The sequence below is a fragment of the Vogesella amnigena genome (assembly GCF_042648905.1).
GTDB lineage: Bacteria > Pseudomonadota > Gammaproteobacteria > Burkholderiales > Chromobacteriaceae > Vogesella > Vogesella amnigena.
The window spans coordinates 1-55,851 of record NZ_JBHRYH010000001.1 but is presented as its reverse complement, the minus strand read 5'-3'; the positions used below and the strand labels follow the sequence as shown (position 1 = coordinate 55,851).

53 protein-coding genes and 4 tRNA genes (1 of these 57 only partly in view) are annotated in these 55,851 nt (G+C 63.1%); 28 read left to right on the top strand and 29 right to left on the bottom strand.

Features of this window, described 5'->3' with window-relative positions:
* Together ppk1 and ACFOKJ_RS00280 are read left to right on the top strand one after the other, a co-directional pair.
* Nucleotides 1–1,680: the 3' portion of a polyphosphate kinase 1 gene (gene ppk1, locus ACFOKJ_RS00285; protein ID WP_390275981.1), read on the top strand. Its footprint begins 378 nt before the window's first position; 1,680 of the gene's 2,058 nt are visible here — the last part of the coding sequence; its start codon lies off the left edge, out of view; it ends in the stop codon at nt 1,678–1,680.
* A 235-nt stretch (nt 1,681–1,915) separates the two neighbouring features.
* On the top strand, nt 1,916–2,416 hold the full coding sequence (locus ACFOKJ_RS00280; RefSeq protein WP_390275980.1) for a DUF456 domain-containing protein: 501 nt from the start codon (nt 1,916–1,918) through the stop codon (nt 2,414–2,416).
* 8 nt (nt 2,417–2,424) lie between these two features.
* Here ACFOKJ_RS00280 and ACFOKJ_RS00275 read toward each other — a convergent pair whose 3' ends face one another.
* Entirely contained in the window at nt 2,425–3,093 is a 669-nt protein-coding gene (locus tag ACFOKJ_RS00275) for a pseudouridine synthase (protein WP_390275979.1), read from the bottom strand.
* Between ACFOKJ_RS00275 and ACFOKJ_RS00270 the strand changes: the two genes are divergently transcribed.
* Together ACFOKJ_RS00270 and ACFOKJ_RS00265 are read left to right on the top strand one after the other, a co-directional pair.
* A complete protein-coding gene (locus ACFOKJ_RS00270; protein WP_390275978.1) occupies nt 3,082–3,933 on the top strand; it encodes an alanyl-tRNA editing protein in 852 nt (283 codons plus the stop codon). The two genes, ACFOKJ_RS00275 and ACFOKJ_RS00270, sit on opposite strands and share 12 nt — an antisense overlap.
* A 71-nt stretch (nt 3,934–4,004) precedes the next feature.
* A complete protein-coding gene (locus ACFOKJ_RS00265; RefSeq protein WP_390275977.1) occupies nt 4,005–4,793 on the top strand; it encodes a hypothetical protein in 789 nt (262 codons plus the stop codon).
* On the opposite strand, the gene ACFOKJ_RS00260 is transcribed toward ACFOKJ_RS00265, so the two are convergent.
* Nucleotides 4,768–5,286, bottom strand: coding sequence for a chromate transporter (locus ACFOKJ_RS00260; RefSeq protein ID WP_390275976.1), 519 nt, complete (start codon nt 5,284–5,286; stop codon nt 4,768–4,770). The two genes, ACFOKJ_RS00265 and ACFOKJ_RS00260, sit on opposite strands and share 26 nt — an antisense overlap.
* The gene (locus ACFOKJ_RS00255) at nt 5,283–5,834 is read right to left on the bottom strand and encodes a chromate transporter (protein WP_390275975.1); all 552 of its coding nucleotides are present in this window, start codon (nt 5,832–5,834) and stop codon (nt 5,283–5,285) included. The genes ACFOKJ_RS00260 and ACFOKJ_RS00255 overlap by 4 nt, the downstream gene beginning before the upstream one ends.
* 78 nt (nt 5,835–5,912) lie before the next feature.
* On the opposite strand from ACFOKJ_RS00255, the gene gcvA reads away from it, so the two are divergent.
* The gene (gene gcvA, locus ACFOKJ_RS00250; protein WP_390275974.1) at nt 5,913–6,794 is read left to right on the top strand and encodes a transcriptional regulator GcvA; all 882 of its coding nucleotides are present in this window, start codon (nt 5,913–5,915) and stop codon (nt 6,792–6,794) included.
* A gap of 101 nt (nt 6,795–6,895) precedes the next feature.
* Here gcvA and ACFOKJ_RS00245 read toward each other — a convergent pair whose 3' ends face one another.
* Entirely contained in the window at nt 6,896–8,116 is a 1,221-nt protein-coding gene (locus ACFOKJ_RS00245) for a 6-phosphofructokinase (RefSeq protein ID WP_390275973.1), read from the bottom strand.
* A gap of 80 nt (nt 8,117–8,196) precedes the next feature.
* On the bottom strand, nt 8,197–9,009 hold the full coding sequence (locus ACFOKJ_RS00240; protein ID WP_390275972.1) for a phytanoyl-CoA dioxygenase family protein: 813 nt from the start codon (nt 9,007–9,009) through the stop codon (nt 8,197–8,199).
* Nucleotides 9,010–9,102: 93 nt separating this feature from the next.
* Between ACFOKJ_RS00240 and ACFOKJ_RS00235 the strand changes: the two genes are divergently transcribed.
* Nucleotides 9,103–10,005: a LysR family transcriptional regulator gene (locus ACFOKJ_RS00235; protein WP_390275971.1), complete on the top strand. Its 903-nt coding sequence runs from the start codon at nt 9,103–9,105 to the stop codon at nt 10,003–10,005.
* Nucleotides 10,006–10,081: 76 nt separating this feature from the next.
* A complete protein-coding gene (locus ACFOKJ_RS00230; RefSeq protein ID WP_390275970.1) occupies nt 10,082–10,717 on the top strand; it encodes an NADPH-dependent FMN reductase in 636 nt (211 codons plus the stop codon).
* Nucleotides 10,718–10,804: 87 nt separating this feature from the next.
* Here ACFOKJ_RS00230 and parE read toward each other — a convergent pair whose 3' ends face one another.
* The 3 genes from parE to ACFOKJ_RS00215 are packed head-to-tail and all read right to left on the bottom strand — an operon-like array spanning nt 10,805 to nt 13,958.
* Nucleotides 10,805–12,772 carry a DNA topoisomerase IV subunit B gene (gene parE, locus ACFOKJ_RS00225; protein ID WP_390275969.1) on the bottom strand — a complete coding sequence of 656 codons (1,968 nt, stop codon included), beginning with the start codon at nt 12,770–12,772 and terminating at the stop codon, nt 10,805–10,807.
* 19 nt (nt 12,773–12,791) lie between these two features.
* Nucleotides 12,792–13,412 (bottom strand): DUF2238 domain-containing protein, encoded by a 621-nt coding sequence (locus tag ACFOKJ_RS00220; RefSeq protein ID WP_390275968.1) that lies wholly within the window; start codon nt 13,410–13,412, stop codon nt 12,792–12,794.
* Nucleotides 13,413–13,433: 21 nt separating this feature from the next.
* Nucleotides 13,434–13,958, bottom strand: a complete 525-nt coding sequence (locus tag ACFOKJ_RS00215; protein WP_390275967.1) for an RNA pyrophosphohydrolase — start codon at nt 13,956–13,958, stop codon at nt 13,434–13,436.
* A 335-nt stretch (nt 13,959–14,293) separates the two neighbouring features.
* Between ACFOKJ_RS00215 and ACFOKJ_RS00210 the strand changes: the two genes are divergently transcribed.
* From ACFOKJ_RS00210 to pssA, 3 genes are all read left to right on the top strand, one after another.
* Nucleotides 14,294–15,583, top strand: coding sequence for a glutamine synthetase family protein (locus ACFOKJ_RS00210; RefSeq protein ID WP_390275966.1), 1,290 nt, complete (start codon nt 14,294–14,296; stop codon nt 15,581–15,583).
* 276 nt (nt 15,584–15,859) lie between these two features.
* Entirely contained in the window at nt 15,860–16,957 is a 1,098-nt protein-coding gene (locus ACFOKJ_RS00205) for a polyamine ABC transporter substrate-binding protein (RefSeq protein ID WP_390275965.1), read from the top strand.
* A 164-nt stretch (nt 16,958–17,121) separates the two neighbouring features.
* Nucleotides 17,122–18,462: a CDP-diacylglycerol--serine O-phosphatidyltransferase gene (gene pssA / locus ACFOKJ_RS00200; protein WP_390275964.1), complete on the top strand. Its 1,341-nt coding sequence runs from the start codon at nt 17,122–17,124 to the stop codon at nt 18,460–18,462.
* Nucleotides 18,463–18,538: 76 nt separating this feature from the next.
* Here pssA and ACFOKJ_RS00195 read toward each other — a convergent pair whose 3' ends face one another.
* The 9 genes from ACFOKJ_RS00195 to glyQ all read right to left on the bottom strand — a co-directional run bounded on the left by ACFOKJ_RS00195 (nt 18,539) and on the right by glyQ (nt 25,847).
* Complete coding sequence (locus tag ACFOKJ_RS00195; protein WP_390275963.1) at nt 18,539–19,393, bottom strand: hypothetical protein; 855 nt, start codon at nt 19,391–19,393, stop codon at nt 18,539–18,541.
* 161 nt (nt 19,394–19,554) lie between these two features.
* Nucleotides 19,555–19,794, bottom strand: coding sequence for a hypothetical protein (locus tag ACFOKJ_RS00190; RefSeq protein ID WP_390275962.1), 240 nt, complete (start codon nt 19,792–19,794; stop codon nt 19,555–19,557).
* Between the two features lie 47 nt (nt 19,795–19,841).
* Nucleotides 19,842–20,231: a lactoylglutathione lyase gene (gloA, locus tag ACFOKJ_RS00185; RefSeq protein ID WP_390275961.1), complete on the bottom strand. Its 390-nt coding sequence runs from the start codon at nt 20,229–20,231 to the stop codon at nt 19,842–19,844.
* Between the two features lie 106 nt (nt 20,232–20,337).
* Nucleotides 20,338–21,051, bottom strand: coding sequence for a M48 family metallopeptidase (locus tag ACFOKJ_RS00180; RefSeq protein ID WP_390275959.1), 714 nt, complete (start codon nt 21,049–21,051; stop codon nt 20,338–20,340).
* Nucleotides 21,011–21,781, bottom strand: coding sequence for a lysophospholipid acyltransferase family protein (locus tag ACFOKJ_RS00175; protein ID WP_390275957.1), 771 nt, complete (start codon nt 21,779–21,781; stop codon nt 21,011–21,013). Before ACFOKJ_RS00175 ends, ACFOKJ_RS00180 begins: the two co-directional genes overlap by 41 nt.
* A 5-nt stretch (nt 21,782–21,786) precedes the next feature.
* Nucleotides 21,787–22,329, bottom strand: a complete 543-nt coding sequence (gene gmhB, locus ACFOKJ_RS00170) for a D-glycero-beta-D-manno-heptose 1,7-bisphosphate 7-phosphatase (RefSeq protein ID WP_390275955.1) — start codon at nt 22,327–22,329, stop codon at nt 21,787–21,789.
* 86 nt (nt 22,330–22,415) lie between these two features.
* The gene (glyS, locus tag ACFOKJ_RS00165; protein WP_390275953.1) at nt 22,416–24,482 is read right to left on the bottom strand and encodes a glycine--tRNA ligase subunit beta; all 2,067 of its coding nucleotides are present in this window, start codon (nt 24,480–24,482) and stop codon (nt 22,416–22,418) included.
* Nucleotides 24,483–24,484: 2 nt separating this feature from the next.
* A complete protein-coding gene (locus tag ACFOKJ_RS00160; RefSeq protein ID WP_390275951.1) occupies nt 24,485–24,952 on the bottom strand; it encodes a surface-adhesin E family protein in 468 nt (155 codons plus the stop codon).
* Nucleotides 24,953–24,956: 4 nt separating this feature from the next.
* Entirely contained in the window at nt 24,957–25,847 is an 891-nt protein-coding gene (gene glyQ / locus ACFOKJ_RS00155) for a glycine--tRNA ligase subunit alpha (RefSeq protein ID WP_390275949.1), read from the bottom strand.
* A 221-nt stretch (nt 25,848–26,068) separates the two neighbouring features.
* Between glyQ and ACFOKJ_RS00150 the strand changes: the two genes are divergently transcribed.
* Nucleotides 26,069–27,037: a diguanylate cyclase domain-containing protein gene (locus tag ACFOKJ_RS00150; RefSeq protein ID WP_390275947.1), complete on the top strand. Its 969-nt coding sequence runs from the start codon at nt 26,069–26,071 to the stop codon at nt 27,035–27,037.
* Between the two features lie 204 nt (nt 27,038–27,241).
* On the opposite strand, the gene tdh is transcribed toward ACFOKJ_RS00150, so the two are convergent.
* Nucleotides 27,242–28,267 carry an L-threonine 3-dehydrogenase gene (tdh, locus tag ACFOKJ_RS00145; RefSeq protein WP_390275945.1) on the bottom strand — a complete coding sequence of 342 codons (1,026 nt, stop codon included), beginning with the start codon at nt 28,265–28,267 and terminating at the stop codon, nt 27,242–27,244.
* A 184-nt stretch (nt 28,268–28,451) separates the two neighbouring features.
* Complete coding sequence (locus ACFOKJ_RS00140; protein WP_390275943.1) at nt 28,452–29,651, bottom strand: glycine C-acetyltransferase; 1,200 nt, start codon at nt 29,649–29,651, stop codon at nt 28,452–28,454.
* A gap of 154 nt (nt 29,652–29,805) precedes the next feature.
* On the opposite strand from ACFOKJ_RS00140, the gene ACFOKJ_RS00135 reads away from it, so the two are divergent.
* Complete coding sequence (locus ACFOKJ_RS00135; protein WP_390275941.1) at nt 29,806–30,033, top strand: hypothetical protein; 228 nt, start codon at nt 29,806–29,808, stop codon at nt 30,031–30,033.
* Between the two features lie 435 nt (nt 30,034–30,468).
* Here the strand turns inward: ACFOKJ_RS00135 and ACFOKJ_RS00130 are convergent, their stop codons facing one another.
* From ACFOKJ_RS00130 to grpE, 7 genes are all read right to left on the bottom strand, one after another.
* Nucleotides 30,469–30,699, bottom strand: coding sequence for a hypothetical protein (locus ACFOKJ_RS00130; RefSeq protein WP_390275939.1), 231 nt, complete (start codon nt 30,697–30,699; stop codon nt 30,469–30,471).
* 226 nt (nt 30,700–30,925) lie between these two features.
* Entirely contained in the window at nt 30,926–31,927 is a 1,002-nt protein-coding gene (gene hemB / locus ACFOKJ_RS00125; protein ID WP_390275937.1) for a porphobilinogen synthase, read from the bottom strand.
* Between the two features lie 124 nt (nt 31,928–32,051).
* Nucleotides 32,052–32,246, bottom strand: a complete 195-nt coding sequence (locus ACFOKJ_RS00120; protein ID WP_390275935.1) for a hypothetical protein — start codon at nt 32,244–32,246, stop codon at nt 32,052–32,054.
* A gap of 74 nt (nt 32,247–32,320) precedes the next feature.
* Nucleotides 32,321–33,814: an alanine/glycine:cation symporter family protein gene (locus ACFOKJ_RS00115; protein ID WP_390275933.1), complete on the bottom strand. Its 1,494-nt coding sequence runs from the start codon at nt 33,812–33,814 to the stop codon at nt 32,321–32,323.
* Nucleotides 33,815–34,076: 262 nt separating this feature from the next.
* Nucleotides 34,077–35,198 (bottom strand): molecular chaperone DnaJ, encoded by a 1,122-nt coding sequence (gene dnaJ, locus ACFOKJ_RS00110; RefSeq protein WP_390275931.1) that lies wholly within the window; start codon nt 35,196–35,198, stop codon nt 34,077–34,079.
* Between the two features lie 258 nt (nt 35,199–35,456).
* Entirely contained in the window at nt 35,457–37,367 is a 1,911-nt protein-coding gene (gene dnaK, locus ACFOKJ_RS00105; RefSeq protein ID WP_390275929.1) for a molecular chaperone DnaK, read from the bottom strand.
* Between the two features lie 118 nt (nt 37,368–37,485).
* On the bottom strand, nt 37,486–38,028 hold the full coding sequence (grpE, locus tag ACFOKJ_RS00100) for a nucleotide exchange factor GrpE (protein WP_390275927.1): 543 nt from the start codon (nt 38,026–38,028) through the stop codon (nt 37,486–37,488).
* A 417-nt stretch (nt 38,029–38,445) separates the two neighbouring features.
* On the opposite strand from grpE, the gene aceA reads away from it, so the two are divergent.
* Nucleotides 38,446–39,744, top strand: a complete 1,299-nt coding sequence (aceA, locus tag ACFOKJ_RS00095; protein WP_390275925.1) for an isocitrate lyase — start codon at nt 38,446–38,448, stop codon at nt 39,742–39,744.
* Between the two features lie 570 nt (nt 39,745–40,314).
* On the opposite strand, the gene ACFOKJ_RS00090 is transcribed toward aceA, so the two are convergent.
* The gene (locus ACFOKJ_RS00090; protein ID WP_390275923.1) at nt 40,315–41,709 is read right to left on the bottom strand and encodes an amino acid permease; all 1,395 of its coding nucleotides are present in this window, start codon (nt 41,707–41,709) and stop codon (nt 40,315–40,317) included.
* A gap of 480 nt (nt 41,710–42,189) precedes the next feature.
* Between ACFOKJ_RS00090 and aceB the strand changes: the two genes are divergently transcribed.
* The 7 genes from aceB to ACFOKJ_RS00055 all read left to right on the top strand — a co-directional run bounded on the left by aceB (nt 42,190) and on the right by ACFOKJ_RS00055 (nt 48,942).
* Nucleotides 42,190–43,785: a malate synthase A gene (gene aceB / locus ACFOKJ_RS00085; protein WP_390275921.1), complete on the top strand. Its 1,596-nt coding sequence runs from the start codon at nt 42,190–42,192 to the stop codon at nt 43,783–43,785.
* Between the two features lie 227 nt (nt 43,786–44,012).
* Nucleotides 44,013–44,981, top strand: a complete 969-nt coding sequence (locus ACFOKJ_RS00080; RefSeq protein WP_390275919.1) for an ABC transporter substrate-binding protein — start codon at nt 44,013–44,015, stop codon at nt 44,979–44,981.
* Nucleotides 44,982–45,080: 99 nt separating this feature from the next.
* Nucleotides 45,081–45,980 carry an ABC transporter permease gene (locus ACFOKJ_RS00075; protein ID WP_390275917.1) on the top strand — a complete coding sequence of 300 codons (900 nt, stop codon included), beginning with the start codon at nt 45,081–45,083 and terminating at the stop codon, nt 45,978–45,980.
* Nucleotides 45,980–46,774, top strand: a complete 795-nt coding sequence (locus tag ACFOKJ_RS00070) for an ABC transporter ATP-binding protein (RefSeq protein WP_390275915.1) — start codon at nt 45,980–45,982, stop codon at nt 46,772–46,774. The genes ACFOKJ_RS00075 and ACFOKJ_RS00070 overlap by 1 nt, the downstream gene beginning before the upstream one ends.
* A 259-nt stretch (nt 46,775–47,033) precedes the next feature.
* On the top strand, nt 47,034–47,726 hold the full coding sequence (locus ACFOKJ_RS00065; protein WP_390275913.1) for an SIMPL domain-containing protein: 693 nt from the start codon (nt 47,034–47,036) through the stop codon (nt 47,724–47,726).
* A 98-nt stretch (nt 47,727–47,824) separates the two neighbouring features.
* Nucleotides 47,825–48,439 (top strand): glutathione S-transferase, encoded by a 615-nt coding sequence (locus ACFOKJ_RS00060; protein WP_390275911.1) that lies wholly within the window; start codon nt 47,825–47,827, stop codon nt 48,437–48,439.
* A gap of 290 nt (nt 48,440–48,729) precedes the next feature.
* Nucleotides 48,730–48,942, top strand: coding sequence for a helix-turn-helix domain-containing protein (locus tag ACFOKJ_RS00055; protein WP_088966626.1), 213 nt, complete (start codon nt 48,730–48,732; stop codon nt 48,940–48,942).
* A gap of 42 nt (nt 48,943–48,984) precedes the next feature.
* On the opposite strand, the gene ACFOKJ_RS00050 is transcribed toward ACFOKJ_RS00055, so the two are convergent.
* Nucleotides 48,985–49,365, bottom strand: a complete 381-nt coding sequence (locus tag ACFOKJ_RS00050) for an NUDIX hydrolase (RefSeq protein ID WP_390275908.1) — start codon at nt 49,363–49,365, stop codon at nt 48,985–48,987.
* Between the two features lie 189 nt (nt 49,366–49,554).
* On the opposite strand from ACFOKJ_RS00050, the gene ACFOKJ_RS00045 reads away from it, so the two are divergent.
* The 7 genes from ACFOKJ_RS00045 (at nt 49,555) to ACFOKJ_RS00015 (ending at nt 54,204) form a co-directional block, all read left to right on the top strand.
* Nucleotides 49,555–49,631: transfer RNA gene (locus tag ACFOKJ_RS00045), tRNA-Arg, on the top strand.
* Between the two features lie 3 nt (nt 49,632–49,634).
* Nucleotides 49,635–49,710: transfer RNA gene (locus ACFOKJ_RS00040), tRNA-Glu, on the top strand.
* A gap of 5 nt (nt 49,711–49,715) precedes the next feature.
* A tRNA-Arg gene (locus tag ACFOKJ_RS00035) sits at nt 49,716–49,792 on the top strand.
* 3 nt (nt 49,793–49,795) lie between these two features.
* Nucleotides 49,796–49,871: transfer RNA gene (locus tag ACFOKJ_RS00030), tRNA-Glu, on the top strand.
* Between the two features lie 243 nt (nt 49,872–50,114).
* Nucleotides 50,115–51,041, top strand: coding sequence for a sulfate adenylyltransferase subunit CysD (gene cysD / locus ACFOKJ_RS00025; RefSeq protein ID WP_390275906.1), 927 nt, complete (start codon nt 50,115–50,117; stop codon nt 51,039–51,041).
* Nucleotides 51,042–51,122: 81 nt separating this feature from the next.
* Entirely contained in the window at nt 51,123–52,553 is a 1,431-nt protein-coding gene (cysN, locus tag ACFOKJ_RS00020) for a sulfate adenylyltransferase subunit CysN (RefSeq protein WP_390275904.1), read from the top strand.
* Between the two features lie 241 nt (nt 52,554–52,794).
* Nucleotides 52,795–54,204 (top strand): sodium:proton antiporter, encoded by a 1,410-nt coding sequence (locus tag ACFOKJ_RS00015; RefSeq protein ID WP_390275902.1) that lies wholly within the window; start codon nt 52,795–52,797, stop codon nt 54,202–54,204.
* A 248-nt stretch (nt 54,205–54,452) separates the two neighbouring features.
* Here ACFOKJ_RS00015 and coq7 read toward each other — a convergent pair whose 3' ends face one another.
* Nucleotides 54,453–55,073 carry a 2-polyprenyl-3-methyl-6-methoxy-1,4-benzoquinone monooxygenase gene (gene coq7 / locus ACFOKJ_RS00010; RefSeq protein WP_390276013.1) on the bottom strand — a complete coding sequence of 207 codons (621 nt, stop codon included), beginning with the start codon at nt 55,071–55,073 and terminating at the stop codon, nt 54,453–54,455.
* Between the two features lie 106 nt (nt 55,074–55,179).
* On the opposite strand from coq7, the gene ppa reads away from it, so the two are divergent.
* Complete coding sequence (ppa, locus tag ACFOKJ_RS00005; protein WP_390275900.1) at nt 55,180–55,710, top strand: inorganic diphosphatase; 531 nt, start codon at nt 55,180–55,182, stop codon at nt 55,708–55,710.
* Nucleotides 55,711–55,851: the final 141 nt, after the last annotated feature.

Sequence of the window (55,851 nt, the reverse complement as noted above, 5' to 3'; positions counted from 1 at the left end):
GTGCGCGATTATTTCTTCCGTGAGCTGATGCCGATCCTGACGCCGATCGGTCTGGACCCATCGCATCCTTTCCCGCGGCTGCTGAACAAGAGCCTGAACTTCATCGTCGAACTGGAAGGCACCGACGCCTTCGGCCGAGAATCCGGCATTGCCATCGTGCAGGCGCCGCGCATCCTGCCGCGCGTGATCAAGCTGCCGGCCGAGATCTGCGGCGGCAACCCGGATACCTTCGTGTTCCTGTCCTCCATCCTGCACTCGCATGTGCACGAGCTGTTCCCGGGCATGGCGGTAAAGGGCTGCTACCAGTTCCGCGTCACCCGCGACAGCGAGCTGAACGTGGAAGATGAGGATGTCAAAAACCTGCGCACCGCGCTGCAGGGCGAATTGCGCCAGCGCCAGTTCGGCGACGCGGTGCGGCTGGAGATCGCCGATACCTGCCCGCAGCATGTGGAAGACTTCCTCACCGGCACGCTGAACCTGAGCAAGGAAGACGTGTTCCGCGTCGATGGCCCGGTAAACCTGGTGCGCCTGATGCAGGTACCGGACAAGGTGGATCGCCCGGAGCTGAAGTTTGCACCGTTCCAGCCAACCCTACCCAAGCCGCTGGCCGACAAGGTGCCGCTGTTCGATGCCATCCGCCAGGAAGACCTGCTGCTGCACCACCCGTTCCAGAGCTTCCAGCCAGTCATCGACTTGCTGAACGAGGCCGCCACCGACCCGGATGTGCTGGCAATCAAGATGACGGTGTACCGCACCGGCACCGACTCGGTACTGATGGATTCGCTGATTGCCGCCGCGCGCGCCGGCAAGGAGGTGACCGTGGTGGTGGAGCTGATGGCGCGCTTCGACGAGGAGGCCAACATCAGCTGGGCCAACCGGCTGGAAGATGCCGGCGCCCACGTGGTATTCGGCGTGTTCGGCTACAAGGTGCACGCCAAGATGCTGCTGCTGGTTCGCCGCGAGGAAGGCCGCCTGAAACGCTACGTGCACCTGGGCACCGGCAACTACCACCCACGCACCGCGCGCCTGTACACCGACTTCGGCCTGCTGACCGCCAACGAGGAAATCGCCAGCGATGTGAACGACCTGTTCGTGCAGATCACCGGCCTGGGCCATGCCGGCGAACTCAAGCACCTGTACCAGTCGCCGTTCACCCTCAACAATATGCTGATGAGTGCCATCGACCGCGAGATCCAGCACGCGCAGGAAGGCCGCCCGGCGCACATCATCGCCAAGATGAACGCGCTGCTGGAGCCGCAGGTGATCAGCGCGCTGTACCGCGCCAGCCAGGCCGGGGTGAAGATCCAGCTGATCATCCGTGGCGTGTGCGCGCTGCGCCCCGGGGTGGAAGGGCTGTCGGAAAACATCACTGTGCGCTCCATCGTTGGCCGCTTCCTGGAACACACCCGCGTGTTCTACTTCCTCAACGACAAGGCGGAGAACCTGTTCATCGCCAGCGCCGACTGGATGGGCCGCAACCTGTTCCGCCGCATCGAGACCTGCGTGCCGATTCTCGACCCCAAGCTCAAGCGTCGCGTGATCAAGGAAGGCCTGAAGATCTACCTGGAAGACAACGCCAACACCTGGGAGATGCAGCCGGATGGCAGCTACCGCCGCCGCGTGGCGCGCGGCAAGGGCCGCTGCGCGCAGGAGATTCTGCTGCAGGAATACACCGGCTAAGAGCCTGTTCACGATCTGCTGCGCGTCGGCGATACGGCGTGAATTCGACTCAGGTATGCGCATTTACTCTGTGTAAACTCCGCTTCCTCAGTCGTTTTCGCCTTGTCTCGCTCTAGCTCGCTAGATCGTGAACACGCTCTAAGCCCTGGCTGAAAGAGGGCGGCCTGGCGGCACCGGCGGAACTATCCACCGGTGCCGTGTTCTTTTCTGCCGGTAACGTACATTGGAGCACGACATGGAATGGAGCTGGCTGGGCTATGCCCTCGCCGTAATCCTGATGCTGGCTGGCCTCGCCGGCACCATCTACCCCGCACTGCCCGGCTTGCTGCTGCTGGCCGGCGGCATGCTGCTGGCAGCCTGGCTTGGCGATTTTGCGCTGGTGGGCATGTGGCCGCTGATCGTGATCGCCGTGCTGGCGCTACTGGGCATAGTGGTGGAAAACCTGGCCGGCTTCTTTGGCGCGCAGAAAAGCGGCGCCAGCAAGCAGGCGCTGATCGGCGCCTTTGCAGGCGGGCTGGTGGGCATGTTCCTGGGGCTGATCGGCGCCATTGTCGGCCCGATCATCGGCGCCATGCTGGGCGAGTGGCAGGCGCGACGCTCCTTGCCACAGGCCGGCAAGGTAGGAGTGGCCACCTTTATCGGCTTTCTGGCCGGCACCGCGGTAAAGATCGCCTGCGCCTTTGCCATGCTGGCGGTGTTCGGCGCTGCGCTGATCTTCAGCGGCAGCAGCACCTGAAGAGATGGCTAAAACGGCGCCGGGCAGTGGATATCCAGCAGCTCGCCACTGAGCGGATGCGGCAGCTGCAGGCGGCTGGCATGCAGCATCAGCCTTGGTGCTGCGGCCAACCCTGCCGCCGTGGCGTACAGGCCATCGCCCAGTATCGGGTGGCCCAGCGCCTGCATGTGCACCCGCAGCTGGTGGGTGCGGCCGGTATGCGGTTGCAGCGCTACCCGGCTGCAGGCCTTGGCTGCATCGTAGTGCAGCGCCTGCCAGTCGGTGCAGGCACGCTTGCCCAGCCGCAGGTCCACGATCTGGCGCGGGCGATTGGGCCAGTCGCAGATCAGGGGCAGCGTGCTGCGCCCCTCTCCCGTCAACTTTCCCTCCACCAGCGCGGTGTAGGTCTTGCGTACCGCGCGGCTGGCAAACTGCAGTGACAGCACGCGCTGCATCACCGGCCCACGCGCCAGCAGCAGGATGCCGGAAGTGGCCATATCCAGCCGGTGCACGATCAGCGCCTCCGGATACTGCCGCTGCGCACGGGCAATCAGGCAGTCATCGAAGCCCGCGCCGCGCCCGGGCACGCTGAGCAGGCCGGATGGCTTGTCCACCAGCAGCAGCGTGTCATCGGCGTACAACAGTTGCAGCCCCTCGTCCGGCGGCGGGTTGTAGTGATCCAGGGTATGCAGCGACATGGTGGCTTCGATCGAAAAAACAGGCGGCGATTATCGCGCAAGCGGCAGCTGTCCGTCATGTCACTTGAAAAGCGTGACCTTCGCCAGCACTCTGTCATGACAAGCACCACAACAGCAGAGGACACCATGCCGGAACGTTTCTACATCGACCCGTACCAGAGAACGCTTGCCACCACGGTAGTGCGCCATGACGACGCCGGCATCGTGCTGGCCGATACGCTGTGCTACCCGCTGGGCGGCGGCCAGCCTGGCGACAGCGGCAGCCTGCTGCTGGCAGATGGCAGCAGTATCGCCATCAGCGACACCCGCCGCGACAAGACCACGCGCGAGATCGTGCACCAGGTTGCTGCCGATGCCCCAAGGTTGGCCGCCGGCACTGCGGTGACCCTGCAACTGGACTGGGCGCGCCGCCACCGCCACATGCGCATCCATACCTGTCTGCACCTGCTGTCCTGCGTGATCAAGGCCGGTGTGACCGGCGGCAACCTCAGCGCCGAATCCGGTCGCCTGGATTTCGACCTGCCGGAAGGCATGGAACTGGACAAGGAGCACATCGAGCGCGAGCTGAACGCGCTGATTGCCGCGGATCATGCGGTAAGCGTGCAGATGACCAGCGGCGCGGCGCTGAAGGCGCAGCCGGAACTGATCAAGACCATGTCGGTAACGCCGCCGCTGGAGCTGTCGGAGATCCGCCTGGTGGCCATCGACGGCATCGACCTGCAGCCCTGTGGCGGCACCCACGTACGCAGCAGCGGCGAAATCGGCCAGGTAGTGGTAAAAAAGATAGAAAGCAAGGGCGCGCGCAACAAGCGCGTGGTGATCGCGCTGGCCGACGCCTGAGCCCTGTCCTGCCGAGCCCCACGCAGCCGCCCGGCGCGCGGCTGCGGCCAACCCAGCAACCGGAGGCCGCCATGTCTGCCCGTCACCTGATTGCCTCGCTGCTGGCCGTGCTGAGTAGCGCGGTGCTGGCCGAAGACGCTGCCCGCGCCAGCCTGAGCGCGGATGGCCAGACGCTGCAGTACGAAGGCCTGCTGGCCTTACCCGCCATCCAGCAGCTGGAACAGCTCTACCTGCAGGCAGCGGAAAAACCGCGCGAACTGCTGATCAACAGCCCCGGCGGCGACTCGCGACTGGGCATGCTGCTGGGCTACCTGGTGCATGGCTGGGGGCTGGACATACGGGTGCGCGAACAATGTGCGTCGTCCTGTGCCAACTATGTGTTCCCGGCCGGCCGCAACAAGTATCTGGAAGATGGCAGCATGCTGCTGTGGCACGGTGGTGCGCTGCAGCCGGACTGGCAGGCCATCATCCGCGCCAAGTGGCCGCGCAACCCCGGCATGCAGCAGGCGGCGCGCGACGATATTGCGCTGTGGCAGCAACAGGAGCAGGCGTTCTACAACACCATCGGCGTCAGCCAGCTGATCACCGTCTGCGGCCAGCATGAACAGTGGCGCAAGGCAGTGCCGCAATCGCAGGGCTTCGACTACTCGCCGCAGGACATGGCGCGCTTCGGCATCCGCGGCCTGCAACTGCCACCGGGTGGCTGGCAGCCACACCGGCGCTGGAACTCGCCCGGCTTCTTCCGCGCTGCCTGGTGCGACACGCCGCCGCCGCCCACCGACGAAATACTGTGCGGCTGCAAATTCGACGACGAGCAGCCGGCGGCGGCCGGCGCTACACCCAGCCCAGCATCCCCATAAGCCCGCCGGCGGCCAGCAGCCACAGCGGGTTGAGGCGCAGCCGCCACGACAGCAAGGCAGATAGCCCGCACAGCGCCAGCCCGGCAGTGGATGGCGCCAGCGCCTGCAGCATCATGCCGGCCCCGGCCAGCACCAGCCCCACCGTCAATGGCGCCAGGCCACGCTCGATGGCCAGCGCCAGCCGGCTGCCCTGCACCCGCTGCCACCAGCGCGCCACGGCGAAGCTCAGCAGCGAGGATGGCAGGCAGATGCCCAGCAGGCTCACCGCCGCGCCGGCCACCCCGGCCATATGCCAGCCAATCAGGCTGACCACCAGCACATTCGGCCCCGGCGCCGCCTGGGCAATGGCAAACAGCTCGGCAAACCGCGCGCCGCTCATCCAGCCCAGCTCCTGCACCACCACGCGATGGATTTCCGGCAGCACCGAATTGGCGCCCCCCACTGCCAGCAGGGAAAACTGGGCAAACAGCAGAAACAGCGTCCACAGCATCATGGCGCCTCCTCCGGGCAATGCCAGGCCAGCCAGATCCCCAGCGGCGCCAGCAACAGCAACACCAGCAGCAAGGGCAGCTGCCATAGCGCCACCGCAGCCAGCGTGAGGCCAGCCAGCAGCCACGGTCGCCAGTGCCGTGGCAGGCGTGCGGCCAACTTGATGCCCATGCCGAAAATCAGACCGATTGCCGCCGGCGCCAGGCCACGCAGCAAGCCCTGCACCAGCACATGCTGCTGGTAGCCGGCATACAGTGCCGCCAGCAGCAATACCACGCCCAGTGGCGCCAGCAGCAGGCCGCCACAGGCGGCCAGCGCCCCGCTGGCACCATGAAAGCGCGCCCCTACCGCCACCGCCACGTTGACGATGTTCGGCCCCGGCAACACCTGCCCCAGCCCCAGCACCTCGGCAAACTGCTGTTCCGTCAGCCAGCGCCGCCGCTCCACCAACATGTGCTGCGCATGTGGCAGCACGCCGCCAAAGCCGGACAACCCCACCATGAAGAAACCGGCAAACAAGGCCCGCCGGTCGGGCACCACTAGCGTTGTCATGCCCGCAAGCTTAGTCCGTTACCACCCGCTGTCACAAACGAGTTTTTTCGCCATCGTTTGTGCCATAAACTCACAAGCATGAATCGCCGCCTGCCACCACTGAACGCCCTGCGCGTATTCGAAGCCGCCGCCCGACTGGAAAGCTTTTCCGCCGCCGCCGAGCAGCTCAGCGTTACCCACGGCGCCGTCAGCCGCCAGATATCGCAGCTGGAGGACTGGCTGGGCGTGGCGCTGTTTGTGCGCCACGGCCGCCGCGTACAGCTGAGCGAGGCCGGCCGCCAGTACCTGCCGGTACTGCAGAACGCCTTCGACAGCATTGCCACTGCCACCGAAAAACTCACAAGCAACCGGCCACGTTTGCTGCGCATCAACGTTACCCCCACGCTGGCGATGCACTGGCTGCTGCCGCGGCTCACCCGCTTCCAGCGTCGCCACCCCGGCGTGGAGCTGCGGCTGGCCACCTCGGATGCCGCCATCAACAACCAGCATGCCGATTTCGATATCGCCATCCGCCGTGGCAACGACCACTGGCACGGCTTCGTGTCGCACATCTTCCTGACCGAGCATGAGCTGCCGGCGCTAAGCCCCGCGCTGCTGGCGCGCCAGCCGCTACGCACTGCCAGCGATCTGGCGCAACACACCCTACTGCACTCGGAAACCCGGCCGGTGGCGTGGGAACGCTGGCTGGCAGCAGCCGGCCAGCCAGCACTGCAGGCGGCCGGCCAGCAACACTTCGACCACTACTACCTGGCGCTACAGGCCGCCATCGATGGGCTGGGAGTAACGCTGGGACCGCTGCCGGTGATCGAGGAACTGCTGGCCAGCGGCAAACTGGTGACGCCGCTGCCCGGCCCGCTGGTGCGGGTGCGCGGCTATTCCTGGGTACTGCCGCTGCCCCTGGCGGAAGACCCGCTGTGCGCCGACTTCTGCGCCTGGCTGGAGGAAGAAGGCGAAGGCTGAGGGCGGGTTGTGCAGACCGGTAGCCCGGATAAGCCGCAGGCGCATCCGGGGTTGCTGGCGTGCGGGCATGTGACTCCCCGGATGCGCTGCGCTTATCCGGGCTACGGGTGTGGCAGTGGCGGAAAATGCAGCCGGCGCATGTCCGGCAGACCGTCGGCAAAGGGCAGCGGCACCTCGCCAGCCAGCAGTGGCTGCAGCCAGGCGCGGCAGGCTGGCGTCACATCCAGCCCGCTGGCGGCAATGAATTCCGCCGGTAGTGCCCGCTCCAGATTGGCCACTGCGGCCAGCGGCTGCGGTAGCACTTGCCAGTCGCAACCATCGGCAGTCACCACCCGCGCAATGCCAGCCATCACCCCGCCCTGCCCGGCTACGGCCCACTGCACCGCCTTGCGGCCAACCTCGTAGGCCAGCCGCGCGTCCACCGCCGACAGCAGGTGCCGGGCAGCGCGCTGCAGGCAGTCGGCCACCGCCACGTGCGCATGCAGTTGCAGGCCCTGCTGGATGCGCTGCGCCAGCCAGTTGCCGGCGCCGCCCAGTTGCTCGTGGCCGTACACCTGGTCGGCATGCATCTGTGCCACAAAGCGGCCATCGGCACTGCGCAGCCCTTCAGACACCACGATGGCGCAGTAGCCCTGCGCAGCAACTTGCTCTTGCACTGCGGCGAACACGCGTTCCTCGTCGTAAGCCACCTCCGGCAGCAACAACAGCGGCGGCGCCTCGTCCGGCAGCGCCGCCAGGCAACCGGCAGCCGCCAGCCAGCCAACATGGCGGCCCATGGTTTCCAGGATGAACACCCGCCCCTGCGCCATGCTGCGCATGTCGAACAGCACCTCGCGCAGGCTGCTGGCCAGGTATTTGGCGGCGGAAGGGAAGCCGGGGCTGAAATCGGTGGCCTCTAGGTCGTTGTCTATGGTCTTGGGAATACCCACCACGGTCAGTGGCAGCGCAAAGCGCTCGGCCAGCTGTTGCAGCAGCAGCGCGGTTTCCATCGAGCCGTTACCGCCGTTGAGCAGAATCTGGCGAATGTCGTGGCGCTGCAGCACCCCTGCCAGCTGCTGCCACTCCGCCGGCGCCGCGTCGAACGGCGGCAGTATGTGGCGACTGCTGCCGAATGCCGCGCCCGGCTGGCGCCCCAGTGCCGCGAGATCGTCGGCAGACAAGGCATCGCAGTCCAGCAGGCGGCCGCCCTGCAGGCCGGCCAGGCCATCGGCGGCGGCGCACACCGACACGCCCAGCTCGCGGGCAGTTTCGATGACGCCCTGAGCGGAGAGATTGAGTACGGCGGTGGGACCGCCGGATTGCAGATACAGCAGTCGGGACATGATGCGGCTACACGAAGGAGATACTTCGATTGTAGCCGCCACCATAGGCTGCGGTCAGCGGCGGGCTGGACGGGTCTTGGCTAGCCAGGGTTGGCCGCACGCCACACCACCGGAAACCAGTCCTCGCGCAGGCGCTCACCCTGCTGCTGGTTGATACCGGGGAACGGTGGCGAGGTACGGCCCGGTCGCTGCTCGAAGCGCACGTCGTCGCCAAGGAAGCGCGCCGAAAACGCACGGCGGCGGTTGCCGCCCAGGTTGCCGGCGGCACCGTGTACGGTGTGGAAGTCGAACACCACCGCATCGCCCGGTTCCATTTCCGGCGCCAGGATGCGATAGCTGCCATCGTCCACATCCGGCATTTCCATGAAGTCGTCCTCGCCGGCAAAGTAGTTCTCGTTGCTGGCCCAGCGCTTGGGGCGCACCAGCTTGGGCCAGCGGTGCGAGCCCAGCACCACGCGCAGGGTATTGTCGCTACGCACCGGGTCCAGCGGAATCCAGTAGCTGGCGGTTTGCAGCCCGCTGACGCAGTAGTAGGGAATGTCCTGGTGCCACGGCGTCGGCTTGGCGGTGCCCGGCTCCTTCACCAGGATGTGCTCGTGGAAAATCTGCACCTGCTCGGCCTGCATCAGCTGGCCGGCAATGCCGGCGGCCGGCGAATCGTGAATGAAGCGGCTAAACGGCGCGATGCGCTGCCAGTTGCAGTAATCCTCGAAGAAGCGGCCGGATTCGCCATTACCGACGTTCTCGATGGCAAACGGGCCGGGTGCGGCCAACACCTGTTCGAAGCCGTCACGCAGGGGTTCGATCCAGTCGCGGAACACCCCGCGGAGGATGATGGCGCCATCGCGCTGGTAGTCGGCAATCTGTTGCGGGCTGAGGGTAATGGTGGACATGCAAAGCTCCGGTGGGTGGGTGGTGTGTGCAGTATCCGCGCGCCTTGGGTAATAATAAAAATACTCGTTTTCTATGCTGCAATATCGGAAAAAATGATCACTTTCTCGCTGCGCCAACTGGAGTACTTCGTCGCCACCGCCGAGCACGGCGGAGTGAATGCCGCCGCCCGCGCCCGCCACGTATCGCAGCCATCCATCTCGCAAGCCATTGCCGAGCTGGAACGCAGCCTGGGCACGCCGCTGTTCCACCGCCAGGCCAGCCGCCGCGTGGAGCTTACCGATGCCGGCCTGCGCGTGCTGCAGCAGGCGCGACAGCTGCTGGCACAGGCAGCGGCACTGGGCCGCCAGCCAGAGGCCGCCGGGCTGCGCGGCCAACTGTCGCTGATCTGTTTCCAGGATCTGGCCCCCTACTACGCGCCACGGTTGCTGGCCGGCTTTCGCCGCCAGTACCCGGAAGTGGAGCTGACACTGCTGGAAGGCGACCTCGCCAGCGTGCAGCGCGCGCTGCGCAGCGGCAAGGCCGAGCTGGCGCTGACCTACGAGCTGGCCAGCGAGCCACAACTGCCGCGCCAGGTGCTGGACGAGCTGCCGCCCTACGCGCTGCTGCCGGCCGATCACCCGCTGGCAGCGCAGCCGGCGGTATCGCTGCAACAGTTGGCCGCAGAACCGTTGATCCTGGAGGACATGCCGCACAGCCGCGAATACCTGCTGTCGCTGTTCTGGCAGCAGCAGCTGACGCCACGGATGGCACAGGCAGTGCAGAGCTTCGAGATGCAGCGCGGGCTGGTGGCGCATGGCTGCGGCGTGGCGCTGGCCTGCATGCGCCCGGCGGGAGACGCCAGCTACGACGGCGTGGCCATCGCCTGCCGGCCGCTGCTAGAAGCGCAAGCCGGAGTGCTGCCGCCGCAGCGGGTGGTGCTGGTGCAGGCGGTGGCATCGCCGCTGGCGCAGGCCTTCTGCCAGTGGGCCATCGGCCATGCCCAGCCAGCGGCATGACACCCTAACAAGCAGCTTGGGTTTCGCCCGCCGCTGCCTACACTGGAATGACCCGCTTTCCCCCAAGGAGACTGCCATGAGCACCGCCCCCAGAATCCTGGCCTTTGCCGGCAGCGCACGCCAGGAGTCGTGGAACAAGAAGCTGATCGCCATTGCCGCAGCCGGCGCCCGTGATGCCGGCGCCGAGGTCACCCTGATCGATCTGCGCGACTACCCGATACCGATCTACGATGGCGACGACGAGAGCGAACATGGCATGCCGGTGCAGGCGCAGGCGCTGCGCAAGCTGATGCTGAGCCACCAGGGCCTGCTGCTGGCCTCGCCGGAATACAACGGCTCGATCCCGCCACTGTTGAAGAATGTCATCGACTGGATTTCACGCCCGGTCAGCGGCCAGCCGGGGCCATCCCCCTACAGCGGCAAGGTGGCCACGCTGATGAGCGCCTCGCCCGGCGGTTTCGGCGGCCTGCGCGGCCTGGTGCATGTGCGTGCCATTCTGGGCAACCTCGGCATGATCGTGCTGCCGGAGCAGCTGGCCATCGGCTCGGCGCACGAGGCCTTTGCCGCCGACGGCAGCATGCACAATGCCAAGCAGCAGAGCGCGGTGGCGGAGCTGGGCGCCGGCCAGGCACGGCTGCTGGCCAAACTACTGGGCGTCACCCTGTCCACCGACTGCAGCGAACGCCGCCACGACCCGTCGCGGCTGCGCTAAGGGTTGGCCGCAAGGCACGCGGCCCGGTAACGCAAAATGGCCATGGTATGCACCATGGCCATTTGGCTTTTGCGAGCACAAGCGCAATCAGATATCCGCTTCCACCTCGTTACCCTTTTCTTCCATCCAGCTGCGGCGGCTGGAGGCCTCGCCCTTGCCCATCAGCTTGACGAACATGTCGCGGGTTTCCTGCAGCGCGCCGGGACGCACCTGCACCCGCGACAGGCGACGGGTATCCGGGTTCATGGTGGTGTCCTTCAGCTGCTCCGGGTTCATCTCGCCCAGACCCTTGAAGCGCGAGATGCTCCAGGCGTTTTCCTTCACCCCTTCGCTACGCAGGCGGTCGAGGATCGCGGTCATCTCGCCCTCGTCCAGCGCGTACAGCTTGCGCGGCGGACGGTTCTTGCCCTGCCCCGGCACATCTACGCGGAACAGCGGCGGCTGGGCGATGTAGATGTTGCCGTTCTCGATCAGGCGCGGGAAGTGGCGATAGAACAGTGTCAGCAGCAGCACCTGGATGTGCGAGCCGTCCACGTCGGCATCGGACAGGATGGCGATTTTGCCGTAGCGCAGGCCGGACAGGTCCGGCGTATCGTCCACACCGTGCGGATCCACGCCGATGGCCACGGCAATATCGTGGATCTCGGCATTGGAGAACAGCTGGTCGCGGTCGGTCTCCCAGCTGTTCAACACCTTGCCGCGCAGCGGCAGAATGGCCTGGTATTCCTTGTCGCGCGCCAGCTTGGCGGAACCACCTGCGGAGTCGCCCTCCACCAGGAACAGCTCGTTGCGCTCGATGTCCTCGCTCTCGCAGTCGGTGAGCTTGCCCGGCAACACCGCCACGCCGGAGCCTTTTTTCTTCTCCACCTTCTTCACGGACTTGAGGCGGCTCTGCGCCTGGCGAATGGCCAGCTCGGCAATGCGCTTACCGGCTTCCACATGCTGGTTCAGCCACAGCTCCACCGGGTCGCGCGCCAGGCTGGATACCAGTTTCAGCGCATCGCGGCTGGTGAGCTTGTCCTTGGTCTGGCCCTGGAATTGCGGGTCCAGCACACGGGCAGACAGCACGAAGCGCACCCGGCTCCACACGTCTTCCGCCATCAGCTTCACGCCGCGCGGCAGCAGGTTGTGGTGGTCGATGAAGCTCTTCACCGCCTCATACACCCCGGCCCGCAGGCCGGCTTCGTGGGTACCACCCACCGGGGTGGGAATCAGGTTCACATAGCTTTCGCCGCTGGCGCCGTCCTCGAACCAGGCCATCGCCCACTGCGCGCCCTCGCCGCGGGCGAACTGTTCGTGGTCGTCGCCGATATAGGCTTCGCCGGCGAACAGCGGCGCCACCGGCTCGTCATCGCCGCACAGCTCGGCGAGATAGCTCTTCAGCCCTTCCGGGTACTGCCAGACTTTCACCTCGTCGCCGCTGGAGCGCTCCACGGTGAGCGTTACCGCCACGCCGGGCAGCAGCACCGCCTTGGCGCGCAGCAGGCGCTCCAGCTCCTGCATCGAGTAGCGCGGGCTTTCGAAGTACTTGCCATCCGGCCATACCCGCACGCGGGTACCGCTGGTGCGCGGGCCGCAGTCGCCAACGCGGGCCAGCGGTTCGATCACGTCGCCGCCGGCAAACACCAGCCGGTGCACGCCGCCTTCACGTTTCACTTCCACTTCCAGCCGAGTGGACAGCGCGTTGGTCACCGATACGCCCACGCCGTGCAGGCCGCCGGAGAAGGCATAGGCGCCGCCATCCTTCTTGTTGAACTTGCCACCGGCGTGCAGGCGGGTGAACACCAGCTCCACCACCGGCACGCCTTCCTGCGGGTGCAGGCCCACCGGGATGCCGCGGCCGTCGTCTTCCACCGTCAGCGAGCCATCCTGGTGCACGGTCACCGCGATCTTGCGGGCGAAGCCGCCCAGTGCCTCGTCGGCGGCGTTGTCGATGACTTCCTGGCAGATATGGGTGGGGTCAGTGGTGCGGGTGTACATGCCGGGCCGCTCTTTTACCGGCTCCAGCCCCTTGAGCACCCGTACCGAGGATTCGTCGTAATTCTGTTGTGTCATGGCTTGTCTATTCAGAAATTCAGTAGCGCGCCGCACGCAAGGCGGCGAGTTGGCGGTTATGGCTCGGCGTCAGGATCAGTTGCGCCAGTACGGCGCCGCACAACGCCAGGAACATGTCCCACTGGGTATCCCACGGGTCGCCCTGGGTAGCCAGGAAAGCATCGGCCCCGGCGCCCAGCGCCAGCGCCGTCCACCATTCGATCAGTTCGTACAGTGCGGAGAACGCCAGGCAGAAACAGGTCGTCAGAAACGCCAGCCAGCCACCACGCAGCGGAGTCTTGCGGCTGAGCACCTCGCGCGCCAGCAGGGCAGGAAAGAAGCCCTGCGCCAGGTGGCCGATGCGGTCGTAATGGTTGCGGCTGAAGTCGAACAGCTCCTGCAGCCAGAACCCTACCGGCGTCAGCGCGTAGGTGTAATGCGCGCCCAGCAGCAGAATCATGGCATGCAGTGCCATCGCCCATGCGGCCAACCTCGTCCACGGGAAACGCGGCCACAGCAGCCACACCAGCGGCAGGCCGACCACCGCCGGCACGGCCTCCAGCCACCAGGTAGCCGGGTCGTAGGGCTGCCAGGCGGACCAGGCAGCAACAACGGCCACGGCTGCAAATGCAGCACGTGGCCGTGGGGAGGCAGAGTTCATCACGTGTGCGGTCACTCCGGGCTAGGAAGCGTCGCTCCCGCCCATCCGTTTCAGATAGTCGCTGTGGCTTTCCACGCCTTTCAGGAAGCGGGTCAGCTCGCTCAGCGCACGTTCATACACGTCTTTCTTGAATTCGATTACCGCATCCACCGGCGCCCAGTAGTCGTTCCAGCGCCAGCCATCGAATTCTGGGTGATTGGTAGCCCGCAGGCAGACATCGCTTTCGCGGCCAACCAGTCGCAACAGGAACCAGATCTGCTTCTGGCCGCGGTAGCTGCCGCGCCATTCGCGCCGCACCCAGTTGCTGGGCACGTCGTAGCGCAGCCAGTCACGGGTGCGCCCCAGAATCTTCACGTGTTGCGGCAAGAGGCCGACTTCTTCCAGAAGCTCGCGGTACATCGCGGCCTCGGGGCTTTCGCCAGGTTTGATGCCTCCTTGCGGAAATTGCCACGAGTGCTCGCGCACCCGCTTGCCCCAGAACACCTCGTTGCGGTTATTGACGAGGATGATTCCGACATTGGGGCGATATCCGTCCCGGTCCAGCATGGAAAAGCCTGTAGTTCGTTAGTTGGCAGGATTCTTGCACATTTCGCATGACCGCGCCACGCAGCCCGCTGCGCCACTTGTTGGCCGCAATACGCACTCCTGGCGTGATGTTGCACGGCAACGTTAAATAAAATTGACGCAACAGCCATTTTTCGAATAAAAAAATAGACACATCTGTTCCGCGGAGTCTTTCATGGAATCTCGCCTTGCCATTGCCGCGCCAAATCCGGGCTGCCAACTGGCATTGGGCGTGTTCGAACAGCCGCTCAGCGCAGTGGGAAACCGGCCGGCCAGCTGCCCGCCTTTCCCTGACAACTACGCTACGGACCCACTCCATGAAGCAGAACCTGCATGACTGGCTGCACACGCACGCCATCACCCACATCGAATGCCTGATTCCCGACCTGAACGGCCTGCCGCGCGGCAAGCTGGTGCCGGTCAGCCACTACCCCACCAACAGCCAGCTGCGCTTTCCGCAGGTGAGCCTGATCCAGAGCCTGATGGGCGAACCGCAACAGCAACTGGTACCGGACAATGATCCCGACATGGTGCTACAGCCGGATCTGGGCGCCCTGAGCAGCAAACCGGGCAACGGCCGCCGCATTGCCCAGCTGATCCATGACTGCTACTACGAGGATGGCAGCCTGGTGCCCTATGCGCCACGCAGCGTGCTGCGCCAGGTGCTGGCGCAATACCAGGCACTGGGTTTCACCCCGGTGGTGGCGCCGGAGATAGAGTTCTATCTGCTGGCTGCCGATGGCCGCCAGGCCGAGGCGGTAGGGCCGGCCTATTCGCTGGATCACAGCCAGCGCCATGAGGCGTTTTTTGCCGAGCTGGAGCAACACTGCCACCAGCAGGGCATCGCCACCGACATCCTGCTGCACGAGGTGGGCGACAGCCAGTACGAGCTGAACCTGCAACATGGCGATGCCTTGCAGCTTGCCGACCAGGTATTCCTGCTCAAGCGCACCCTGCGCGCACTGGCCAGCCAGCACGGGCTTACCGCCTGCTTCATGGCCAAGCCGTTTGCCAGCCAGCCCGGCAGCGCCATGCACGTGCACCAGAGCCTGCTGGACCACAGCGGCCACAATGCCTTCAGCCAGGCGGACGGCAGCGAGCACCCGCGCTTCGGCCACTTCATCGCCGGCCTGCAGCGCTACCTGCCTGCCGCCATGGCACTGATGGCGCCGAGCCCGAACGCCTACCGCCGCCTTGCGGCCAACACCGCGGCACCTATCAATGTGGAATGGGGCTACGATAACCGCAGCTGCGGCTTGCGGGTGCCTGCCTCGTCCGCCCAGGCACGGCGGGTGGAAAACCGCCTGCCCGGCATCGACGGCAACCCCTACCTGGTGCTGGCCGCCACACTGGCCTGCGGCTTGCTTGGTCTGCAGCAGGAGGCTCGCGCCACGCCGCCGCTCACTGGCAGCGCCTATGGGCGCGAAGCAACCCTGCCACGCGATTTGCCGGCAGCGTTGCAGGCGCTGGCGGATTGCCGCGAGCTGGCCACGGTGCTGGACGCAAAATTTATCGAAAAATATCTTGCCCTGAAACAGATTGAGTTGCAGCATTTCCAGCAAACCGTTACCCACTGGGAATGGCAATATCTACTGCCACAGGCATGAAGCATAGCTGGTCATGCTTTCGGTATTAACCGGTCGTAAAAGTTGTTTTCCGCCCCTTTGCGGGCTTTAATTGGCACGTTTACGGTAGGGTGCCTCGAAAACCCGGCTTTCTAAGCGAGACAAGGCGCGAACGAAAAATGTCGACGCAGCATATATTTGATATGTAAGGAGAAATTTTCCGTGAGCAACGCAGTATCGCAACGAAAGCGGGAGTTTTTCGCGGTACCCGCTAGCAAGCACGTACAAGCTTCGCAAGAAGCACGTCAAGGAGAAACCATGAAGAAAACCATCTTGTCCCTGTCGCTCGGTCTGGCCATGGTCGGCATCGCCGGCAATGCCGCTGCCGCCGGCAAGGAACTGAACATCTACAACTGGTCGGACTACATCGCCGAGTCCACCATTCCTGGCTTCCAGAAAGCCACCGGCGTCAAGGTACGTTACGACGTATACGACAGTAACGAAATCCTGCAGGCCAAGATGCTGACCGGCAAGTCCGGCTACGATCTGGTGCATCCGTCCAACACTTTCCTGGCCAAGCAGATCCAGGGCGGCCTGTACCAGCCGCTGGATCGCGCCAAGATCCCGAACTACAAGAACCTGGACCCGGAGCTGATGAAGCTGATGTCGGCATTCGACCCGGGCAACAAGTACGCGGTGCCGTACTTCTGGGGCATCAACACCATCGGCATCAACCAGGACAAGGTAAACAAGGCGCTGGGCGGCAAGCTGCCGGACAACCAGTGGGACCTGCTGTTCAAGCCGGAATATCTGTCCAAGCTGAAGAGCTGTGGCGTGAGCATGCTGGACTCCCCGGCGGAAGTGTTCCCGGTAGTGCTGCACTACATGGGCAAGAGCCCGGCCAGCACCAGCGAGGCTGACTACAAGGCCGCCGCCGCGTTGCTCAAGCCGCTGCGCAGCAGCATCACCCGCTTCTCCTCCTCCGGCTACATCAACGAGCTGGCTGGCGGCTCGCTGTGTGTGGCACTGGGCTACGGCGGCGACATGAACATCGCAAAGACCCGTGCCGAAGAAGCCAAGAACGGCGTGAAGATCCAGCCGCTGGTACCCAAGCAAGGCGTGCCGATCTGGGTGGACAGCATGGTAATGCCGAAAGATGCCAAGAACGTGGATAACGCCTACGCCTGGATCAACTACATGCTGGACGCCAAGGTAGCCGCGGCCAACGCCAACGCGGTTAGCTACGCTCCGGGCAGCCTGCCGGCACGCCAGTTCATCAACAAGCAGAACCTGGCCAACCCGTCGATCTTCCCGGGCAAGGATGTCGTGGCCAAGAGCTTCGTGATGCCGAGCATGGATCCGAAAATCCAGCGCCTGACCACCCGCCTGTGGCAGGAATTCAAGACCGGCAAGTAAGCCGTTCGCCAGCATAGCCACCGGGCAGTGATGCCCGCTGGCGGCAAGCCAGAGCCCTTGCGCAGCGCGCAGGGGCTTTTTGCTGCTGCCCCCTCGCCCATCGGCCAGCCCATTGTGGCGGTACAAGTGGTAGCATCGGCTTTTGCCCGATCTGCGATTCGCTCATGCCGTTCTTCTCGTCACGACCCGCACTCGACCAACTACCCGGCTTTGCCCTGCCTGCCGACAGTCTGCAGACGCTGCACAGCGCCGCAGCATTCCGCCACACCCTGCTGGCACTAATCCGTGGCGCCAGCCGGCGCATCCACCTGGCAGCACTGTACCTGCAGCAGGACGAAGGTGGCGCCGAGATACTGCAGGCGCTGTACGACGCCGCCCGCAGCAAGCCGCAGCTGGACATCCGGATATTCGTGGATGCGCACCGCGCGCAGCGCGGCCTGATCGGGCAAGGTCGCCAGGCCGGCAATGCCGCCTGGTACCGCAGCCTGGCCGAGCAGCAGCCACTGACCAACCTGGCCATCTACGGCGTATCGGTACAGAGCAAGGAACTGTTCGGTGTGATGCACCTGAAGGGCTTCGTCATCGACGACCAGGTGCTGTACAGCGGTGCCAGCCTGAACAATGTCTATCTGCACGTGGGCGAACGTTACCGTTTCGACCGCTACCACCTGCTGCAGCATGCCGCGCTGGCCGACAGCCTGTCGCACTACCTGGTGTCGCAGCTGGCCACCGATCCGGCTGTGATCCGGCTGGATCGCCCGATCCAGCTTGACCGCCGCCAGCAGCGGCGGGAAATCAAGCAGTTCCGCAGCAAGCTGGCGCAGGCCGGCTACCGGCTGCCAGGTGCGCCGGACGGCACACCCAGCATCCACCCGCTATGCGGCCAGGGACGCGGCAATGCCTTCAACCGCCAGCTGCTACAGCTACTGCGCGACACCCGCCGGCAGCTGACCATCTGCACGCCCTACTTCAACCTGCCACGCCCGGTGCTGCAACAGATCGACCGCCTGCTGCAGCAAGGCGTTACGGTTGAGATCATCGTGGGTGACAAGGAAGCCAACGATTTCTACATCCCGCCGGAGCAGCCATTCAAGATCATCGGCTGCCTGCCCTACCTGTACGAAATGAACCTGCGGCGCTTCGCGCGCAAGCGCCAGGGCTATATCGCCAGCGGCCAGCTATGCCTGCGACTGTGGCGGCACGAAGCCAACAGCTACCACCTGAAAGGGCTGTGGCTGGACCAGCGCTACATGCTGATCACTGGCAACAACCTCAATCCGCGCGCCTTCAACCTGGACCTGGAAAACGGCCTGCTGATCCACGACCCGCAGCAACAGCTGGCGACGCAGCGCGATGCCGAGCTGGCGGCAATCCGCGAACATACCCGCGTGCTGCAGCACTACCGTGAACTGCAGAAGCTGCATGATTACCCGGAAAAGGTACGCAAGCTGCTGGGCCGGCTGGGCAAGTTGCGCATCGACCGGCTGTTCTATCGTCTGCTGTAAGGTCTGGCCGTGGTGCATTGAAAACAAAAAGCCCTTTCGCATGGCGAAAGGGCTTTGTTTTATCAACTGGCAGGCCTCAGCCCGCCGTGGACGGCCAATCTGCCGGCGTGCAGCTGGACCACTGCACTCCCGGTCGGTAGAACAGCGCTGCCTGGCCACGCGACAGCTGCAGGAAGGAAGGCTGCTGCTGCAGGCTGATCCGGCCCTGTTGCACCAGGTAATCCACCGAGTAACGCGGGTAGGCCATTACCAGATCCTCGCCAAGGAAATTCACTTCCTCGGGCAGCAGAATGGCCGCCAGCCGGGCTTCTTCGTCACCTGGCTGCAGCTGCGCCAGCGCGTTGGTCACCTCGTCGTCGTGCGCACGCTGCTTCAGATCCTGCCGCGACTTGTTCAGCGTCTTGAAGATGTTCAGCGGGTTCGTGCCCATGTCCAGCAGCGATTTCAGCTGCCCCAGCAGCGGGTTTTCTACGATGGACTGGATACTCTGCAGCGCGGACTTACCGCTGAACACCAGCTGCACACTGCTCGCCGGCTGCATCTGCTGCTGCAGCGTGGCAACCCAGGCGCCAGCCTGCTTGCCCCAGTACTGCTGGTTGGCGGTGGCAAAACCGCGGCAGGAATAGAACGCATCCGCCAGCCGACGGCTGACTACCCCAGCCAGACGATCATTCACGAACACCACGCCACCGGTATCGCCCTCGGTAAGGCCGACATAGGCCAGCCGGCCTGCCGGGCCATTGGCTACCACGAAGCGCTCCAGCGCGGCTCCGGCCGGGATATTGCGCAGCACCTCGCCGGCAAGGCTTTGCTGGTCTATCAGCAGGCTGCCGGCACTGCTGGCTGCGGTAGCTGCTGGGTCGGCAGCACTGGCAGGCACAGCAACCAGGGCGCACAACAGGAGCAGGACAGGATTACGATGATGTTGCATGCGAACCTCCTCGGAGCTGGACAGGGATGAATGCCTGACAAGGGCAAACCGACACCTTAGAACGCCACGGCAGGAGCCATTTCAAGCAATCGTCATTACCGGCAGGCGGCGCGGCGCCGTGCGGCCAACCCCGGCGTAGAAAATGACAGTCCAACGGGAAGTCACATCACCACGAAACAAGCAGCAGTTTTGCAGAACTCGCAGCCACCGGAAAATGAGCGGCGGGTGGCTGCACAGCAGTCACGGTGCTGCCAGCTGTGGTAGTTGGCCGCAGTCACCAACTCGAACAGCACCAAGATCATGGCCGCCACTTTCTCGACCACGACCATCTTCAGCTCGCCATTCATCATCGCCGCCATGCCACAAAACAAATGCCGCCCACTGCTGACAGTGAGCGGCATCGTGCACCGGGACAGCGCCACCAGCGGCCAAGCCCGGCCGCTGCAGCTTAGTGGCTGCCTTTCTGGATGAACTCGATCTTGTAGCCGTCCGGGTCCTCCACGAAGGCGATCACCGTGCTGCCATGCTTCATCGGGCCAGCCTCGCGTACCACCTTGCCGCCCTTGGCGCGCACCGCGTCACAGGCGGCATAGGCATCGTCCACCTCCACCGCCAGGTGGCCAAAGGCGTTGCCCAGCTCGTAGCTGTCGGTATCCCAGTTGTGGGTCAGCTCAATCACGCTATTGCCGGCTTCGTCGCCGTAGCCGACAAAGGCCAGGGTGAAGCGGCCATCCGGGTAGTCGTGCTTGCGCAGCAGGGTCATGCCCAGCACTTCGGTGTAAAACGCCAGCGAACGCTCAAGGTTGCCGACACGGATCATGGTATGCAGCAGGCGCATGGAGTTCTCCGCAAAAAAGGTTGGCCGCACGCGGCGGCAGGTTTTCAGATCGGACAGATGCGGGCAAATGCTTGCCAGGCAAGGCTGCAGGCGGCAAACACAGTGTTCAGCCGTGGCGGAACAGGTTGTCGCCATGCTGCTTCAGCCACTGGCGCGCCGCCTGCCAGCCGGGGTAGAGCCGCTCCACTTCCGCCCAGAAGGCCTTGGAATGGTTCATGTGCAACAGGTGCGCCAGTTCGTGGGCGATCACGTAATCGAGTATCGCTGATGGCGCCTGCACCAGCCGCCAGTTCAGCCGCACCACGCCCTGGCTGGAACAGCTGCCCCAGCGGCTGCGGGCACTGGACAGTGCCCAACCGGACAAGGGCCGTGCCGCGCGTGGCAGCCACAGCTGCAGCCGCTCGGCAAAGCGCCGTTTGGCTTCGCGCTGCAGCCAGGACACCAGCGCCGCCTGGCGCCGCGCCGGCTGCTCCAGCTGCGGGCCGGCCAGGTGCAAGGCCTCGCCCTCCACCCGCGCACTGATGCGCTGCGCGGCGTGGCAGTGCAAGCGCAGGTTTTCGCCGGCAAACAGCACCATGTCCGGGTGTGCCTGCTGCTGACCGGCGCTGGCGCGGTGCCGTGCCAGGTGGCCGGCGATCCAGTCGCGCTTTTTGGCCAGCACTTCCTGCAGATAGGCCAGGCTGACGCCTGGCGGCGCGATGATTTCCACCTCGCCACGCTGGATGCGAATGCCCACGCTCTGCCGCTGGCGTCGCGTCAGGCGTACCGCTACCTGGCCGTCAGGCAGCGCGAGAGTGAGCGTGCCGTGCCTTGCGTTCATCGGGATGGGCAAACGGGCCAACGCCGCCGATCTCGCGCTGACGCGCTTCGATCCACTCTTCGGCGGCACGGGTCATGGCTTCGGGGCCGGCGTAATCTTGCGGCCGGATCGCCGGGCCGATCACCACGGTGATCTCGCCGGGGTGCTTCAGGAAGGCATTGCGCGGCCAGAATTCACCGGCATTGTGCGCCACCGGCAGCAGCGGCATGTCCAGCTGGCGCGCCATGCGCGCGGCACCCAGCTTGTACTTGCCACGCAGGCCCGGACGCACGCGGGTGCCTTCCGGAAACACGCTGATCCAGAAGCCGTGCTTCTTGCGGTTCAGCCCCTGCTGCTGCATGCGGCGGTTGGCATTGCTGCGGTCGGAGCGGTTGATGGTGATCGGATTCATCAGCGCCAGACCCCAGCCGAAGAACGGAATCCACAGCAGCTCCTGCTTGGCGACAAAAATCTGCGCCGGAAAGATCTGCTGCAGCGACAGCGTTTCCCAGCCGGACTGGTGCTTGGCACAGATGACGCCCGGTTCGGCAGTGATGTTCTCCGCGCCGATCACCCGGTAGCGCAGGCCGACGATATGCCACAGCGCCCAGGTAAGCAGTTGTGCCCAGCTCTGGCCAATGACATGGCGCTTGCGGCGTGGCAGCGGTGCGGCCAGCAGCAGCAGGATGAAGAAGATGGGCGTGGTTACCAGCACCAGCAGCCAGTACAGCAGGTTTCTAACAAGCAGCATGCGTATCAGTCTTCGTGATTGATCAGGTAGTCGGCGGCTTCGAACAGGTCGTCGAACACCACGGTGCCCTCCGGCAGGCCACCCTTGTCCAGCGTGCGCAGGCCTTTGCCGCTGCGCACCAGGATAGGCCGGCCGCCAACCGCGGCCACCGCCTGCAGGTCGCGCAGGCTGTCGCCGATCAGCGGCAGACCTTCGCCACGCACGTTGAAGCGTTCCATGATCTCTTCCACCATGCCCGGCTCCGGCTTGCGGCAGCGGCAATTGTCGTCGGCCACATGCGGGCAGAACACCACCGCGTCGATACGGCCGCCGGCCTGGTTCACCAGCCGGTGCATCTTCTCGTGCATGGCATTGAGCGCGTGCATGTCGAACAAGCCGCGACCGATGCCGGACTGGTTGGTGGCCACCACCACGTGCCAGCCAGCCTGGGTAAGGTTGGCAATGGCGTCGCAGCTGCGTGGCAGCGGCTGCCACTCCATGGTGTTCTTGACGAAATCGTCGCGATCTTCGTTGATCACGCCGTCACGGTCGAGGATGACGAGTTTCATAGTGGAGAGTAGGGAGTAGTGAGTAGGGAGTGGCAGAGCCGGCGTGGGCAGCAGGCATCCCTACTCCCCACTCCCGACTCCCGGCTTTACTCCGCCAGCAGCGAAATATCCGCCACGCGGTTGAACAGTGCGGCCAGCTTTGCCAGCAGCGCGATGCGGTTGCCGCGCACTGCCAGGTCGTCGGCCATCACCATCACGCCATCAAAGAACGCATCCACCGGCGCGCGCAGCGAAGCCAGCTGCGCCAGTGCACCGGCAAAGTCGTGCGAAGCGAACTTGGCATCCACGGCCGGTGCCAGCGCTTCCACCGCGTCGAACAGCGCGCGCTCGGCGTCCTCGGCAAACAGCGCCGGGTTGACGGCGGCGATCTCGCCCTCGGCCTTTTTCAGGATGTTTTTCACGCGTTTGTTGGCCGCGGCCAGAGTGGCCGCTTCCGGCAGTGCCTTGAAGGCAGCCACCGCGGCCAGCACCGCCGGCACCTCGTTCAGCACACTGGGCGCCTGTGCCAGCACGGCGTCGATCTCGTCGGACTTGTAATCGGCGGCCAGGTAGTTCTTCAGGCGCTCCAGGCAGAAGGCATGCACCTCGTCCACCACACTGGCGGACAGCAGGCCGGCCGGGAAGGCGGCAGCGGTGGCGGTCAGCAGAGCCTTCAGGTCCAGTGGCGCTTCCAGCACCATGCGCAGTACACCCAGCGCGGCGCGGCGCAGTGCGAACGGGTCCTTGTCGCCGGTCGGAATCAGGCCGATGCCCCAGATGCCGACGATGGTTTCCAGCTTGTCGGCCAGCGCCACGGCGGTGGCAATCGGGCCTTGCGGCAGGCTGTCACCGGCAAAGCGCGGGTGGTAGTGGCCTTCGATGGCGTCGGCCACCACCTCGTCCTCGCCGTCCAGGCGGGCGTAGTAGCGACCCATGATGCCCTGCAGCTCGGGGAATTCGCCCACCATGTCGGTCACCAGGTCGGCCTTGGCCAGGTAGCCGGCGCGGCCGGCCAGCGAGCTGTCGGCACCCAGTTGCTTGGCAATGCTGGCGGCAATGCTGGACAGGCGGGTAACGCGCTCCAGCTGGTTACCGATCTTGTTGTGGTACACCACGTGTTCCAGGCGCGGCAGGCGGCTGTCCAGGCGCTGCTTCTGATCCTGCTCGTAGAAGAACTTGGCGTCGGACAGGCGCGCGCGCAGCACGCGCTCGTTACCACCCACGATGTAGCGCGGGTCGGCGGTTTCCAGGTTGGATACCAGCAGGAAGCGGTTGATCAGCTTGCCCTGTGCATCCAGCAGCGGGAAGTACTTCTGGTTCTGCTGCATGGTCAGGATCAGGCATTCCTGCGGCACGCCCAGGAATTCGGCCTCGAAACCGGCTTCCAGCACCACCGGCCATTCCACCAGTGCGGTCACTTCATCGAACAGCGCGTCCGGCGCGGCAATGGTGGCGCCAAGCTTGGCGGCGGCCTCGGCTAGTTTGTGGCCGATCAGCTCGCGGCGGGCGGTAAAGCTGGCAATCACCTTGCCCTGTTCCGCCAGGGTGCGAGCGTAGGCATCGGCATTGGCTATGGTGACATCGCCTTCGGACAGGAAGCGGTGGCCACGGGTGAAGTTGCGGCTCTTGAGCCCCAGCACTTCGCCATCGATCAGCGCATCGCCATGCAGCATCACCAGGCCGTGCACCGGGCGTACGAACTGCACGTCCAGATCGCCCCAGCGCATCAGCTTGGGTGCCGGCAGCTTCTTCAGCGCGGTGGCCACGATGCCGGACAGCACCGCGGACAGGCTTTCGCCGGCCTTGGTGGATTCGTAGGCGTACACGTCCTGCTTGCCATCGTGCGCGGTGGTGAGCTGGCTCACTTCCACGCCGCAGGAGCGGGCAAAGCCGGCCAGCGCCGGGGTGGGTTGGCCATCCTTCATGCCGGCGGCTACCGCCGGGCCACGGCGCACGATGTGCTGGTCCGGCTGGATGCCGGCCACGGCCGGAATCTGCACCGCCATGCGGCGCGGGCTGGCATAGACGTTGGCCGCAACATCGGCAGCCACGAACTGCAGTTTTTTCAGTTCGTCGGTAATGGTATCGGCAAAGCTGCCCGCCAGTTTTTCCAGCGCCTTCGGCGGCAGTTCTTCGGTGAGCAGTTCAATCAGCAGGGTCGCGGTTTGGGTCATGATCATTCAATGTTCAGTCGGGGCGCTTCGGGGGCCAGGCGGCAGACGGTCTGCAGCATGGTTTCGGCAATGGAACCCGGTTCCACCGGGACAAAGCTCCAGTTGAATCGCTGCAACTGGAACATCTGGGTGTAAACGTGCTTGCCTTCGGCCGTCCAGTAGGAGGTATTCACGAAGGCGTATTGCTGCTTGTCGCAATCTGCACGGCCTTCCAGGCGGCGTACCTGGTAGCTGATGCCCAGGCCGGGCTCCTGCTTGCTGGTGGAGAAGCGCTCCTGGTTGACGAAACGGACAAAGCCTTCGTTTACGTTAGCAATGGCGTCCAGATCCAGCGCCAGCTCCAGCTTGTCACTGGACTGGTACACCTGGAACTTGCCGCTCTGGCTGGGGTTCTTGTCCCAGCTGGGCAGATACCAGCTGAGCCCGGCCAACACTGCCAGGATGACGAAGATGCTTGCCCACGTCTTCATGCCATCAGGCTTTCTTGCACATCGGGAAGCCCAGCGCTTCGCGGGCGTCGTAATAGGCTTGCGCCACGCCGCGTGCCAGGTTGCGGATGCGGCCGATATAGGCGGCGCGTTCGGTCACCGAGATGGCGCCACGGGCATCCAGCAGGTTGAAGGTATGGCCGGCCTTGAGGATCAGCTCATAGCACGGCAGCGGCAGGCCGGCTTCCAGCATGCGCTTGGCTTCGGCTTCGTAATCGGTGAACTGCTGGAACAGCAGCTCGACATTGCTGTGCTCGAAGGCGAACTTGGACTGCTCGAACTCGTTCTGGAAGAACACGTCGCCATAGGTCACCGGGGTGCCGTCCGGCAGGTAGGTCCAGATCAGCTGGTATACGTTCTCGATGTCCTGCAGATACATCGCCAGACGCTCCAGGCCGTAGGTGATCTCGCCCAGCACCGGCTTGCAATCCAGGCCGCCCACCTGCTGGAAGTAGGTGAACTGCGTCACTTCCATGCCGTTGAGCCACACCTCCCAGCCCAGGCCCCAGGCGCCCAGGGTCGGGTTTTCCCAGTCGTCTTCCACGAAGCGGATATCGTGCACCGCCGGATCGATGCCCAGCTCACGCAGCGAGCCCAGGTACAGGTCCTGGATATTCGGCGGCGACGGCTTCAGTACCACCTGGAACTGGTGATGCTGGAACAGGCGGTTCGGGTTCTCGCCGTAGCGGCCGTCCTTCGGGCGGCGGCTAGGCTGCACGTAGGCGGCACTCCACGGCTCCGGGCCAAGGGCGCGCAGGAAGGTGGCGGTATGCGAGGTGCCCGCGCCCACTTCGGTATCGTACGGCTGGAGCAGGATGCAGCCCTGACGGTTCCAGTAGTGCTGCAGGGTGAGGATGATTTCCTGAAAAGTGAGCATGTGGCGCAAAAATGATGGATTGAGAGACAGAAAGGGATTCTAACCGTTTACGCAAGGCTGGGAAAACCGTTTGCACGCGCCAGCCCTGGCGATGGCAGACAGCAGGGCTGCATGTCATTTCTGATACAAATCCGTTATTTATCAACATGCCAAACGCATTCAATACCTCACAACGTGAAATTGCATGGTAAAGTGCTCCGCTTCCAATCGGGTCACCGCAGATGAACAACAGCCAGACCATACTTGTCGTCGATGACGTCGAGATCAATCTGCACCTGCTGCAAGGATTGCTGCAGCCGGATCATCGCGTGCTGACCGCCGACAACGGCCCGGATGCCCTGCGTATTGCGCTGGAGCAACAGCCGGACCTGATCCTGCTGGATGTGATCCTGCCGGGCATGGATGGCTATGAAGTGCTGCAGCGCTTGCGTGCCGACGTGCGCACCAAGCACATCCCGGTGATCTTCGTCACCGCGCTCAACAGCGCCGAGGAAGAGGCGCGCGGGCTGGAATTCGGCGCCGTCGACTACATCACCAAGCCGCTCAACGCCATTACCGTACGGGCGCGCGTTGCCACCCACCTGAAACTGGAACGCCAGCGGCGCATGCTGGAAGCGCTGGCCAATATCGACGGCCTGACCGAGCTGCCCAACCGCCGCCAGCTGGATAGCAAGCTGCAAGCGGTCTGGGATCATGCCGTGCGCAGCGGCAGCGAGCTGTCGGTGGCGGTAATCGATGTGGACTGCTTCAAGCAATACAACGATAGCCAGGGCCACGCCCGTGGCGACAATGTGCTGCGCCTGGTGGCGCGCACCATTTCCAGCAGCCTGCAGCGCAGCACCGATTTTGCCGCTCGCTACGGTGGCGAGGAGTTCGTGGTGCTGCTACCGGCCACTCCGACCGACGGCGCCTGGCTGCTGATGGAAACCCTGCGCCGCAATATCGAGCGGCTGGCGATTCCCCACCCCGGCTCCACGGTATCCAGTGTTGTCTCCATCAGTGTCGGCGTGGCCGGCTGCACTCCGCTGCCGCAACAGCGGGCGGCCAGCCTGCTGCAGAAAGCCGACCAGCGCCTGTATCACGCCAAGCGCAGCGGCCGCAACTGCGTGGTGGGCGATGGCCTGCACAGCAGCTTCAACAGTGGCGCGCTGTTCAGCCCCGACCTGCCGCTGGACTTCCCCGGCCTGTAGGGCGGAAGCCCCGGCAAGCCGGGGCGTTCCGCCAACGTTGCTACCCAAGAAATCGCCACCGGAACAACACACCTAGCTGCTACGCCGGCGTAGCGCCGCTATGCGGGCTTCCACCCTATCGATCGTGCATGAAAAAAGGCATCCACTTTGCCAAGTGAATGCCTTTATCGCCTTCGCTGCGGCCAACGTTGGCCGCAGGAGTTTTTACTGCCAGTCCAGGATCACCTTGCCGCTCTGGCCGGACAGCATGGCGGCGAAGCCTTGCTCGAAGTCATCCACCTTGAAGTGGTGGGTGATGATGGGGCTGATGTCCAGGCCAGACTGGATCAGCGCCACCATCTTGTACCAGGTCTCGAACATCTCGCGGCCGTAGATACCCTTGATTTCCAGACCCTTGAAGATCACCTGGTTCCAGTCGATGGCGGTATTGGCCGGCGGAATGCCCAGCAGCGCCAGCTTGCCGCCGTGGTTCATCACCTCCAGCATCTGGCGGAACGCCTGCGGGTTGCCGGACATTTCCAGGCCCACGTCGAAGCCCTCGGTCATGTGCAGCTCCTGCATCACCGCTTTCAGGTCCTGCCTGGCCACGTTCACCGCACGGGTAGCGCCCATTTTCTGCGCCAGCTCCAGCCGGTAGTCGTTGACGTCGGTGATCACCACGTGGCGCGCACCGACATGCTTGGCAATGGCCACCGCCATGATGCCGATCGGGCCGGCACCGGTGATCAGCACATCTTCGCCCACCAGGTTGAACGACAGCGCGGTATGCACCGCATTGCCGAACGGGTCGAAGATGGATGCCAGGTCGTCGGAGATATCGTCCGGAATCGGGAAGGCGTTGAAGGCCGGAATCACCAGGTATTCGGCGAACGAGCCTTCGCGGTTCACGCCCACGCCGGTGGTGTTGCGGCACAGGTGACGACGGCCGGCGCGGCAGTTGCGACAGTGGCCGCAGGTGATGTGGCCTTCGCCGGACACACGCTGGCCAATCTTGAAGCCCTGCACTTCCGAGCCCATGCCGGCGACTACGCCCACGTATTCGTGGCCAACGTGCATCGGCACCGGAATGGTCTTCTGCGCCCAGTCATCCCAGTTCCAGATATGGATGTCGGTACCACAGATGGCGGTCTTGCGGATCTTGATCAGCAGGTCGTTGTGGCCGACTTCCGGCATCGGCACATCAGTCATGGAAAGGCCGGGAGCGGCCTGCAGTTTGGCAAGTGCCTTCATTGTTCAACCCCATTGGTTTGCCACGGAAACACGCGGTAAAACACGGAAATATCCGATACCAGACAGCAAGATACTCCTGCTGCAACACAAATGGCATATCCAGATGCACACAAGGCCGCCCCCGCTGTGGCAAGCAGCGCTTTCCGTGCTGTTCCCTTTGTTTTCGTGGCAAGAAATCAGTTAACTAGATCACGCCCAACTCGCGGCCAACCTTGATGAAGGCCGCCACTGCCCGCTCCACCTGCTCCAGGCTATGCCCGGCCGACATCTGGGTGCGGATGCGCGCCTTGCCCTTGGGCACCACCGGGTAGGAGAAGCCGATCACGTACACGCCCTCTGCCAGCAGCGCCGCCGCCATTTCGCCAGCCAGGCGGGCATCACCCAGCATTACCGGGATGATGGGATGCTGACCCGGCACCAGGCTGAAGCCGGCCGCGCTCATGCCCCGGCGGAACGCCTCGGCATTGCGCTGCAGATTGGCGCGCAGTTCGGCCCCCTCGCTGCCCTTGAGAATTTCCAGCACCTTCAGGCTGGCGGCGGCAATAGCCGGGGCCAGGGTGTTGGAGAACAGATAGGGGCGCGAGCGCTGACGCAGCAGGTCGACGATAGGCTGGCGCGCGGATACATAGCCGCCGGAAGCGCCACCCAGCGCCTTGCCCAGCGTGCCGGTGTAGATGTCCACGCGGTCGCTGACGCCACACAGTTCCGGGGTGCCGGCACCGGTTTCGCCGATGAAGCCCACGGCGTGCGAATCGTCCACCATCACCAGCGCGCTGTAACGGTCGGCCAGTTCGCAGATGGCTTTCAGGTCGGCAATGATGCCGTCCATGGAGAACACGCCGTCGGTAACGATCAGCTTGAAGCGCGCGCCGGCAGCTTCAGCCGCCTGCAGCTGCGCTTCCAGGTCGGCCATGTCGTTGTTCTGGTAGCGGAAGCGCTTGGCCTTGCACAGGCGCACGCCATCGATGATGGAGGCGTGGTTGAGCGCGTCGGAGATCACCGCGTCCTCTTCACCGAGCAGGGTCTCGAACACGCCGCCATTGGCATCGAAACAGCTGGAATACAGGATGGTGTCGTCGGTGCCGAGGAAGCCGGAAATCGCCTGCTCCAGATCCTTGTGCACCTGCTGGGTACCGCAGATGAAGCGTACCGAGGCACAGCCATAACCGTAGTCGTCCATGCCCTGCTTGGCGGCATCGATCAGGCGCTGGTCATCGGCCAGCCCCAGGTAGTTGTTGGCGCAGAAGTTCAGCACGTGCTGGCCGCCGGCCAGGTCGATGTCGGCGCGCTGCGGCGAGGCGATCACCCGCTCCGGCTTCTCGTAACCCTCGGCACGAATCTGTGCCAGCGTAGCCTGCAGGTGGGCAAGGTAGGTGTGGTTCATCCTGTGTTCCTTGAATGGCGCCCCCTGCCGGATCGCGGCAGGCATGGCGATACTGTCACCATTGTAGATGCCGGCATGACAGACGTTCAGATACAGTTGCCAACGATTTTGCGCCAGCCGGTGTTACCGTGTCCTACAGCATAGTCGCTGTGCCATGCGACAATGTGTAATTGCCCTGTTGCCGCCGATCGTGAACCGCTCCACCCCCACCGTGCATTGCCGCTTCTGCCGCCACTACTACATCACCCACGATGTACGCTTTCCCTATGGCTGCCGGGCCATGGACTTCAAGAGCAAGCGCCTGCCGCTGCAAGACGTGCGCGATGCTACCGGCCGCGATTGCCAGACGTTCAGCCCCAAAGCGGCGCGCAACAGCGGCTGACGGCGACACAAAACAACATGCCGCACACACTGGTGTGTGGCGGCATGTTGTTCAGGCTGCTGACAAACTACCCATATACGCCTCATCGGACCCGGCAAAGCCGGGCCGCTCCTGTTAAGCGCTTGAATCGGCAGCCTTTCTGTTTACAAAACAAAGTCCTGTTGCGGGGCAAAAGGACTTTGTCACCACTATCAAAAACATGCCGCACTGCGAGGCCTGGCTAGGAATCAGCCGGCGCCGGCAAGCGCCTGGCATGCACAATATGCTGATGAACGTGATGCTGCGGCGTATGGTGCATAGACAGCGGCCGCAGCAGGCCGGCCCTCAGCAGTGGATGCCCGGCAGGTGCCGGCTGCGGCGGTGTCAACGCGATACTTGCCGGCACAAGCAGCAGCAGCGCAATCCCCGCCGCAAGCAAGCGGTACATGCGTGGCCTTATTTGGCGGCGGAGGCGGCTTTCTTCATTGCCACCTTGTGATGACGGGCTGCGGCCTTTTTGTGATGCGCCTTTTTGTGCAGCACTTTCTTGTGGACCATTTTTTGCGCCGCCGCCTGGGTGGCAACCGGCTTGGCGGTAGTTACCGGCTTGGCGGCATCGGCGGCAAAACCGGCCATGGAGCTCAGGCCCATAACGGCGGCAACGGTCAGTGCGGTGAAGGTTTTCATGCTGTTTACTCCTGGGGTGGTGAACACGTATCCGGGTAGCGGCGATCCGCCTTGCCCTTGACACCATGCTAGGCGTCCACCGCGCCACGGTCTGTTGGGCATCTGTTTCCGGGTGTTATCGCCGCCGCGCCAGTGTTACCCCGCGTTACAGCACCCCAAAAAGCTTGCGGCCAACCCAGAGAGGTTGGCCGCATCGCATGTGGCTGGTTGCCGACGGCAGGCGCGCTTAGCCCTGCTTCAGCAGTCGTGCCGCATCCAGTGCAAAGTAGGTGAGAATGCCGTCGGCACCGGCGCGCTTGAATGCCAGCAGGCTTTCCAGCATGCACTTCTCTTCATCCAGCCAGCCGTTCTGGGCGGCAGCCTTCAGCATCGCGTATTCGCCGGACACCTGGTAGGCGTAGGTCGGTACCTTGAAGTGGTCCTTCACGCGGCGGATCACGTCCAGGTAAGGCATGCCCGGCTTGATCATCACCATGTCGGCACCCTCCTCCAGATCCATCGCCACTTCGTACAGCGCCTCGTCGATATTGGCCGGGTCCATCTGGTAGGTGTACTTGTCGGCCTTGCCCAGGTTGGCCGCGGAGCCCACCGCATCGCGGAACGGGCCATAGAAGGCGGAGGCGTACTTGGCGCTGTAGGCCAGGATTTTGGTATGGATGAAGCCTTCGTCTTCCAGCGCGCTGCGGATAGCGCCGATGCGGCCATCCATCATGTCGGACGGGCCAAGCACGTCGGCGCCGGCAGCAGCGTGGCACAGGCCCTGCTGCACCAGGATCTCGGTGGTTTCATCGTTCAGCACGTAGCCGCTGTCATCCAGGATGCCGTCCTGGCCATGCACGGTGTACGGGTCCAGCGCCAGATCGGTCATGATGCCCAGCTGCGGAAAGCGCGCCTTCAGTTCGCGCACCACGGTAGGCACCAGGCCATCCGGGTTGAAGGCTTCCTCGCCGGAATTGTCCTTGCCGGTTTCGATCACCGGGAAGATCGACAACATCGGGATACCCAGCTGCACCGCCTGTTCCGCGGTGTACAGCAGCTTGTCCAGGCTCTGGCGCACCACGCCCGGCATCGACGCCACCGGCTGCTCGCGGCCCTCGCCTTCCAGCACGAATACCGGGTAGATCAGGTCGTTGCTGGTCAGCACGTTTTCGCGCATCAGGCGGCGGGAGAAATCGTCACGGCGCATGCGGCGCAGGCGGGTAGCGGGAAAGTAGCGATTGGTAAACATAGGCAGCGCTTTCGGCAATGGGATAACAAATCGGCAAGCAAGATAACAAAGCTGGACCACATCGCCCAGCCCTGGTTCCGGCTTTCTTGCTGCGGCGCAAACTTGGCCGCGACAACAGCGGCAGCTAGGGCTTTTTCTGCGGCCAGTCGTCGTCCTCGTCATCGTCCTGCTTGTCGGTGGCGTAGGTACCCGGAATCACCCCCGGCGGCAGCTTGATCGGCCCCTGCTTCTTCGACAGACGCGCCAGTGTGCTGATCACGGTAACGATGGGGCCGACGATGATCAGCACCCAGAACCAGGTGGAATGCAGCAAATCCATGATGTTGGCCCGAAATGAAAAAACGCCGGGAAGCCCCGGCGTCAAAGTTGTTTACGCGGATCGCGGCAAGGGTATCACAACACCTTGTCGTATACCGGCTGGCCGCCGTGCTTGCGCTCTTCGTCCAGGTTGTCTTCCGACTGGTGGCCGGCCCAGTAGTCGGCATTCTTGATGCCGAGCTTTTCCGGGTGGAACACCGGGTCCAGGCCCTGCGCCTTCTGTGCTTCGTAGTCGCGCAGCGCAATGAAGGCCGGTTTCTGCAGCAGCAGAATGGCGGTGATGTTCAGCCATGCCATCAGACCCACACCGATATCGCCCAGGCCCCAGGCCAGGTCGGCAGTCTTCACGGTGCCATACACGGTGGAAGCCATCAGTGCCAGCTTCAGCACCAGAGTCAGCCACGGGCGGTTGATCTTGCGGTTGATGTAGGCAATGTTGGTTTCGGCAATGTAGTAGTAGGCCACGATAGTGGTGAAGGCGAAGAAGAACAGCGCCACTGCCACGAAGATGGAACCGAAGCCCGGCATGATGTTTTCCATCGCCGTCTGGGTGTAACCCGGGCCGGCAGCCACACCGGCAATACCGCTGTACAGCGCCTTGCCATCCGGGCCCTGCACGTTGTACTGGCCAGTGATCAGCAGCATGAAGGCGGTAGCGGAACACACGAACAGGGTGTCAACGTATACCGAGAACGCCTGCACCAGGCCCTGCTTGGCCGGGTGAGATACAGCAGCGGCGGACGAGGCGTGCGGGCCGGTACCCTGGCCAGCTTCGTTGGAGTAGACACCACGCTTCACGCCCCACTGGATCGCCATGCCGAGGATGGCGCCAAAGCCGGCGTCAAAACCAAATGCGCTGTTGAAGATCAGCGACAGCACATGCGGCAGTTCACCGATATTCAGCGCCACGACCACGCAGGCCACCAGGATGTAGCCCAGCGCCATGAACGGCACCACGATTTCGGCAAAGGAGGCGATACGCTTCACGCCACCAAAGATGATGAAGCCCAGTACCAGTGCCAGTACCGCGGCAGTCACGTTCGGGTCGATGCCCAGCGCGTTCTGCAGACCGGCAGCAATCGAGTTGGACTGGGTGCCCGGCAGCAACAGGCCGCAGGCAAAGATGGTGGCAATGGCAAAAACCAGCGCATAGCGCTTCATGCCCAGGCCTTTTTCGATGTAGAAGGCCGGACCACCGCGATATTCGCCGTTGATCTTTTCCTTGTAGATCTGGCCGAGGGTGGATTCCACGTAAGCGGAGCTGGCGCCGAGGAAGGCAACCATCCACATCCAGAACACGGCACCGGGACCGCCGAAGGTGATGGCGGTGGCAACACCGGCAATGTTACCGGTACCCACGCGGCCTGCCAGAGTCATGGCCAGTGCCTGGAAGGAGGACACGCCGCTGTCGCTGGACTTGCCATCGAACATCAGGCGGATCATTTCGCCAAAGTGGCGTACCTGCGCAAAACGGGTGCGCAGCGAGAAGAACAGGCCAACGCCCAGGCAAAGGAAAATCAGCCCTTTGCTCCAGATCCAGCCATTCAGGAAATCTACGATTTCTTGCATGAATACTCCTAACGATTCAGTGTTGTGCTGTCCCGAAACGGGAGGCCCCCTGTCAAGGAGCCGGTTTCGCGCGAGTCTTGTTGCCCGCTGCGAAGGCGCAACCATACTGAAACATTTGCAGTCGCACTAGGTAGGCTGGATACATTAGCCATTATTTGTCAGACAATCGGCGTTAGGCCGCACAACATTGCGTTACAAAAGCAGATCGCGCCGCCTGCAACGCAGTACGGCGCGATCTTTTTGCAACACCATTACGGCTGACTTAGCCGAAAAAGTCTTTCAGCTTGTCCATGAACGACTTGGTGCGCGGGCTGTGGGTGGCAACATCGCCCTGGCTGATGGCCTCGAACTCGCGCAGCAATTCCTTCTGCCGCTCGGTCAGCGCCACCGGGGTTTCCACCACCACGTGGCACATCAGGTCGCCGTAGTCGCTGCCGCGCACCGACTTCACCCCCTTGCCACGCACACGGTACACGCGGCCAGACTGGGTTTCCGCCGAGATCTTCACCTTCACCATGCCGTCCAGGGTCGGAATCTCCACCTCGCCGCCCAGCGCCGCGGTGGCAAAGCTGATCGGCATTTCGCAATGCAGGTCGCGGCCGTCACGCTCGAACACGCTGTGCTTCTTGACGTGGGTAACCACGAACAGGTCGCCCGGCGGGCCGCCGTTCTGGCCCGGTTCGCCCTCACCCGCCAGGCGGATGCGGTCGCCCTCGTCCACGCCGGCCGGAATCTTCACGTTCAGCGTCTTGTGGGTCTTCACCTGGCCAGCGCCGTGGCACTTGTGGCACGGGTCGGTGATTTCCTTGCCGCTGCCGTGACAGGTCGGGCAGGTCTGCTGGATGGAGAAGAAGCCCTGGCTCATGCGCACCTGGCCGTGACCGCCACAAGTGCGGCAGGTCTTGGGCTGGGTGCCCGGCTTGGCGCCGGAGCCATTACACACATCGCAGTTCTCGTGCGACGGAATGCGGATCTGCTTCTCGCAGCCACGCGCGGCTTCTTCCAGCGTGATTTCCATGTTGTAGCGCAGGTCGGATCCGCGATACACATTGGAACGGCCGCCACCACCACGCGCGCCACCGCCGAAGATGTCGCTGAAGATGTCGCCGAAATCGAAGCCGCCAAAGCCGGCACCACCGCCGCCCATGCCGGCCTGCGGGTCCACCCCAGCGTGGCCGTACTGGTCGTACGCTGCGCGCTTCTGGTTATCGGACAGGATCTCGTAGGCTTCCTTCACCTCCTTGAACTTGTCCTCGGCTTCCTTGCTGTCCGGATTGCGGTCCGGGTGGTACTTCATCGCCAGCTTGCGATAAGCCTTCTTGATGTCGTCGTCCGAGGCATCGCGGTTGACGCCGAGTACCTCGTAGAAATCCTTTTTCGCCATGCTGTATCACCTTGCGCCAACCGTAAGGGTTGGCCGAGCTTGTTTACCAAGCCCTGCCGCCTGGCGGAAGGGCTTTGTGATGAAAACAGGAAGGCTGCCGAAGCCAGGGCTTACCAGGAGCGGCCCGGCTTTGCCGGGTCCGGTAAACACCCCGGTAGGAACGTAGTCAGCAGCCTGTGCCAACCCAAGGGTTGGCCGCATATCAAGGAAAAGGCACAGCACCCCGTAGGGCCTGTGCCTTGATGCCGGTAGTGAAGCTTACTTCTTCACTTCTTCAAACTCGGCATCGACCACGTTGCCGTCGTCCTTCTTGCCATCGGCCGGCTGGGCTTCGGCGGCGCCTTCTTCGCCTTTGTCGGCGTACATGTGCTCGGCCAGCTTGTGCGAGGCGGTCATCAGTGCCTGAACCTTGGCATCGATGGCTTCCTTGTCGTCGCCCTTGATCACTTCTTCGGCTTCTTTCAGCGCGGCTTCGATCGCGGTCTTCTCGTCGGCGGAGATCTTGTCGCCGTACTCGGTCAGCGATTTCTTCACGCTGTGGATCAGGCCTTCACCCTGGTTGCGGGCCTGTACCAGCTCGTGCAGCTTCTTGTCTTCCTCGGCGTTCAGCTCGGCGTCACGCACCATCTTCTGGATTTCCTCTTCGGACAGACCGGAGGAAGCCTGGATGGTGATGTTGGCCTGCTTGCCGGTGGCCTTGTCCTTGGCGGACACGTGCAGGATGCCGTTGGCGTCGATGTTGAACTCAACTTCGATCTGCGGCACGCCACGCGGTGCAGCCGGGATATCGCCCAGGTTGAACTGACCCAACGACTTGTTGGCCGCAGCCTTTTCACGCTCGCCCTGCAGCACGTGGATGGTTACCGCGGTCTGGTTGTCATCGGCAGTGGAGAAAGTCTGCGATGCCTTGGTCGGGATGGTGGTGTTCTTGGCGATCAGCTTGGTCATCACGCCGCCCAGGGTTTCGATACCCAGCGACAGCGGGGTAACGTCCAGCAGCAGCACGTCCTTGCGGTCGCCGGACAGTACCGAACCCTGGATAGCAGCGCCCACGGCCACGGCTTCGTCCGGGTTCACGTCCTTGCGCGGCTCCTTGCCGAAGAAGGCCTTCACGGCTTCCTGTACTTTCGGCATACGGGTCTGACCGCCCACCAGGATCACGTCGGTGATGTCGCCCAGCGAAACGCCGGCATCTTTCAGTGCCACGCGGCACGGCTCGATGGAACGTTCGATCAGGTCATCCACCAGGCTTTCGAACTTGGCGCGGGTGATCTTCATCGCCAGGTGTTTCGGGCCGGTGGCATCCATGGTGATGTACGGCAGGTTCACTTCGGTCTGGGTAGCGGAGGACAGCTCGATCTTGGCCTTTTCCGCGGCTTCCTTCAGACGCTGCAGTGCCATTACGTCGTTCTTCAGATCAACGCCCTGTTCTTTCTTGAACTCGGTAACGATGTAGTCGATCACGCGCTGGTCGAAGTCTTCACCGCCCAGGAAGGTGTCGCCGTTGGTGGACAGCACTTCGAACTGGTGCTCGCCGTCTACGTCGGCGATTTCGATGATGGATACGTCGAAGGTACCGCCGCCCAGATCGTATACGGCGATCTTGCGGTCACCCTCCTGCTTGGCCAGGCCAAAGGCCAGCGCGGCAGCGGTCGGTTCGTTGATGATGCGCTTCACTTCCAGACCGGCGATGCGACCGGCGTCCTTGGTGGCCTGGCGCTGGCTGTCGTTGAAGTAGGCCGGTACGGTAATCACGGCTTCGGTCACTTCTTCGCCCAGGTAGTCCTCGGCAGCCTTCTTCATCTTGCGCAGCACTTCAGCGGAAATCTGCGGCGGAGCCATTTCCTTGTCGCGTACCTGTACCCAGGCATCGCCGTTGGAGGCTTTCTTGATCTGGAAAGGCATCAGGTCGATGTCTTTCTGCACTTCCTTGTCTTCGAAGCGGCGGCCGATCAGGCGCTTCACCGCGTACAGGGTGTTCTTCGGGTTGGTTACCGCCTGGCGCTTGGCCGGTGCACCCACCAGGATTTCGCCGTCTTCCATGTAGGCGATGATGGACGGAGTGGTGCGTGCGCCTTCGGCGTTTTCGATCACTTTCGGCTGGCCGCCTTCCACTACTGCCACGCAGGAGTTGGTGGTGCCCAGGTCAATACCGATGATTTTGCCCATGTTCAATCTTCCTATGCTTTTTAACTGGTATTTGGCGCCGCGAACGTTGGCCGCAGCCGCCGGTTGAGTTGTCAGATATTGGCTATCGCCACAATTTCAAGAGGGACTTGAGTGGCCTTCAGGCTTTCGGCTTGGCTACCACCACCATTGCCGGGCGCAGGATGCGGTCGGCCAGCAGGTAGCCCTTCTGCATCACGCGCAGCACGGTGCCGCTCTCGGCATCGGACTCCTCCTGGCTGATGGCCTGGTGTTTGTGCGGATCCAGCTTCTCGCCCAGCGGGTTGATTTCGCTGATCTGGCCCTTCTCGAACGCCGACACCAGCTGCTTCAGGGTGAGGTCCACGCCGAACTTGAGGTTTTCGAACTGGCCGGACTGGTCCAAAAGCGCCATTTCCAGGCTGTCTTTAACTGCCAGCAGTTCGGAGGCGAACTTCTGGGTGGCAAATTTCTGTGCGTTGACCACATCCTCGGCGGCGCGGCGACGCATGTTTTCGGTTTCGGCCTTGGCGCGCAGACACTGGTCTTTCCACAGCATCACCTCGGCTTCCAGCGCGGCAATGCGCTGTTCCGGCGTCTGCTCCACCGCGTCAGCGGTCTGCCCGGCGGCGGCATCATTCTGTGCAAGCACTTCTTCTGCTTGGGGATTCTGGTTTTCCTGCATGGCGCATCCATTTGGGTGAAGTCATAAACACCTTCGCCATATAAGGCCATCGCCGGACATTTCAAGCCCCGGACTTTACAAACTAAATGCTCGTTTAATTACATTTTTTTTCGCATTGCACAAAAACCACAATGCGAAAATATTCGTTTTTGCACACACTTGTTAGCTTTTGAAAACAAAGGATTTTTTTTGTGCTGCAGTGCACACAAGGCAAAATTTCTGTGATTAAATGACCTCACAACAGCGCTACTGCACGGCCCGCCAGCCCCTTTACCCGGGCGGTTTCCGGCAGTAAAACCCGCCGCAAAACGGCAGGTGCGGACGCATAGACAAGCCGGCAAGACCGGCATGCAACAGAAAACTGGGAGCGCCGGAATATCCGGCAAAACGAAACTATCAAGTGAAGGGTTCATCACCATGACGACTCGTGAACAACGCATCGCCGCCATCCAGAAAGACTGGGACGAAAATCCGCGCTGGAAGGGTATCAAGCGTGGCTACACTGCCGCCGACGTGGAGCGCCTGCGCGGCTCCGTACAGGTTGAGCACACCCTGGCCCGCAATGCAGCCAACAAGCTGTGGAACCTGGTGAACACCGAGCCCTACATCAACTGTCTGGGCGCCCTGACCGGCGGCCAGGCCATGCAGCAGGTAAAGGCCGGCATCAAGGCCATCTACCTGTCCGGCTGGCAGGTTGCCGCCGACAACAACGAATACGCCGCCATGTACCCGGACCAGTCGCTGTACCCGGTTGACTCGGTACCGAAAGTGGTTGAGCGCATCAACAACGCCTTCACCCGCGCCGACGAAATCCAGCATTCCAAGGGTATCGAACGCGGCGACGCTGGCTACATCGACTACTACGCGCCGATCGTTGCCGACGCCGAAGCCGGTTTCGGCGGCGTACTGAACGCCTACGAACTGATGAAGGCGATGATCCGCGCCGGTGCCGGTGGCGTGCACTTCGAAGACCAGCTGGCATCCGTGAAGAAATGCGGCCACATGGGCGGCAAGGTACTGGTACCGACCCAGGAAGCAGTTCAGAAGCTGATCGCCGCCCGTATGGCTGCCGACGTATACGGCGTGCCGACCCTGGTGATCGCACGTACCGATGCCGAAGCCGCCGACCTGCTGACCAGCGACTGCGACGAGCGTGATCGTCCGTTCCTGACTGGCGAGCGCACTGCCGAAGGCTTCTACAAGACCAAGAAAGGTCTGGAGCAGGCCATCAGCCGCGCCGTATCCTACGCCGAGTACGCCGACCTGGTATGGTGCGAAACCGGCACCCCGGATCTGGAATTTGCCCGCAAGTTCGCCGAGGCAGTACACGCCAAGCACCCGGGCAAAATGCTGGCCTACAACTGCTCGCCGTCTTTCAACTGGAAGAAGAACCTGGACGATGCCACCATCGCCAAGTTCCAGCGCGAGCTGGGCGCCATGGGCTACAAGTACCAGTTCATCACCCTGGCTGGCATCCACAACATGTGGTACAACATGTTCGATCTGGCACAAGACTACGTGGCTCGCGGCATGTCCGCCTACGTTGAGAAGGTGCAGGAGCCGGAATTCGCGGCCCGCGATCGTGGCTACACCTTCGTGTCGCACCAGCAGGAAGTGGGCACTGGCTACTTCGACGACATCACCACCGTGATCCAGGGCGGCAAGTCCTCGGTTACCGCGCTGACCGGTTCCACCGAAGAAGAGCAGTTCCACTAAGCCGTACACCTTTCGACATCAAACGGCGACTCGACCCCGCCGTCTGCGTCAAAAGCAAAACCCCCGTCTCCAGACGGGGGTTTTGTCTTTTGCAGCTTGCGGCCAATTTTGGCCGCAAGCATCACGCCTTGTAGTAGGCCATCGACAAGGTGTCGCTGGTGGGCACGCTACGCTTTGCCCACCCTACGGGCTGGCAGAACCAAACCGACTCGCCCCAAGCCCGTTGGCGCGAGCCGGGCAAAACGGTGCGCCCCAGGTCTTAAGCCGCCGCATGTCTGAGCCGCGCGACGGTAGCGCGCGGCGAGTTCGGCGGCGCCTGGGGCGTGCCATTTTGCACGGGGTTTCGAGCAGTCCCAATAGATATCAGGGGGCGCCTTTTCTTTGGGTACTTTCTTTTGGCGACGCAAAAGAAAGTACCCCGTCCGCCGGGCGGAACCGGCGCCAAAATCATCATCCGCGCAGCGGATTCAACACCAGCATCAACATCCACCAAAGAAAATGCCGCCCACTTATTAAGGTGAGCGGCATTGCTGGCTGCAGGCATGCGGCCAACCTTGGCCGCATCGCGCATTACGCCTTGTGCAGATGCGAACGCTGGCGCGAGTAGCCGAAGTACACCACCAGGCCGATCACCAGCCAGGCCACGAAGCAGATCCAGGTCAGCGCCGACAGCTGCGCCATCAGGAAGCCGCAGAACAGCATCGCCAGTGCCGGTACATACGGTACGCCGGGGCAGTGGAACTTGCGCGGCAGGTCCGGTTCGCGCTTGCGCAGCACAATGATGGCAGCGGCAATCAGGGTGAAGGCGGCCAGGGTGCCGATGTTCACCAGCTCGGCCAGGGTGCCCAGCGGCACAAAGCCGGCGATCAGCGCGATGATGCTGCCAATCAGCCAGGTAGCCTTGTACGGCGTGCCGTACTTCGGATGCACCTCGGAGAACACCTTGGGCAGCAGGCCATCGCGCGACATGGCGAACAGGATGCGGGTCTGGCCGTAGGTCATCACCAGGATCACGGTCAGCATGCCGAGGATGGCACCGAGATCGACGAAACCGGCGAACCAGTCCAGCTTGGCCACCTGCAGCGCCAGCGATACCGGGTGGTCGATGCCCTTGAACTGCATGAACGGCACGATGCCGGTCATGATGGCGGACACGATCACGTACAGTAGCGAGCAGATCGCCAGCGACCACAGCACGCCACGCGGAATATCCTTCTCCGGGTTCTTCACCTCTTCGGCCGCGCAGGTCACCGCGTCAAAACCGAGGAAGCTGAAGAACACGATGGCCGCCCCCTGGAATACCCCGCTCATGCCGTACGGCAGCGCCGGGTTCCAGTTGGCCGGCTGCACATGCCACACCGCGATGATGATGAACAGCAGCACCACGGCCACCTTGATCAGCACCACGATGTTGTTCACCTTCTTCGATTCCTTGATGCCGAATGCCAGCAGCGCAGTAATCAGCAAGGCAATGGCGAAGGCCGGCAGGTTGAATACGGTTTCCACGCCGGGGCGCGCGCCGGCGGCGGCGGTCAGCGCATCCGGCAGGTGGATGCCAAAACCGGACAGCAGGCTCTGGAAGTAACCGGACCAGCCTACCGACACTGCGGCCGAGGCCAGCAGGTATTCCAGCATCAGGTCCCAGCCGATCATCCAGGCAATCAGCTCGCCCAGCGTGGCATAAGCATAGGTATAGGTGGAGCCGGACACCGGCAGCATGGAAGCGAATTCGGCATAGCACAGCGCGGCAAAGCCGCAGGCGATGGCACCGATCACGAAGGACAACACCAGCCCCGGGCCGGCCACGGTGGCGCCGGTACCGGTCAGCACGAAAATGCCGGTACCGATGATGGCGCCAATGCCCAGCATGGTGAGATCAAAGGCGGATAGTTCCTTGCGCAGCACACCCGCGCCCTGCGATGCCGCCAGCATCTGGCGTACATCTTTCTTGCGTAACAAACTCATGTCTTGTCCCTTTTCACCAGTCGTACAAGCTCTTAGAGCCTGATAGCGCTGTTGTTTGTGATGTGATGGCGACGCGCTGGTCAGACGCATCGCGCAGGGGCGCGACTATGCCGCAACGCAACAACGGCTTCAAGCGGCCAACTGCGGTCGGTATTTTGTATCCATACTACAATAAACCAGTTTATCGGGCAGAAATGCCCGTCGACAGCAAATGTGACGACACATCGCGCCACGATATGCCAATTTGCAGCAGATCACTGCAAATGTGTCAGCCATCGTGCAACTGCCGTTTTTGTGCGACGCCAGGCGTTGGCGCTACGCGGAGAGCACGGCACTAGGCATAAAAAAGTAAAAGATGTTGTCGGCAACAGCGTATTTTTCCGCCACCGGCATGGCGGTAAACTACTGTCGGACAAGCAAGAGTGCGCCAGAGCGCACCAGGCCCGGCCAGCGCGCCGGACGGACAATCAAGGAGAGACAATGGCACTGCAACTGCAGCCGGGGCTGGAACTTCTCGCGCCGCTCAAACCCGCGCACCAGGCCCTGCTCAGCACCGAGGCGCTGGCCTTCATCGCCATGCTGCACCGCCAGTTTGAGCCACGCCGCCGCGCGTTGCTGGCGCTGCGCCAGCAACGGCAGGCCGAGCTGGACGCTGGCAAGCTGCCGGACTTCCTGCCGGAAACCGCCGCCATCCGTGACGGCGACTGGCAGATCGCCCCGCTGCCGGCCGAGTTGCTGGATCGCCGCGTGGAGATCACCGGCCCGGCCGAGCGCAAGAGCATGATCAATGCGCTGAATTCCGGCGCCAGCTGCTTCATGGCCGATTTCGAAGATGCCATGAGCCCTGGCTGGGCCAACATCATCCACGGGCACCAGAATATGTGCGATGCCTGGCGTGGCAGCATCAGCCACCACGCGCCGGATGGCCGCCACTACCAATTGAATACCAGCCCGGCCACGCTGATGCTGCGCCCGCGCGGCTGGCACCTGCCGGAAAAACACCTGCGTATCGATGGCCAGCCGGTGTCAGCGGCGCTGTTCGACTTCGGCCTCAGCTGTTTCCACAACGCCACACTGCTGCACGGTCAGGGACGCGGCCTCTACTACTACCTGCCCAAGCTGGAAAACCACCTGGAAGCACGCTTGTGGAACGAGGTGTTCCTGGCGGCGCAGCAGGCACTGGCGTTGCCGGTGGGCAGTATCCGTGCCACGGTGCTGATCGAGCACCTGTTGGCCGCATTCGAGATGGACGAGATCCTGTATGAGCTGCGTGAGCACAGCGCCGGGCTGAACGCCGGGCGCTGGGACTACATCTTCAGCTGTATCAAGAGCTTTCGCCAGGTACGCCACTTCTGCCTGGCAGACCGCGAGCAGATCGGCATGACAGTGCCGTTCATGCGCTCCTACGCGCTGCTGCTGCTCAAGACCTGCCACCGCCGCGGCGCGCCGGCCATCGGCGGCATGTCGGCACTGACGCCGATCAAGCACGATGTTGCGGCCAACGAGCGGGCATTGGCGGCGATCCGCGCCGACAAAGAGCGCGAAGCGCGTGATGGCTACGATGGCAGCTGGGTAGCGCACCCGGCACTGGTGCCGTTGGCGTTCGAAGCCTTTCGCAGCGTAATCGGCGATGCGCCCAACCAGCTGCAACGCCAGCGCGAACACGTGGTGGTGACCGCCGCCGACCTGCTGAACTTCCAGCCGGAGGCACCGATCACCGAGCAGGGGCTGCGCAACAATATCAGCGTCGGCCTGCAGTACCTGGGCGCCTGGCTCAGCGGCAATGGCTGCGTGCCCATCCACAACCAGCTGGAAGAGGCCGCCACCGCCGAGATCGCCCGCGCCCAGCTGTGGCAATGGCTGCACAGCCCCAAAGGCATGCTGGATGATGGCCGCAAGGTCAGCCCGGCCCTGCTGCGCGACCTGGCCACCGACGAGATCAATCGCCTGCAGGCGGAGTACGGCAGCCGCTGGAGCCGCCATTTCGAGGATGCCGCCCAGCTGTTCGACCTGCTGATCACCAGCGAGGAATTCATCGATTTCTTCACCCTACCCGGCTACGAGTACTTGGATTAAGCCGGCACCAACCGCGGCGCTGTATCCGCGCGACTACATAATTCGCCAGCATCCACCCGCCTGCGCACCCCGCGCTGGCGGGTTTTTCTTTCCAGGCGCCAGACCGGGGCAGATCGCACCAAATGGATACAATATTTGAAATAATATTGCTTTGCACAATCTGAAACACCGGGCACTTTGGAATATGATTGCGCATCATCGCATCGCAACATTCCAAAGGAATATCCATGCACGCCGTATCCCGTCGCACCCTGCTGGCCCTGACCCTGGCTGCCAGCCTGTCGCCGTTTGCCCTGGCTGCCGAACAGAAATCGGTAGCGGTAACCGCCATTGTCGACCACCCGGCACTGGATGCCGCGCGCAAGGGCATCGAAGACGAGCTGAAGGCGGCCGGTTTCGAACCGGGCAAACAGATCAAGTACCAGTACCAGAGCGCGCAGGGCAACCCGGCTACCGCCGCGCAGATCGCCCGCAAATTCGTGGGCGATGCCCCGGACGTGATCGTGGCCATCGCCACCCCCAGCGCCCAGGCAGCAGTCGCAGCCACCCGCTCGATTCCGGTGGTATTCACCGCGGTGACCGACCCGGTAGCCGCCAAGCTGGTACCGGGCTGGAGCGCCAGCAAGACCAACGTGACCGGCGTATCCGACAAGCTGGTGCTGGCACCGCAGATCGACCTGATCGGCAAGGTGAAGCCGGGCGCCAAGCGCATCGGCATGGTGTACAGCCCGGGTGAGGTGAACTCGGTGGTGGTAGCCAAGGAGCTGAAGGCCGAGCTGGCCAAGCGCGGCATGAGCCTGGTGGAAGCGCCGGCACCGCGCACCGTGGACGTGGCCCCGGCCGCCAAGAGCCTGATCGGCAAGGTGGACGCCATCTACACCAGCACCGACAACAACGTGGTTTCCACCTATGAATCGCTGGTGGCCGTGGCACAGCAGGCCAAGCTGCCGCTGGTAGCCGCAGATACCGATTCGGTTAAGCGTGGCGCCATTGCCGCGCTGGGCCAGAACTACTACGACATCGGCCGCCAGACCGGCAAGCTGGTGGTACGCATCCTGAAAGGCGAGAAGCCGGGCAACATTGCCCCGCAACTGGGCGAGAAGCTGTCGCTGTCGCTGAATCCGGCCGCCGCGCAGAAACAGGGCGTAAGCCTGAGCCCGGCACTGCTGAAGCAGGCACAGGAAACCGTGAAGTAACACCGCACCGTTGGCCGCATACCCTGCGGCCAACCTGCCAGACAAACGCGCAGCCCGCCGCTGCGCATTTTCATTTCTTGTTGTCTGAAAGAAAGTCCTATGACACTGATCGCGCTGATGGGCGCGCTGGAAATCGGCCTGATCTTTGCGCTGGTGGCGCTGGGTGTGCTGATTTCCTTCCGCATCCTCGATTTCCCCGACCTGACCGCCGACGGCAGCTTCCCGCTGGGCGGTGCCGTGGCCGCCACGCTGATTGCCGGCGGTCATGACCCGTGGCTGGCCTGTGGCGTGGCCACGCTGGCCGGCGCCGCTGCCGGCCTCACCACCGCCTGGCTGAACGTGCGGCTGAACATCCTGCAGCTGCTGGCTTCCATCCTGGTGATGATCGCGCTGTACTCCATCAACCTGCGCATCATGGGTGCGCCGAACATGCCGCTGATCGGCAGCCCCACCATTTTCAGCCCGCTGATCGGCGATAACTTCGATATCGCCTGGCAGGTGCAGCCGGCACTGCTGGCGGCAGTGATCGTGGTGGCCAAGCTAGGGCTGGACGTGTTCTTTGCCTCGCAGACTGGCCTCGCCATGCGTGCCACCGGCGCCAATGCGCGCATGTCGCGCGCGCAAGGCATCGCTACCGAGCGTATGGTGCTGGCCGGCATGGCACTGTCCAATGCGCTGATCGCGCTGGCTGGCGCGCTGTACGTGCAGACCCAGGGCGGCGCCGACGTATCGATGGGCGTAGGCACCATCGTGGTGGGGCTGGCGGCGGTGATCATCGGTGAAACCCTGCTGCCCTCGCGCAAGCTGTGGGTGATCACCCTGGCCACCGTGCTGGGCGCGCTGCTGTACCGGTTGCTGATCGCGGTGGCGCTGAACGCCGACTTCATCGGCCTGCAGGCACAGGATCTGAACCTGATCACCGCATTGCTGGTGGGCTTTGCCCTGGTATTGCCGAAACTGAAAGCCAAATTTGCCCGCAAGGCCGGAGGAAAGCACTGATGCTGCGCGCCGACAATCTGTTCAAGACCTTCAACCCAGGCACACCGATCGAGAACCCGGTACTGCGCGGCCTGTCGCTGCAGATCGACAGTGGCCAGTTCCTCACCGTGATCGGCAGCAATGGCGCCGGCAAGTCCACCTTCCTCAACGCACTGGCCGGCGACGTGATCGTCGACAGCGGCAGCCTGAGCATCGATGGTCAGGACGTGACGCGCACCCCGGGCTGGCAGCGCGCCGGCATGGTGGCGCGGGTATTCCAGGACCCGATGGCCGGCACCTGCGAAAACCTCAGCATCGAGGAAAACATGGCGCTGGCCTATGCCCGCGGCCGCAAGCGCGGCCTGGGCGCAGCGCTGAACCGCGAGCTGCGCGAACTGTTCCGCGAGCGGCTGGCCACGCTGAAGCTGGGGCTGGAAAACCGCCTGCCGGATCGCATGGGCCTGCTGTCCGGCGGCCAGCGCCAGGCGGTAAGCCTGCTGATGGCCAGTCTGCAGCCGTCGCGCATCCTGCTCTTGGACGAGCACACCGCCGCGCTGGACCCGAAAACCGCCGCCTTCGTGCTGGAGCTGACCGACCGCATCGTGCACGAGAACAAGCTCACCGCGCTGATGGTCACCCACTCCATGCGCCAGGCGCTGGATCACGGCCATCGCACCGTGATGCTGCACCAGGGCCGCGTGGTGCTGGACGTGGCCGGCGACGAGCGCGCGCGCATGCAGGTGGCCGACCTGCTGGCGATGTTCGAGAAAACCCGCGGCGAAGCCATCGACGACGACGCGCTGCTGCTGGGCTGACGTGCCCGGCAAGGTCGGTGTCGCCCCGCTGCGGCACCGGCAGTCCAGCCCTCAGAACATGCATGTCTGTTGCGGCCAACCGCAGCGCAGTTGCAGGAAACACCGTTCCATGCCGTGGACATGGCGCGGTATGATGCCAAGCAACGTGGCCGCAACCAGGTGTGCAGCAGCCCGCCATTGTTGATGGCATCGCTGCCGCAGTGAACCTGTCATCCCCGGCTGCGGTCTGACTGCGCTCAACCTTATCCCGGGAGCCCTCATGCATACCCTGATCCGCGGCAGCCTGCTGCTGTGCTGCCTGCTGCCCGCCACCGGCGCTCTTGCCGACAACGGCACAATTCTCAACCTTTCGGCCAGTGCGCAACGCGAACTGGCCAACGACGAAGTCACCGCCAGCCTGTACATCCAGGATCGCCAGGCGCAGCCGGCACTGCTGGCAGACCGCCTCAACAAGGCACTGGCACGCGCCCGTGCCGAATCCGCCGCCTTCAAACAGGTGGAATTCAGCAGCGGCAGCTACAACAGCTGGCCGGACTATGGCCGCGACGGCAAGATCCAGGGCTGGCAAGGTCGCGCGCAGATCCGCCTCAAGAGCAGCGACTTCACCGCCAGTGCCGAGCTGGTGGCGCGGCTGCAGAAATTCATGCTGCTGGAAAACGTGCAGTTCGGCGTGGCGGATCGCAGCCGCCGCCTGGCCGAAGACCAGCTGATCCCGGAAGCCATCGCCGCCCTGCAGGCACAGGCCGCAGCTGCCGGCAAGGCACTGGGGCGCAACCGGCAGCAGGTGCTGGAACTGAGCATCGGCAATGTGCAGGCACCGCCGCCACAACCGATGCTGCGTGCCAAGGCCATGCTGGCGGATGCACAGGCGGCGGAAGTGACTGCACCGGACTGGCAACCGGGCAACAGCCAGGTACAGCTGAGTGTGACGGGTCGTATCGAATTGCAATGATATCCGGCATAAGGATAATCAACGCCGGCCTTTTGATTGGCCGGCGCTTACGCTAAATTAGACCCTGGTCCCCCTCACCGCCACACGTGTCCCACACCATGAAACTGATCGCCTCGCTTACCAGCCCCTATGCCAGAAAGGTCCGCATCGTTCTGGCGGAAAAGAAGATCGACTGCCCGCTGCAGCTGGATATTCCGTGGGAAGCCGGTTCCGTTGTTACCGACTTCAACCCGCTGGGCAAGGTGCCGGTGCTGGTAATGGATGACGGCAGCACGCTGTATGACTCGCGCGTGATTGCGGAATACCTGGACGGCAGCTCGCCGGTAGCGCGGCTGCTGCCGCAGGACAACAAGCGCTTGTTGATCGAAACCCGTCGCTGGGAAGCGCTGGCCGATGGCATTTGTGATGCTGCGGCCAACATCGTGCTGGAAAACCGCCGCCCCGCCGCGCAGCAAAGCCAGGAATGGATCGCCCGTCAGCTGGGCAAGGTCAACCGCGGCCTGGAAGCACTGTCTGGCATGCTGGGCGAGCGCAGCTGGTGCAATGGCGAAGCCTACAGCCTGGCCGATATCGCCACCGGCTGCGCGCTGGGCTACCTCGACTTCCGTTTCCCGCAACTGGACTGGCGTAGTGACTACCCCAACCTTGCAGCGCTGGAGGAAAAGCTGGCGGCTCGGCCATCATTTGCGGAAAGCGTGCCACCCGCCGCCTGAATGGTAGCGCTGCCGATTTTCAATCAGCCACCCGGCAAAATCATGCTGCTTCAATGAAGCAGCATTTTTTACGTGCATTTTTTCTGCACCCGTCTATGCTGAATTCAGGTTAGGGTCCCTCGAAAAACCCAGATTTCTAAGCGAGACAAGGCGCGAACGAAAAATGTCGACGCAGCATATGTTTGATATGTAAGGAGACATTTTTCGTAAGCAACGCAGTATCGCGACGAAAGCGGGAGTTTTTCGAAGTGCCCGTTAGCCACAAGCAAGCATACGCGGGAGCTGACATCATGAGACTCGAACACTTCAATCACGTTGCCAACCTGATCGGCCTGAAGAAAAAATCGCGCGAAGCCGTGTGGCTGATGGAGATAGACGGCATGACCGGCTATGCCGCCTCCAAGCAGCTGGATATCAGTCAATCTACCGTCTCGCGTGCCCATGCCCGCTTCCGGCGGGCGCTGAATGAAATCAACGCGCTTTCTCCCTACCTGCCCTTGTAACACCAGCCGTGAGGCCACCCGCCCGTGGGTGGCCTCACGGCTTCAAAACACGGCACTACGCACCGTACCGTCAAACTGCAGACAGTCGTCCACCCGCCGTCTTTGCACCACTCCCAGCTCCGCCAGTGGCCAGTAGCGCCAGGTCAGATGCTCGTCACTGAGCCGCAGCCGTGCTGCTACCGGCAGATGGCAGCGAAAGATGCACACCTGCGATTGATAGGCTGCGTGGTAGTAGATGCCGGAAAGGTAGGCGATGCTCACCTCTAACCCAAGCTCCTCGCGACATTCACGCAGCAGCGCCTGATGCACGGTCTCCCCCGGCTCCAGTGCGCCACCAGGCAGGCCCCAGCTACGGTCGCCATAGCTAGCCTGCAATAGCAGCACCCGGCCCTGTCCATCGGTAATCACTGCATGGCAACTCATGCGGAATTTGTCTTCAAATGCCATAAACCCACCGCAGCCTATCGATACCTTGAGGATAATGTCGTATTCCGGCCACTTGGAAAAATTCAGGCACGGACAGCACACTTTTTTCACAAAAACTATTGACGCGCCAGGCATCGATCCGTATAGTTCGCGTCTCTCGCAAGTCAACGACAAACGAGAAACAGCGCACCCGTAGCTCAGTTGGATAGAGTATCTGGCTACGAACCAGAGGGTCGGGCGTTCGAATCGCTCCGGGTGCGCCAGCTGTCCCCATCGTCTAGAGGCCTAGGACACCGCCCTTTCACGGCGATAACCGGGGTTCGAATCCCCGTGGGGACGCCAACAACGCACCCGTAGCTCAGTTGGATAGAGTATCTGGCTACGAACCAGAGGGTCGGGCGTTCGAATCGCTCCGGGTGCGCCAGCTGTCCCCATCGTCTAGAGGCCTAGGACACCGCCCTTTCACGGCGATAACCGGGGTTCGAATCCCCGTGGGGACGCCAGGATTCGACAATCAAGCCACCGCAAGGTGGCTTTTTTGTTTGCCATTCCCCTGTTCCGATGCGGCCAACCCTGCCACCACCATATAGCCAGCAAACCGCATTGCTGCGTCCTTTCATAGCATAACGATATATATATTCAGTCTTTTGCTAGCCGCCGCCACTCCGGTACATTGCCACTGCCGGACAATCCGGCGGCCGCTGCGGCCTGTATCGAAGTCAACTGATCAAGAAACGAGTGCCACGATGAAAATCAGTCAGGAAAGGCTTACCCACCTCAAGCAACTGGAAGCCGAGTCCATCCACATCATCCGCGAAGTCGCCGCCGAATTCGAAAACCCGGTGATGCTGTACTCCATCGGCAAGGATTCCGCCGTGATGCTGCATCTGGCACAGAAAGCCTTCGCCCCCGGCAAGCCGCCGTTTCCGCTGATGCACGTGGACACCACCTGGAAGTTCAAGGACATGATCGCGCTGCGCGACAAGCAAGCACGCGAACACGGCTGGGACCTGATCGTGCACGTGAACCAGGAAGGCGTGGACGCCGGCATCAACCCGTTCACCGCCGGCAGCGCCAAGCACACCGACGTGATGAAGACCGAGGGCCTGAAGCAGGCGCTCAACAAGTACAAATTCGACGCTGCCTTTGGCGGCGCGCGCCGCGACGAGGAAAAATCCCGCGCCAAGGAGCGCGTGTACTCCTTCCGCGACAAGAACCACCGCTGGGACCCGAAAAACCAGCGCCCGGAGCTGTGGAACATCTACAACTGCCGCATCAACAAGGGCGAAAGCATCCGCGTGTTCCCGCTGTCCAACTGGACCGAGCTGGACATCTGGCAGTACATCTTCCTGGAAAACATCGAGATCGTGCCGCTGTACTTTGCCGACGAGCGCCCGGTGATCGAGCGTGACGGCACGCTGATCATGATCGACGACGATCGCATCCTGCAGTACCTGAGCGAGGAAGAGAAGGCGAAGATCCAGACCAAGCGCGTGCGCTTCCGCACCCTGGGCTGTTACCCGCTGACCGGCGCGGTGGAATCCTCCGCCACCAGTCTGCCGGAGATCATCCAGGAAATGCTGCTGACCAAGACCTCCGAACGCCAGGGCCGCGTGATCGACCACGATTCGTCCGGCTCGATGGAGAAGAAGAAGATGGAAGGCTACTTCTAAGCCGCCGTTTCCTTACCACGCATACCGAATTCCAGAGGTTGGCCGCAAGCGGCCAACCTTGCTGATGCAAGGCACTAGCTCATGGCACACCAATCCGACCTGATCTCCAGCGACATCCTGGCCTATCTGAAACAGCACGAAAACAAGGACTTGCTGCGTTTCATCACCTGCGGCAACGTCGACGACGGCAAATCCACGCTGATCGGCCGCCTGCTGCATGACTCCAAGCTGATCTTCGAAGACCAGCTGGCCGCCATCCAGCGCGACTCCAAGAAGTACAACACCACTGACCAGGAAATCGACCTGGCACTGCTGGTGGACGGCCTGCAGGCCGAGCGCGAGCAAGGCATCACTATCGACGTGGCCTACCGCTACTTCAGTACCGACCGTCGGAAGTTCATCATTGCCGACTGCCCGGGCCACGAGCAGTACACCCGCAACATGGCCACCGGCGCCTCCACCTGCAACCTGGCGGTGATCCTGATCGATGCCCGCTACGGCGTGCAGACCCAGACCCGCCGCCACAGCTACATCGTGAGCCTGTTGGGCATCAAGCACGTGGTAGTGGCCATCAACAAGATGGACCTGGTGGACTTCGACCAGACGGTGTTCGACCGCATCCGCGCCGAATACACCGCCTTTGCGGCCAACCTGGACATCCCGGACATCCGCTTCGTGCCGATCTCCGCCCTGCGCGGCGACAACGTGGTGAACCGCACCGACAGCGCACCGTGGTACGACGGCCAGACGCTGATGGACATCCTGGAAAGCGTGGAGATCGACCACGACGTGAAGCTGCCGGCCTTCCGTCTGCCGGTACAGTACGTGAATCGCCCCAACCTGGACTTCCGCGGCTTCTGCGGCACCGTGGCCGCCGGCGAGATCCGCCCCGGCGACCGCGTGCGCGTGCTGCCGTCCGGCAAGGAAAGCAACGTCAAATCCATCGTGGTATACGAGGGCGAGCTGGCGCTGGCCCATACCGGCCAGGCCATCACCCTGACGCTGAGCGACGAAATCGACATTTCGCGCGGTGACACCATCGTGCGCGCCGACGAGCAGCAGCCGGAAGTCAGCCAGGGCGTGGAAGCCCACTTGGTGTGGATGGACGAGGCCCCGCTGCAGGTAGGCAAGGAATACCTGTTCAAGCTGTCCGGCAAGAGCGTTACCGGCCGCGTGGAGCGCATCGTGCACCGCGTGGACGTGAACACCCTGGACGCCTTCGAAGCCGAAAAACTGCAGCTGAACGAAATCGGTCTGGTGCGCATCGGCTTCAACACCCCGGTGGTATTCGACCCCTACCGCGACAGCCGCGCCACCGGCAGCCTGATCGTGATCGACCGCCTGAGCAACGCCACTTCCGGCGCCGGCATGATCCGCAGCGCCGCCAGCGTAGCCGGCCCCAGCGAGCATGACGAGCTGGCGCGTTTCAAGGCATTCGAAGTGGAACTGAACGCACTGGTGCGCAAGTACTTCCCGAGCTGGGAAGCGCGCGATATCAGCAAGCTGCTCTGAGCGCAGCGCAATTCAGACCGAAAGGCGGAATCCAGGCGGATTCCGCCTTTTTCTTTATTGGCCGGCCTGCCTGCTCCCGGCCTGAGCTGGCATCACCGCACAACACGGTACGCAGTGCTTACCCGCAGTTGCGGCACATGCTGGTAAACTGCCGCCCTTTCCGGGTCACAACACGACAGAGCACAAAGGGCAACGCCGCGCCCCGGAACGCGAGCCTGCGCCCGTATTTACAGGATTCCCCATGTCCACCAAACGCCTGCTACCCACTGTCGGCGCGCTACTGGCCGGCATGCCGCTGCTGGCCCACGCCGGCGTGAACGGCGCCGAGCTGTCCGCCATCTGGGCCGTGCCTTTCGCCGGCATGCTGTTGTCCATTGCGCTGCTGCCACTGTTTGCGGCCAACATCTGGCACCACCACTTCGGCAAGATCGCCGCCGGCTGGGCCCTGGCCTTTGCCCTGCCGTTTGCCAGCAGCCACGGCCTGGGGCTGACGCTGCATGAAATCGCCCACACCCTGGCGCTGGAATACGTTCCGTTCATCATTCTGCTGGTGGCGCTGTTCACCGTGGCCGGCGGCATCTATGTGCGCGGCAACCTGCATGGCTCGCCGCTGCTGAATACCAGCTTTCTCGGCATCGGCACCCTGCTGGCCAGCTTTACCGGTACCACCGGCGCCTCCATGTTGCTGATCCGCCCCCTGCTGCGGGCCAACGACAACCGCCGCTACAAGACCCACGTATTCGTGTTCTTCATATTCCTGGTCGCCAATATCGGCGGTTCGCTGACGCCGCTGGGCGACCCGCCGCTGTTCCTGGGCTTTCTGAAAGGCGTGGGCTTTGGCTGGACCATGCAGCACATGCTGTTGCCGATGCTCAGCGCCAGCGCCATCCTGCTGCTGGCCTTCTATCTGCTGGATCGCCACTACTACCACAAAGAGGAAGACCTGCCGCCACTGCCGGACCCGACGCCGGATTCGCGCGTCAGCCTGCTGGGCAAGGTGAATCTGCTGCTGCTGGCAGCCATTGTCGGCGCCGTGCTGCTGTCCGGTGTCTGGAAGCCGGGCATCAGCTGGCAGATTTTTGGTCTGGACATCGAATTGCAGAACGTGGTGCGGGATGTGCTGCTGCTGGCCATCGCCGGCCTGTCACTGTGGCTCACCCCCGGCAACTGCCGCCAGGCCAATGCCTTCAACTGGGGGCCGATGCTGGAAGTGGGCAAGTTGTTCGCCGCCATCTTCATCACCATGATCCCGGTGCTGGCGATGCTGAAAGCCGGCCAGCAAGGTGCCTTCTCCAGCCTGGTGGGCATGGTGAGCCAGGCTGACGGCAGCCCGGTGAACAGTGCCTATTTCTGGCTCACCGGCGCGCTGTCCAGCTTCCTCGACAACGCCCCGACCTACCTGGTGTTCTTCAACCTGGCCGGTGGTGATGCGGTACAGCTGATGGGCCAGGGCGCGCAGACCCTGTTGGCAATCTCGGCCGGCGCGGTATTCATGGGCGCCAACAGCTATATCGGCAATGCCCCCAACTTCATGGTGAAGGCCATTGCCGAGGAACGCGGCGTGCGCATGCCCAGCTTCTTCGGCTATATCGGCTGGGCGCTGTGCTGCCTGATTCCCACCTTTATCCTGCTGACTTTCCTGTTCTTCTAAACGCTTGCGGCCAAGCAGATAGTTGGCCGCAAGATGCAACAAAGCCGCCATCAAGGCGGCTTTGAGAGTGTTGACAAAGACCTTTTGCACCGCAAAAGGTCTTTGTTTTGTAAACAGGAAGGCTGCCGATGCAAAGACTCAGCAGGAGCGGCCCGGCTTTGCCGGGTCCGGCGGCATGTAAATGGGCAGTTTGTCAGCAGCCTTAAGCCGCCATCAAGGCGGCTTTGTCATATCTGGCAGCAAGCCGTTCAGGCGCGGTAGCTGGTGCTGGTCATCAGCCGGGCGCTAAGCTTCATCATGCCGCGCACCGGTGCCGGCAGTTTGGCCGCGCCGAACGCATGCGCCATGTCGGCATGCTTGAGCTCGTCTTCGTGCATCTGCGCCACGATGGCGCGACTGCGTGCATCCTGCGATGGCAGCTCGCTCAGGTGGCTCTGCAGATGCGCGCCCACCTGGTGCTCGGTTTCTTCCAGGAAGCCCAGATTCCACTTGTCACCCAGCATGCCGGCAGCCACACCGATGGCCAGGGAGCCGGTATACCACAGCGGGTTGAACAGGCTGGGGCGGCCACCCAGCTCGCGGATACGCTGCTCGGTCCACGCCAGGTGCTCCACCTCCTCGAAGGCTGCATGCCGCAAGGCCTCGCGCGCGGCCGGGTCACGCGCAGTCAACGCCTGGCCCTGGTACAGCGCCTGCGCGCAGACTTCACCGCAGTGATTCACGCGCATCAGCCCCAGTGCGTGCTGCTTTTCTTCTTGGCTCAGCTCGGCTTCGGCCACTTGGTGATCCGGATGCGGGCGGGCACTGTGTGCCGGCGCAAACAGCGTGCGCAGGCCACGGTCGAATTCGGTAATCAGGGTATCTAGCATCATGCACGGTGATGAAGGTCATCAATAGTGGCAATTATACCCTGCCCTGCCTGCTGGTATAATCCCGGCGTTATTGTTTTCAACCTCGCGCAAAAGGACTCCTCGCATGAACATCGACCTCATCGGCCCGGGCAAAGACATGCCGAACGACTTCAACGTCGTGATCGAAATCTCCGCCAACGCAGCGCCGATCAAGTACGAATTCGACAAGGAAAGCGGCGCCATCATGGTTGACCGCTTCATGGGTACTTCCATGATGTACCCGGCCAACTACGGCTTCGTACCGCAGACCCTGGCTGGCGATGGCGATCCGGTTGACGTGCTGGTGGTAACCCCGTTCCCGCTGCCGCCGGGCGTGGTGATTCGCGTTCGCGCACTGGGCATGATCAAGATGGAAGACGACGGCGGCGTGGATGCCAAGCTGGTGGCCGTGCCGGTGGAAAAGCTGTGCCCGATGTACAAGGACATCCAGAAACTGGAACACCTGCCGCAGCTGCTGCGCGACCAGATGGTGCACTTCTTCGAGCACTACAAGGATCTGGAAAAGGGCAAGTGGGTGAAGATCCAGGGCTGGGGCTCGCTGGAAGACGCCACCCGCGAACTGGTGGAAGGCATCGAGCGCGCCAAGCAGGCCTGATCGCTGCAAGGTGCAAGAAAAAAGCCGGAGCATGCTCCTAATGCCGTTCACTTAAGCAAGTGGACGGCATTTTTCATGGTGCGAATCTTGCTCATATCCCGGCCAAGTTAACTCTGACACTCTGGCTCCAATGGTTGGCAA

Coding starts and splice junctions, on each gene's coding strand:
- ACFOKJ_RS00280 (WP_390275980.1), top strand. CDS start 1,916: ATGGAATGGAGCTGGCTGGGCTATGCCCTCGCCGTAATCCTGATGCTG.
- ACFOKJ_RS00270 (WP_390275978.1), top strand. CDS start 3,082: ATGCAGCGACATGGTGGCTTCGATCGAAAAAACAGGCGGCGATTATCG.
- ACFOKJ_RS00275 (WP_390275979.1), bottom strand. CDS start 3,093: ATGTCGCTGCATACCCTGGATCACTACAACCCGCCGCCGGACGAGGGG.
- ACFOKJ_RS00265 (WP_390275977.1), top strand. CDS start 4,005: ATGTCTGCCCGTCACCTGATTGCCTCGCTGCTGGCCGTGCTGAGTAGC.
- ACFOKJ_RS00260 (WP_390275976.1), bottom strand. CDS start 5,286: ATGATGCTGTGGACGCTGTTTCTGCTGTTTGCCCAGTTTTCCCTGCTG.
- ACFOKJ_RS00255 (WP_390275975.1), bottom strand. CDS start 5,834: ATGACAACGCTAGTGGTGCCCGACCGGCGGGCCTTGTTTGCCGGTTTC.
- gcvA (WP_390275974.1), top strand. CDS start 5,913: ATGAATCGCCGCCTGCCACCACTGAACGCCCTGCGCGTATTCGAAGCC.
- ACFOKJ_RS00245 (WP_390275973.1), bottom strand. CDS start 8,116: ATGTCCCGACTGCTGTATCTGCAATCCGGCGGTCCCACCGCCGTACTC.
- ACFOKJ_RS00240 (WP_390275972.1), bottom strand. CDS start 9,009: ATGTCCACCATTACCCTCAGCCCGCAACAGATTGCCGACTACCAGCGC.
- ACFOKJ_RS00235 (WP_390275971.1), top strand. CDS start 9,103: ATGATCACTTTCTCGCTGCGCCAACTGGAGTACTTCGTCGCCACCGCC.
- ACFOKJ_RS00230 (WP_390275970.1), top strand. CDS start 10,082: ATGAGCACCGCCCCCAGAATCCTGGCCTTTGCCGGCAGCGCACGCCAG.
- parE (WP_390275969.1), bottom strand. CDS start 12,772: ATGACACAACAGAATTACGACGAATCCTCGGTACGGGTGCTCAAGGGG.
- ACFOKJ_RS00220 (WP_390275968.1), bottom strand. CDS start 13,412: ATGAACTCTGCCTCCCCACGGCCACGTGCTGCATTTGCAGCCGTGGCC.
- ACFOKJ_RS00215 (WP_390275967.1), bottom strand. CDS start 13,958: ATGCTGGACCGGGACGGATATCGCCCCAATGTCGGAATCATCCTCGTC.
- ACFOKJ_RS00210 (WP_390275966.1), top strand. CDS start 14,294: ATGAAGCAGAACCTGCATGACTGGCTGCACACGCACGCCATCACCCAC.
- ACFOKJ_RS00205 (WP_390275965.1), top strand. CDS start 15,860: ATGAAGAAAACCATCTTGTCCCTGTCGCTCGGTCTGGCCATGGTCGGC.
- pssA (WP_390275964.1), top strand. CDS start 17,122: ATGCCGTTCTTCTCGTCACGACCCGCACTCGACCAACTACCCGGCTTT.
- ACFOKJ_RS00195 (WP_390275963.1), bottom strand. CDS start 19,393: ATGCAACATCATCGTAATCCTGTCCTGCTCCTGTTGTGCGCCCTGGTT.
- ACFOKJ_RS00190 (WP_390275962.1), bottom strand. CDS start 19,794: ATGCCGCTCACTGTCAGCAGTGGGCGGCATTTGTTTTGTGGCATGGCG.
- gloA (WP_390275961.1), bottom strand. CDS start 20,231: ATGCGCCTGCTGCATACCATGATCCGTGTCGGCAACCTTGAGCGTTCG.
- ACFOKJ_RS00180 (WP_390275959.1), bottom strand. CDS start 21,051: ATGAACGCAAGGCACGGCACGCTCACTCTCGCGCTGCCTGACGGCCAG.
- ACFOKJ_RS00175 (WP_390275957.1), bottom strand. CDS start 21,781: ATGCTGCTTGTTAGAAACCTGCTGTACTGGCTGCTGGTGCTGGTAACC.
- gmhB (WP_390275955.1), bottom strand. CDS start 22,329: ATGAAACTCGTCATCCTCGACCGTGACGGCGTGATCAACGAAGATCGC.
- glyS (WP_390275953.1), bottom strand. CDS start 24,482: ATGACCCAAACCGCGACCCTGCTGATTGAACTGCTCACCGAAGAACTG.
- ACFOKJ_RS00160 (WP_390275951.1), bottom strand. CDS start 24,952: ATGAAGACGTGGGCAAGCATCTTCGTCATCCTGGCAGTGTTGGCCGGG.
- glyQ (WP_390275949.1), bottom strand. CDS start 25,847: ATGCTCACTTTTCAGGAAATCATCCTCACCCTGCAGCACTACTGGAAC.
- ACFOKJ_RS00150 (WP_390275947.1), top strand. CDS start 26,069: ATGAACAACAGCCAGACCATACTTGTCGTCGATGACGTCGAGATCAAT.
- tdh (WP_390275945.1), bottom strand. CDS start 28,267: ATGAAGGCACTTGCCAAACTGCAGGCCGCTCCCGGCCTTTCCATGACT.
- ACFOKJ_RS00140 (WP_390275943.1), bottom strand. CDS start 29,651: ATGAACCACACCTACCTTGCCCACCTGCAGGCTACGCTGGCACAGATT.
- ACFOKJ_RS00135 (WP_390275941.1), top strand. CDS start 29,806: ATGCGACAATGTGTAATTGCCCTGTTGCCGCCGATCGTGAACCGCTCC.
- ACFOKJ_RS00130 (WP_390275939.1), bottom strand. CDS start 30,699: ATGAAAACCTTCACCGCACTGACCGTTGCCGCCGTTATGGGCCTGAGC.
- hemB (WP_390275937.1), bottom strand. CDS start 31,927: ATGTTTACCAATCGCTACTTTCCCGCTACCCGCCTGCGCCGCATGCGC.
- ACFOKJ_RS00120 (WP_390275935.1), bottom strand. CDS start 32,246: ATGGATTTGCTGCATTCCACCTGGTTCTGGGTGCTGATCATCGTCGGC.
- ACFOKJ_RS00115 (WP_390275933.1), bottom strand. CDS start 33,814: ATGCAAGAAATCGTAGATTTCCTGAATGGCTGGATCTGGAGCAAAGGG.
- dnaJ (WP_390275931.1), bottom strand. CDS start 35,198: ATGGCGAAAAAGGATTTCTACGAGGTACTCGGCGTCAACCGCGATGCC.
- dnaK (WP_390275929.1), bottom strand. CDS start 37,367: ATGGGCAAAATCATCGGTATTGACCTGGGCACCACCAACTCCTGCGTG.
- grpE (WP_390275927.1), bottom strand. CDS start 38,028: ATGCAGGAAAACCAGAATCCCCAAGCAGAAGAAGTGCTTGCACAGAAT.
- aceA (WP_390275925.1), top strand. CDS start 38,446: ATGACGACTCGTGAACAACGCATCGCCGCCATCCAGAAAGACTGGGAC.
- ACFOKJ_RS00090 (WP_390275923.1), bottom strand. CDS start 41,709: ATGAGTTTGTTACGCAAGAAAGATGTACGCCAGATGCTGGCGGCATCG.
- aceB (WP_390275921.1), top strand. CDS start 42,190: ATGGCACTGCAACTGCAGCCGGGGCTGGAACTTCTCGCGCCGCTCAAA.
- ACFOKJ_RS00080 (WP_390275919.1), top strand. CDS start 44,013: ATGCACGCCGTATCCCGTCGCACCCTGCTGGCCCTGACCCTGGCTGCC.
- ACFOKJ_RS00075 (WP_390275917.1), top strand. CDS start 45,081: ATGACACTGATCGCGCTGATGGGCGCGCTGGAAATCGGCCTGATCTTT.
- ACFOKJ_RS00070 (WP_390275915.1), top strand. CDS start 45,980: ATGCTGCGCGCCGACAATCTGTTCAAGACCTTCAACCCAGGCACACCG.
- ACFOKJ_RS00065 (WP_390275913.1), top strand. CDS start 47,034: ATGCATACCCTGATCCGCGGCAGCCTGCTGCTGTGCTGCCTGCTGCCC.
- ACFOKJ_RS00060 (WP_390275911.1), top strand. CDS start 47,825: ATGAAACTGATCGCCTCGCTTACCAGCCCCTATGCCAGAAAGGTCCGC.
- ACFOKJ_RS00055 (WP_088966626.1), top strand. CDS start 48,730: ATGAGACTCGAACACTTCAATCACGTTGCCAACCTGATCGGCCTGAAG.
- ACFOKJ_RS00050 (WP_390275908.1), bottom strand. CDS start 49,365: ATGAGTTGCCATGCAGTGATTACCGATGGACAGGGCCGGGTGCTGCTA.
- cysD (WP_390275906.1), top strand. CDS start 50,115: ATGAAAATCAGTCAGGAAAGGCTTACCCACCTCAAGCAACTGGAAGCC.
- cysN (WP_390275904.1), top strand. CDS start 51,123: ATGGCACACCAATCCGACCTGATCTCCAGCGACATCCTGGCCTATCTG.
- ACFOKJ_RS00015 (WP_390275902.1), top strand. CDS start 52,795: ATGTCCACCAAACGCCTGCTACCCACTGTCGGCGCGCTACTGGCCGGC.
- coq7 (WP_390276013.1), bottom strand. CDS start 55,073: ATGCTAGATACCCTGATTACCGAATTCGACCGTGGCCTGCGCACGCTG.
- ppa (WP_390275900.1), top strand. CDS start 55,180: ATGAACATCGACCTCATCGGCCCGGGCAAAGACATGCCGAACGACTTC.